Source organism: Brevibacillus sp. NPDC003359, assembly GCF_042878995.1.
Lineage (GTDB): Bacteria > Bacillota > Bacilli > Brevibacillales > Brevibacillaceae > Brevibacillus.
The window spans coordinates 1-55,103 of the sequence record NZ_JBIAOR010000022.1; the positions used below are offsets into that span (position 1 = coordinate 1).

Sequence of the window (55,103 nt, forward strand, 5' to 3'; positions counted from 1 at the left end):
CAAACTCTCCAATAAAGTTTGTTACTGGTTCAAAGCTGGCAAATCATTTAATGATAGACTCATTAACGCTTTCGCTGTTCAGTTTTCAAAGAGCAATTTCCTGTCCTCAATGTTCATCGTTTTTTGTGATGGCGTCTTAAGGACAAGAATTAATCTATCACGTTACCTATATTTGAGTCAATAGGTTTTTAAAAAAAGTTTTTAAGTATAGTGTTCCTCTCCGAGTTTTCTGCGTCTGACATACTTGGATAACTCATTGGGAGAGGCGATTCTTGCATACATACGAAACATGATGGAGTATCTCTCCTCCATGGCCCGCTTCACTAGATGATCAATTCGTTTATCACTAAAATCAAGGAGCATCTCTTCCAGCTCGCGTTTTAACAAGTATTCTAGTTCCTGTACTTCTTTCGTATTGAATAAAAACCCTAGCAACGATATCGCCCTCCGCCTTACGAGTCTCTCCTCTATCCTTTCCATCAAAATTCAGCCCTATTCAAAATAAAAAGCCCCCCGTTTAGGAAGGCTTCAATTTGTTCGCAAATCTGAATTATTTCAGTAAGTTCAATTGCTGCAGTTGTTGGCCCACTGCTTCCTTGAGAATGGTTGGAGTAATCGCGCTCTCCACAATGGCAGCGACGAATAACAATACGACCACAGTAAGAACCGCTATTGGAAATTGCTTGAGTGTATCGTACCAGTCATTTTTCAATCGTTCCAGCTTGTGCGGTTGGATCAGAACTCCCACAGATCGTAAACTCAGTACTCCTAAACGAATACCGACTCCCGCTGCAAACAGGATAGCTGGAAGCTCAAAAATTCCATGTGGCAAAATACCTGCACTAAAAATAAGCCATGGACTTACTCCCGCCGCACTGTACTTGAAAAGGATAAATCCAAGCAGCACTCCATTTGCGAGCAATCCAATTATAGGAAAGAATGCAAACAATATTCCCAGCGCCATCATCATCAATGCACTGAAAACATTATTGGAAAAAATCATCCAGAATACCGCTAAAGGTCCACCGCCGTTATCTTTTATCCGTTCAGCAATCTCCTTTAATTGGCCCATCATTTTATCGACCATATCTTCGACAAGCGGTGCTTGAAAATACCCAATCAAGGCGCCACCCAAAAATAATAAGCATGCGGCGAAGAAAAATTTTCGGTTATCAAGCCATAAATGCTGCAATCGGTTGCCCATGCACCACACCCCTTTACTGCCTCTTATTTCACTATATGCATTGTACCTCAACAATAGCCAACAGGCCAAAGAATATCCTTGTCTTCCCTGCATAAACTGTTATCGGACAAAGGAGGTGCTTATCCATGAAATTCATTTACGTGATCAGCGCGAAACGATTAAAGCAAATCTTAATTATCGTCGCAGCCATTGTACTCACAGCTGGAATTGGTTATGCGGAACGAGATTCAATTGCTGCCTTTGCTGAAGGTGCCAGCGCCCAAGCCCCCCAAGCCATTTATAAGGTCGACACCAAAGAAAAGAAAATCGCCCTGACCTTTGATATTAGCTGGGGTGAAACACGAGCATTACCCATATTGGATGTGTTGAAAGAAAAAAAGATTAACAAAGCTACCTTTTTCCTCTCCTCCCCTTGGAGCCAACGACATCCGGACGTCTTGAAACGAATCAAAGAAGATGGCTTAGAAATTGGTTCGCACGGTCACAAGCACGATAACTACACCAAATACTCCGATGAAGAGATTCGCTCCCAAATGGGCAAAGCCGACTCCATTCTTACCGAAATGACTGGAAAAAAACCAACGCTCATTCGGATGCCAAATGGTGATTTTGACAAAAGAGTGCTGGAAATCGCGAATCGCATGGGTTATACAGTCATCCAATGGGATACGGACTCAAAAGATTGGACCAATCCGGGAACAGATGTGATCATCAATAATGTATTGTCGAAAGCTCATCCAGGAGACATCATCCTGATGCATGCGAGCGATTCTGCAAAAGATACACATCTTGCCCTTCCTGTGATCATTGACCAGCTTCGCAAGGATGGATATGAATTCGTTACGGTATCTGAACTCATTTCAGGTACAAGTGTAGACAGCAAAGAAATTCACTAAAACAAAAAAAGCTGACCTTCATTGGGTCAGCTTTCTCTTTTTACCAGACGGTGCAATTGCATGACTTGCCAGACGTTACAAAACAATAGTGGAACGAGCATGGACAGCGTTGCACGCACATTATCTTCCTTCAAAGCTGGAATCCATTCCAGTGCCGTGACAACAAACATAAAGAACGTCGTCGGTATCCATGCAGATTTATTGGTCAGACTCACTTTTCCATATGCGGTAACAATGGCAACAATCAATAATAGCGTTGGCTCAATAAAGTACGGGCCAAATCCATTTCCTTCACCCAAGGATGTATAGCGAAGATAAATCATATCGAAAAAGACAAACAAAATAAGAAATACTTGAACGCTTTTCCACAAGGAAGCCGTTTTAAATATCGTTTTGGCGAAATAATTAATCGTCATATACGCAAAAAAGCCCATCTGCGCCACAATACTAATGGTCATTCCGTACAATAAATACATGAATAAGCCTACAAATAAATTACCTGTACTGCCTTCTAACAGCTTGTCCAAATCAAAAACAAGGGCAACCAGGATTCCGCCTAATCCCCCAAGCAAGAGCGTGGTAATAAAAAGCCAGCCATACTTACGCAAACTCACCAAATATTCCCTCCCATCCACATCGAATATGATTGTACCAATGGATACAAGAAAATACTAGCGTAAGAACAAAACAAAATGCACACGTTACTTGTAGGCAGAGTAAAGAAGGAGGTGTCCACCCCGTGAGAAAGAAGACAATGTCTTTTTGGTTAACCGCTCTTGTCTGTCTGGTGCTCACCAGTTGCGGGGGTGGCGGACAAGCGCAAAGTTCGTCTCAGCCTGATTATAAAAGCGTCAAAGACATGGTGCTGGACATATTGCAGACGGACGAAGCGAAGCAATCTGTAGGTAAAATGATGAAGGATGACAAGTTCAAACAAAGCCTGATGTTGGACGAGTCGACAGTACGGACAACTTTGATTCAAAGCATGACGAATCCCAATAGCACGCACATTAAAGAAGCGTTTAAAGACCCTAAGTTTGCAAGCGCCATGGCGAAATCCATGAAAAACGAGCAAAAAACACTAATGAAGGACCTGATGAAGGACCCTGAATACCAAAAAGAGCTCATAAGCGTAATGAAAGACCCTGAGTTTGAGAAAAATTTGATGGACCTGATGAAAAGCTCTGCTTATCGACAACAAACCATGCAAGTGATGAAGGAGTCCTTGCAAAGTCCTTTGTTCCAGGCTGAACTCATGAAGATCATGACCAAAGTATCCGAGGACTTGACAAAACCAAAGGAACTGAAGCCGAAGAAAAAAGGAAAGGGAAAAGAAGGTGACGGAGGAGGTTCCGGCGGTGGACGTTCCGCCGGCGGTGGCAACCCTTCTTCCTAAAACAAAAAGGTGAGCTCTATTGCAGAGCCCACCTTTTTCAACTTCTCAGATATTATTGTTTGACAGCTTCCCCGCATTTTTCTATGACACGTTTGGCCATATCGATGTACAGCTGACCAATTTCCGTCTTTTCTCCATAGATGGATGGGGAATAATCAGGTTCAGATGGATGATTTTCTGGTTGGCCCAGCGGAATTTGAGCGAGCAGCTCACATGTCAATGTCTCAGCAAGCTTAGCTCCTCCACCGCGCCCGAACACGTACTCTTTCGAGCCATCCTTTGCTTCGTACCATGCCATGTTTTCCACAATACCGAGGATTTCATGACCGGTCCGCTTTGCCATAGCGCCTGCACGGGCTGCTACAAACGCTGCAGTAGCATGAGGAGTCGTTACCACAATCTCCATGCTTTGCGGGATCATGGTGTGCACGTCGAGGGCCATATCTCCCGTTCCTGGAGGCAAGTCCAACAAGAGATAATCCAATTCATCGCCCCAGTGCACTTCAGTGAAAAAGTTACGCAGCATTTTACCCAACATAGGGCCACGCCAAATGATCGGAGAATTATCCTCCACAAAAAAGCCCATGGACATAACCTTTACGTTTTGCTTTTCAACTGGCAGAATGGTTTCACCAATCACGGTTGGACGTTGTTCAATATTCATCATATCGGGCACACTAAAGCCGTAGATGTCCGCGTCGATAATGCCCACTTTTTTTCCTAAACGCGCGAGTGCAACAGCCAGGTTCACTGTTACCGTCGATTTTCCGACGCCACCTTTTCCAGAAGTGACCGCGATAAAGGTCGTATTAGAATCCTTCGCCAAGATCGGGTTCAAGAGGGGAGCTTGTCCCGGTGTCATGTTATGTGTTTGCCCACCTTGATTCTTGCGAAGCTGGGCAGACAGAGCCGCGCGTTCCTCATCTGTCATCGAACCGAATTGCAGGCGTACCTCTTCGGCTCCCAGCTTTTTCACAGCTGAGATGACATCGTCCTCGATCTTGGCTTTGAGCGGACAGCCTGAAATCGTCAGAACGACCGTGAGACTAACTGTCTTGTCTTCAATATGGATATCCCGAATCATGTTGAGCTCGACCAAGCTACGATTAATTTCAGGGTCTTTTACATCGCGTAGTGCTTCGAGAACCTGTTCTCTGGTCAACATTCTGGTTCACCTCATCTATGATCTTTTCAAACATTTTCATGCTGGTATAACGACAGCGTATGCGCGTTCATTATAGCATATTCGGGCGGTCGGGACACGACCACCGCCCTCTTAAGGTGTAATTGGCGCTTTTTCTCCCGAGTACTGACGCAAGATCCCCTGATAAATGGCATTCGCCATTGCCTTTTGGTATTCGACGCTCTGGAGACGCTTTGCCTCCTCCGTATTGCTGACAAAGCCTACTTCAACCAAAACGGACGGGCAGTTGACTTCTCGAATCAAGAACACATTATTCGTCTTACTCGGAACCCGATCCGTATGGCCTATCACCCGTTTGATCTCATCTTGTATCAAGTAAGAAACTTCTGCGCTCTTTTTGAACGCAGGGGAATAAAAAGTCTGTGCTCCCGACCATTTCGGAGAAGGGATGGAATTGACGTGTATGCTGACCAAAAAATCCGGTGTACTATCATTGACCAGCCTTACTCGGTTTCGAATATCCTCAGATTTTCGTTTGCGTGCCTGCGCCGCATCTGGACTCGCCAAATCCTTGTCTTCCTCCCTCGTCATAACTACAAACGCTCCTGACTGCTGAAGGAAATCCCGCAAGTACATGCTAATAGCCAAAGTCACTTCTTTCTCAACCACATCCCCGGCTTTGGAAACGGCACCGCCGTCTATTCCCCCATGCCCAGGGTCAATGGCCATGACCGTTCCCGTCAATGGTAACGACCATGCCTGCCAGGAAGAGCGATCAGGCGCTTCGTAGGTGAACAACAGCATAAGCACCGCGAAAGCCAATATCCAGCCTACTCCTTTTCGTGTCACAGTGTATCGTCCCCTTTGTCCCATTCTCGTTCCATCATATGGACAAACATGGACAAATATACCCGTTTGTGAAAAGGAAAAACCCCCTGCCTGCGAACAGACAAGGGGTTTGTATCGAACAGCAATTAGCGCTTGGAGAATTGAGGTGCGCGACGAGCTGCTTTCAAGCCGTATTTCTTACGCTCTTTCATACGAGGATCGCGAGTCAGGAAGCCAGCGCGTTTCAGAGCGCCGCGCAGTTCCGGATCTGCTTTCAGCAGAGCGCGAGCAACGCCGTGACGGATTGCACCAGCTTGGCCAGTGGTTCCGCCGCCGTTTACGTTAACCAATACATCGTAACGACCAAGAGTTTCAGTCAAAACGAGTGGTTGTTTTACGATCAATTTCAGTGTTTCCAAACCAAAGTAAGTGTCCATTTCACGCTTGTTGATCACGATGCGACCTTCACCTGGAACCAGGCGAACGCGTGCTACGGAGTGCTTACGACGACCTGTACCGTAGTATTGTACTTGTGCCACGTATATTTCCTCCCTTTACCTTAACCGCGAATTTGCCAAACATCTGGTTTTTGTGCTGCGTGAGGATGCTCAGTTCCAGCGTATACTTTCAGCTTGGTGAACATTTGACGTCCCAGGCTGTTTTTAGGCAGCATGCCTTTTACCGCCAGTTCGAACATACGATCTGGTCTCTTGTTCAGCATTGCGCCAGCAGTGGTTTTTTTCAAACCACCTGGATACAGGGAGTGAGTGTAGTAAATTTTGTCATTCAGTTTGTTACCAGTCAATTTCACTTTGTCAGCGTTGATTACGATTACGAAATCGCCAGCGTCAACGTGAGGAGTGAATTCTGGTTTCAATTTTCCGCGCAGGATAGAAGCTACTTCGCTCGCCAGACGACCAAGCGTTTGGCCTTCAGCGTCAACGATGTACCATTTGCGCTCAACTTCGAGCGGTTTCGCCATATATGTGGTACGCATTTTTGTCCCTCCTAAATATCTTACCTAACACATATCCATCTACTTATAACCAAAACAACCGAAACTTGCAATGGAAGATAATTGCTGTTACGGGTGAGCAACTCTTCCAGGTGTTCCATGTAATCACGATCTTGTCATTCAATCCCGGGGCTAGAGTGGGGCTAGGCGGGGTTAAAATACCAAGGAATATCGTACTACATAGACGTCACATAGTCAAGTGCTGCTCGTACGTCTAATAGTTGGAAATCAGAGAACTAGTAGACAACTTCCCACATGGTCAGACCCTTGGCTGGTGCTGTCTTACCTGCCTTTTCCCGATCACATGCGGCGAGGATTTCCCTCAGTTCAGCAGGGTTTCTTTTTCCTTGCCCTACTTCAACCAAAGTCCCCACAATAATTCGAACCATGTTGTACAAAAAACCGTTGCCTCGGCATGTCACCCATACCTCGTCTCCGCTTTTTTCCACGATGAGCCCGTACACGGTCCGAACCTTGTCCTCCACGAATGTCTTTGCCGAGCAAAAGGAAGTAAAATCATGTTCACCCACCAAATAATGAGCAGCCTGCTGCATCGCGTCCACATCTAACGGAAACCGGACATGATCGGCGTAACGATGTCGAAATACATCTGCCACCGGATTGTTGTCGATGCAATATCGATATTCTTTTACTTGCACGTCAAAACGCGCATGAAAAGAGGCATCGACTTCTTCGACTGTCCGAATGACAATAGAATTCGGCAACTGATTGTTCAACACAAACCGCCATTTATCCATCGGAATGTTGCTCGACGTGTCAAAATGAATCACTTGACCCCGTGCATGAACACCCGCATCTGTCCGGCCTGAACCGAAGACTTGGATATCCTCTCCGGTAACCCTCTTCAATGCAGCCTCAATTTCACCCTGGACCGTTATTTGATCTGGCTGTACCTGAAAACCGCTGAAGTCAGTCCCGTCATATGCCAAAACACATCGCAGTCGCTTCATGTACGCCACCATCCAATCACGATTACCAAGATCACACTCACAACAGCTACAATTACATCACGCCAGGTAAACGTCAGCTTATTCAGCCGCGTTCTTCCTACTCCTCCACGATAGCCACGTGCTTCCATTGCCAAAGCCAGCTCTTCTGCACGCCGAAACGCACTGACGAACAATGGGATAGCAATCGGAATCAGATTCTTGGCTCTGCGCACGAGACTTCCACTGGTGAAATTGGCTCCTCTTGCGGTCTGAGCCTTGATGATTTTATCCGTTTCTTCCATCAGGGTCGGAATGAACCGGAGTGCAATTGACATCATCAGGGCAATATCATGAACCGGTATGCCAATCTTCCCTAGTGGTCCTAGTAAACGCTCCAAACCTTCCGTCAAATCGATTGGAGAGGTTGTCAGTGTTAGCAAGGAACTAATGAGAATCAAAAGACCCAAGCGCAAAGATATGAAGATCGCCTGGCGAACTCCCTCTTCTTCTACTGTAAACCATCCCCACTGAAAGTAGACCGTTCCGCCTTTCGTGATGAAAACATGCAAGACGACGGTAAATAAAATCAGGATCCAGACTGGCTTTAAGCTGTTTAATATATAGGACAATGAAAGCCTAGAAAGAAGTGCAGCATACAAGGTAAAACCAATGAGTATGGCGTAGGTAACCGTATTGTTAGCCAGAAAAATCAGGGTAGCAAAAAGAATGATGAAGAGAAGCTTGCTTCGTGGATCTGCACGATGTAAAAAAGATTGCCCTGGTACGTATTGACCAATTGCGATATTCTGCAGCATGCCTAGCCCTCCTTTGGTACGGACAGTCGTTCCAGCAGATGGGCAATCAGCTCTTCCTCCCGATAAAGGGAGCTCGGCAGACTAGCCTTGTCCGGCAGCATTTGATTCATTTGCGATACGAGAGCCACCGTTTCCGGTACATCCAAAGACAGCTCTCGGAGACGATCCACTTGCATGAATACTTCCTCCGGCTTCCCCTGCAAAGCTACTTGACCTTGCGCCATCACAAGCAAATAGTCTGCATAGCGGGCTGCCTCTTCCATGCTGTGCGTTACCAATAGTGTCGTGAGGTTTTGTTCCCGATGAATCCGGTAGATCCCTTCCAGAATCGTTACTCGTCCTGCTGGATCAAGACCCGCAGTTGGTTCATCCAATACCAGAACCTTCGGCTGCATGGCAAGAACACCAGCCAAAGCAACACGTCGCATTTGCCCACCACTCAAATGAAACGGCGAGCGATCCTTGATCGTGGCATAATCCAGGCCGACAATTTCAAGGGACTCCCTTACGCGTGCTTCCACCATTTCCGTTGGCAAGTCAAAGTTGAGCGGTCCAAATGCAACATCCTTGGCAACCGTTTCTTCAAACAACTGATGTTCAGGATATTGAAAGACGAGCCCAATATCGCGCCTTCGAGCATGGGGTAATCGCCGCTTTGGAGTAATGACCGCATCACCCAGGGTAATCTGCCCTGTACTAGGCATCAGCAACCCGTTCAAGTGCTGGATAAGCGTTGACTTACCCGAGCCCGTGTGGCCAATTATTCCGACAAACGAACCGGATGGAATCGTCAGCGAAATATTGTGTAAGGCAACTCGTTCGAACGGTGTTCCCTTTGAGTAGATATGGCTTACTTGGTCAAAAGTAATTTGCATACGTGCTCCACCAGCTCCTCTTGATGCAGGACAAACGGTAAATCAATCCCTTTGGAATGAAGTGCATGTCGCAGTCGAACGGCAAATGGTACATCCAATCCCACCTGTTTCAATCGATCTACCTCATTAAACACTTCATCCGGCTGACCTTCCATCAGGACTTCACCCGCATTCATGACGATGACCTTATCTGAATAGATGGCTTCTTCCGGAAAATGGGTAATGTTAATGATCGTGAGTCCCTCGTCACGGTTCAGTTGACGAGCCAGATTCAGCACTTCCATTCTTCCTTGTGGATCAAGCATCGCTGTCGCTTCATCCAAGATGATGACAGAAGGACGCATCGCCATAATCCCTGCGATCGCCACTCGCTGCTTTTGTCCACCAGACAAACGATGTGGTTGTGCCTGTAAATAAGACTCCATCCCTACAGAAACGAGCGCCCCATCAATACGATCACGCATCTCTTTGGGGTCCACACCCATGTTTTCTAGGCCAAAGGCGACATCATCTTCCACTGTAGCCCCAACAATCTGATTGTCCGGGTTCTGAAAGACCATGCCAACATGTCGTCGAATTTCCCAAAGAAGCTCCCCATTTTTCGTATCCATTCCACTGATCAGTACCGTGCCGCCTTCTGGAAGCAACAGAGCATTCATCAGCTTCGCCATCGTTGACTTGCCGGAACCGTTGTGACCCAGTACGGATACAAAGGAACCTTTTTGAATGGTAAGGTCAACACCTTGTAGTACCGGAACCCGTTGGCCATCCTCACCATCGTAGGTATAAGAAACATCTCGCAATGCCAGCAGGTTTTCTTCGTTCATGAGGCACTCACAACCTCCCCAGCCTTCACAGGGAACTGACTAGCAGGATTCCTATGAGAAAGGAAAAAAGGGTTGAATCAGAGTCCAGCCTATGACCAGATCTGCCCCCACCCTTTTCGCGGTAATTTACCAGACCAAAGTCTAAGTAAACGACCTGTTTACATGTATTAAACGAATTCGATGTACGCCATTGGAGCAGCGTCGCCACGGCGAGGGCCGGTTTTCAGGATACGTGTGTATCCACCGTTGCGCTCTTTGAAGCGAGGAGCGATTTCATCGAACAGTTTTTGAACTGCATCGCGGCCTTCTGCATTCGCAACTTCTTTGCGAACAAAAGCAGCAACTTGACGGCGAGCATGCAGATCGCCACGTTTCGCGAGCGTGATCATTTTTTCAGCGATTGGGCGCAATTCTTTCGCCTTCATCTCTGTAGTTTCGATACGCTCGTTGATGATCAGGTCTGTTACCAAGTCGCGGAACAGCGCTTTACGAGCTGAGCTACGACGACCCAATTTACGTTGTGCCATGTGGTTTACCTCCCTCTTACTCGAGAGAACAAAAGCTTGCTTCTTGGTTTGCTACTCTAGTCGTCGCTACGCAGGGACAGGCCCAGTTCAGCTAACTTTTCTTGAACTTCTTCAAGAGATTTGCGCCCCAGATTGCGTACTTTCATCATGTCCTCTTCGGTCTTCTGCGTCAGCTCTTGCACGGTATTAATACCGGCACGCTTCAAGCAGTTGTAGGAACGAACAGAAAGATCCAGCTCTTCGATAGTCATCTCCAAAACTTTCTCTTTCTTGTCCTCTTCCTTTTCTACCATGATTTCTGCATCCTTCGCCTCGTCAGTCAGACCGACAAATAGGTTCAGGTGCTCCGTCATGATTTTTGCGCCGAGACTCACGGCTTCTTCCGGACTGATACTACCGTTAGTCCAAACCTCAAGTGTTAACTTGTCATAGTTGGTCATTTGCCCTACACGGGTATTTTCCACTTGATAGTTAACGCGCTTGATCGGCGTGTAGATGGAATCAATCGGAATCACACCAATAGGCAGATCCTCAGATTTGTTTCCGTCAGATTGAACATAACCACGACCACGTCCAGCTGTCATGCGGATATGCAGACGACCGCCATTGGCCAACGTTGCAATATGAAGATCAGGGTTTAAGACCTCCACATCACTGTCAGCACGGATATCTCCCGCTTTGACAACGCCTTCGCCTTCTGCATCGATCTCGATTACTTTTTCTTCATCGGAATGGATCTTCAGCGCCAAGCCTTTGATGTTCAGGATGATCTCGGTTACATCTTCAACGACGCCTTCAATTGTGGAGAATTCGTGAAGAACCCCATCGATTTGAACAGTACGAACTGCCGCGCCTGGCAAGGACGAAAGAAGAATTCGTCTCAGCGAGTTGCCAAGGGTAGTTCCGTATCCGCGCTCTAGAGGTTCTACAACAAACTTTCCATACGAGTTGTCGTCGCTAACTTCCACAACCTCGATTTTTGGTTTTTCTATTTCTATCATTAAACAAACCCTCCTTCAAAACGTCGAAATCCTGGGGTGGGCCGCATACGTGCCCACTCAGGAATTTCCCCGGCGGTTTACCGTTTGCGTGCATGACAAGCTATAAATCAGAATTTACCATTCTAGTATGGACATGTTCTGAACGATATAAACCAGTTACACGCGGCGACGTTTTGGTGGACGGCAACCGTTATGCGGAATTGGCGTCACGTCTTTAATCATGTTCACTTCAAGACCAGTAGCTTGCAGGGAACGAATCGCAGCTTCACGACCAGCACCTGGGCCTTTTACTGATACTTCAAGGGAACGCATACCGTGTTCCATAGCAACGCGTGCAGCCGATTCAGCAGCCATTTGCGCAGCAAATGGCGTGCTTTTACGGGAGCCTTTGAAGCCGAGGGAACCAGCACTGGACCAAGAGATCGCGTTACCGTGTGGATCCGTGATAGTGATGATCGTATTGTTGAAAGTAGAACGGATGTGTGCTACGCCGACTTCAACATTCTTACGGTCACGACGACGGGTACGAGTTGCTGTAGCTTGTTTTCTTTTCGCCATGTCAGATTACCCTCCTTTACTTCTTCTTGTTTGCTACTGTACGGCGTGGACCTTTACGCGTACGAGCATTTGTTTTAGAACGTTGACCGCGAACTGGAAGTCCACGACGATGACGGATGCCACGGAAGCAACCGATTTCCATCAGACGCTTGATGTTGAGGGAGATCTCACGACGGAGGTCACCTTCCACCTTCACAGTTTTATCGATGTACTCACGAAGTTTGTTCACTTCATCTTCTGTCAGATCGCGAACACGAGTGTTCATATCTACGCCAGTGGCGGACAGAATTTTTTGAGACGTGGGGCGGCCAATACCAAAAATGTAGGTAAGAGCAACTTCAACGCGTTTTTCGCGCGGCAAGTCTACGCCTGCAATACGTGCCATGTGTCTAAAGCACCTCCTTGTTTACCCTTGTTTTTGCTTATGCTTCGGATTTTCACAAATAACCATTACGTTACCTTTGCGACGGATAACCTTGCATTTCTCGCAGATCGGTTTAACCGAAGGTCTCACTTTCATGGTTCTTGCCTCCCTTTTCTAGGGGTTTTGCTTACTATTTATAGCGGTACGTAATACGTCCGCGGGTTAAGTCGTACGGCGACAGTTCAACAGTTACTTTATCCCCCGGCAGGATACGGATAAAGTGCATGCGGATTTTTCCAGAGACGTGAGCGAGGACTTTATGTCCATTCTCTAATTCTACTCGAAACATAGCATTTGGCAAAGGTTCGATTACCGTACCTTCCACCTCAATTACATCATCTTTTGCCATGGTAAACTCTCCTTTCTTCTGCTCTTCAGTCGGACCATGAGTTTTGCGAAATGATCACACAACGAACTTATCGTCGACACGTTGAACGACAATCCCGAAGCATTCGGAACTACCGTTTTTATGTCCGTGTAAAAATCTCATAGCCATCTTCCGTAATCGCGATGGTGTGTTCAAAATGAGCACAAGTTTTCCGATCCACTGTTACTACCGTCCAATTGTCCTCCAATGTGCGGACATAACGTTCGCCGGCATTTACCATTGGCTCAATTGCCAACACCATGCCTGGTTTTAACCGCGGTCCTCGATCAGGAGGGCCGTAATTAGGAACCTGTGGATCTTCGTGCAAGTTTTGCCCGATCCCATGCCCCACATACTCGCGAACGAGTGTGAAGCCGGCAGCTTCTGCATGAACCTGAATCGCATGAGAGATATCGGATAAGCGTCCACCCGGAACAGCTTTTTCAAGCCCCTTGTACAACGACTCTTCCGTTACTCTGAGCAGCTTCTGGTTTTCTGTTGAAATCTTACCGACCGGATACGTCCAAGCGGAGTCGCCATGGTAACCCTGAAACTGGGCACCAATGTCGATACTGATAATGTCTCCTTCTTGCAACGCCCGTTTACCTGGGATCCCGTGTACGAGTTCTTCATTGACTGAAGCACAGATACTTCCTGAAAAGCCACCATAGCCTTTAAACGATGGAATTGCTCCCATGCTTCGAATAAAGGTCTCGGCAATTTCGTCTAGTTGCTTCGTCGTGACACCAGGCTTGATCGCCTTGGCCAGTTCTTGATGGGTGAGTGCGACGATACGACCAGCTTCGCGCATAACCTCAAGTTCTGCTTTCGACTTTAGGATAATCATTCGCAATTACCCTCGCAACAAAGACTTAATTTCCGCAAACACTACCTGGATATCTTGTTCTCCATCGATATCTCGCAGAAGTTCCTGTGCGGAGTAGTAGTCGATAAGTGGCTGTGTTTGCTCGATATTCACGTCAAGACGTTGTGTTACCACTTCGATCTTGTCATCTTCGCGCTGATACAGCTTACCACCATCTTTATCACATACGCCAGCCTCTTTTGGAGGATTGAACATCGTGTGATAGCTAGCACCACAAACAGGGCAAATCCAGCGACCGGTCAGACGTTCAATCAATTGCTCGCGTTGAACGTTGATGTTAATTACATGGTCAATTTCGCGTCCCAGCTCTTTTACTGTAGCTGTCAACGCTTCCGCCTGAGGAACTGTGCGCGGAAAACCATCTAGGAGGAATCCCTTTGCGCAGTCTTCCATCGAAAGGCGCTCCCGCACAATACCAATGACGACCTCGTCTGGGACGAGATGACCTTTATCCATGTAGGATTTAGCCTCTAGTCCGAGCGGCGTTTCGTTTTTGACCGCAGCTCGGAACATGTCGCCAGTCGAAATGTGCGGGATGTCAAACTCTTTTACGATACGTTCTGCCTGTGTCCCTTTACCGGCTCCAGGCAGTCCCATCAGAATTATATTCAAGTCCATTCCCTCCGTCCCATCAAAAAGCTACAGAAGCTTTTCTGTAAACATCTAAGTCATTACTTGATAAACCCTTGGTAGTGGCGTTTGATCATCTGACTTTCAATCTGCTTCATTGTATCCAAGCATACCCCGACCACGATCAAGAGCGATGTACCGCCGATGAAAATGGATTGCGGCAAGTTTGCAATACTACCGAAGAAGAATGGCAAAATGGCAATTGTCATGAGGAACAAAGCGCCCGCCAATGTTAACCGGTTTAATGTACGAGTAATGAATACCTCAGTGTTTTTACCAGGTCGGATACCAGGAATGTAACCGCCATTTTTTCTCATGTTTTCTGCCATTTGTACAGGGTTGATCTGTACGAATGTGTAGAAGTAGGTGAATCCGAGAATCAAGATAGCGTAGAGCGTCATTCCTAATGGTTTATTGACTTGGAAGTTCTGATAAATCCAGTTAGCAAATCCTTGTCCAGATGCATCCACCCAGAACTGAGCAATTGTTGACGGGAACATTACCAGCGATACCGCAAAGATAACAGGAATAACACCAGCAGAGTTGATTTTCAGTGGAATGTGGGTAGATTGACCACCGTACATTTTGCGTCCAACCACTCGTTTCGCATATTGCACTGGAATCTTACGAATACCTTGCTGCATGAAGATAACCCCGACAATAATGGCGAGGACCACCAATAGGATAAGCAGAACTTTGACGATGCTGAAAAAGACGTTTACAGATGGATCACCAAACATCGTGGTGTAAATCGTCCCAGCTGCATTAGGCAATCCAGCAACGATCCCGGCAACGATCAGGATCGAAATCCCGTTACCGATACCCTTCTCCGTAATCTGTTCCCCCATCCACATCATGAATGCGGTCCCAGCTGTCAAAGTCAACGCAATGAGTGCATAGCTACTAACCGACGTGTCGTTTAGCAATCCAGGCGCCATATTGTTGAATCCAATCGTCATCCCTACAGACTGAATCAAACCAAGGATGATGGTAGCGTAACGGGTAACGGTGGCAATCTTGCGACGGCCAACTTCCCCTTCACGAGCCCATTGCGTAAGCTTAGGCACAACATCCATGGACATCAGCTGCATGATAATCGATGCCGTAATGTACGGCATGATACCCATGGCAAAAATCGAGAAGTTATGCAGTGCTCCACCCGAGAAGGTGTTCAACAAGCCCAGTAATTGGTTTGTGTTCTCCTGAAACAACTCGACGTTTACGTTAGGAACTGGCACGAAGCTTCCGATCCGGAAAACAACCAGCATCATGAGCGTAAAAAGGATCTTACTACGCAAGTCGCTAATCTTAAAAATGTTAGTTAAGGACGCTAACATTAGATCACCTCGGTTGTTCCACCGACTTGAGCGATCTTCTCAGCAGCAGCTCCGGAGAACTTGTGAGCTTTTACAGTCAGCTTCACAGTCAGTTCACCGTTAGCAAGAACCTTAACACCATCGCGCAGCGCACTGATAACACCAGTTTCTTTCAACAGTTCAGGTGTTACTACAGTGCCCTCTTCGAAACGGTTCAGCGCGTCCAAGCTAACAATCGCAAATTCTTTGCGGCTGATGTTAGTGAAACCACGCTTAGGCAGACGACGGTACAATGGGTTTTGACCACCCTCGAAACCAGGGCGAACACCGCCACCGGAACGAGCGTTTTGACCTTTGTGACCTTTACCGGCAGTTTTGCCAGTACCGCTACCAATACCGCGACCGATGCGCTTACGAGTGTGACGGGATCCTTCTGCAGGTTGCAGTTCATGCAATTTCATACGTTGCACCTCCTAACTAATTGAGATGATCAATTAAGCTTCTACTTCTTTCACTTCAACCAAGTGCTTCACTTTGAAAACCATTCCACGGATTGCAGCGTTATCTTCCTTCACTACAGTGGAGTTGATTTTGCGAAGACCCAGAGCTTTTACAGTGTCTTGTTGGTCAACAGTGCGACCAATCAAACTGCGTTTGAGGGTGATTTGCAATTTTGCCATTTTCATTCCCTCCTTATTAACCCAACAACTCGTCAACAGTCTTACCGCGCAATTTCGCGACATCTTCCGCTGTTTTCAGACGGCCGAGGCCTTCCAGCGTAGCGTTGACCATGTTGATAGGATTGTTGGAACCAAGAGACTTACTTAAAATATCGCCTACACCAGCCAGTTCGAGTACGGCACGAACAGGTCCACCAGCGATAACTCCTGTACCAGGGGCAGCAGGCTTGATGAGAACTTTACCTGCGCCAAATTGGCACAGTACTTGGTGTGGGACAGTTGTCCCTCTCATCGGTACACGAATCAATTTTTTCTTAGCATCGTCAATCGCTTTGCGAATAGCGTCTGGAACTTCTTGAGCTTTACCCATACCAGCACCTACGTGGCCGTTACGGTCTCCCACAACAACCAAGGCGCTGAAGCTCATGCGACGTCCACCTTTAACCGTTTTTGCTACACGGTTAACTGAGACTACTTTTTCTTCGAGCTCTAATTTGCTAGGGTCGATACGCATTCCTTACCCTCCTTGTTGTTAGAATTGCAGACCAGCTTCACGAGCTGCTTCTGCCAGTGCTTTAATACGTCCATGATAGATGTAACCACCGCGGTCAAAAATCACTTCAGTCGCACCTTTTTCTTGTGCACGCTTAGCGATCAGTGTGCCAACAGCTGTAGCAGCTTCCACGTTAGCGCCATTATTCAGGCCCAGCTCTTTATCCAAAGAAGATGCAGATACCAATGTTGCACCTGTTGCATCGTCGATCAATTGAGCGTAGATGTGCTTAGAAGAACGGAATACGTTCAGACGCGGGCGAATGGTTGAACCAATCACGCGTTTGCGGATTCGCAGATGACGTTTTTTCCGAGCTTTGTTTTTATCAGCTTTCGTAAACATTAAGCGGCCTCCTTTCTCATGAAGCTAGAAGCTTATTTACCTTTTTTACCTTCTTTACGACGAACCACTTCGTTGTTGTAACGAATACCTTTACCTTTGTATGGCTCAGGTTTGCGCAGGGAACGAATCTCAGCAGCAACTTGGCCTACACGCTCTTTGTTGATACCTTTAACAATCAGAGTCGTTTGGTTAGGTACGTCGATTTCGATACCCTCTTCTGGAGTAACTTCCACTGGGTGGGAGAAACCAAGAGAGAGAGTAACGCCGTTGCCAGTTTTGGCAGCACGGTAACCTACACCGACCAATTCCAGGGTACGAGTGAAGCCTTCAGATACGCCATTTACCATGTTGGCAACCAGCGCACGAGTCGTACCATGCAGGGAACGGTGAAGTTTGTTATCGCTTGGACGCTCTACTACTACTTCGTTTTCAGCGATGTTGATTTTGATATCTTCATGGAAGCTACGAACGAGTTGACCCTTAGGGCCTTTTACCGTCAGCTCAGTTCCGTTCAGAGCGAGGGTAACGCCTGCAGGTACCACGATCGGTTTTCTACCGACACGAGACATGTGGTGCACCTCCTGTGCTATTTACAATCTATTAATTACCAAATGTATGCGAGAACCTCTCCACCAACGTGTGCTTGACGAGCTTGCTTGTCAGTCATTACACCAGTGGATGTAGAGATGATCGCGCAACCGAGACCACCCAAAACCTTAGGTACTTCATTGTTCTTTGCATAAACACGAAGTCCTGGCTTGGAGATACGTTTCAGACCTGTGATGACGCGCTCGTTGCTCGCACCATATTTCAGGAATACGCGGATGATTCCTTGTTTGTTGTCTTCAACAAACTCCGCATCGCGGATGAAGCCTTCTTCTTTCAGAATGCGCGCGATTTCCTTCTTGATGGTGGACGCCGGGATTTCCACTTTCTCGTGGCGAACCATGTTGGCGTTACGAATTCGTGTCAACATATCTGCGATTGGATCAGTCATAACCATGAGAGAAAACCTCCTTCCCGTTTCAAATTACCAGCTTGCTTTTTTCACGCCTGGAATTTGACCTTTATAAGCAAGTTCACGGAAGCAAATACGGCAGAGTTTGAATTTGCGCAATACGGAGTGAGGACGTCCGCAACGCTCGCAACGAGTGTACGCGCGTACTGCAAACTTCGGCTGCCGCTGTTGCTTGATGATCATTGATTTCTTTGCCACATTCTTCCCTCCTTACGAGTGGGTTTATTTACGGAATGGCATACCCATTTGAGTCAGCAACTCACGAGCTTCCTCATCCGTTTTCGCGGAAGTAACAATAACGATGTCCATACCGCGAACTTTATCAATTTTATCGTACTCGATCTCAGGGAAGATCAATTGTTCCTTCAGACCAAGTGTGTAGTTACCGCGACCGTCAAAAGCCTTGGAAGAAATTCCACGGAAGTCACGAACACGCGGGAGAGATACGTTCATCAATTTGTCGAGGAAGTGGTACATACGCTCGCCACGCAGGGTAATCTTTGCGCCGATCGGCATACCTTCACGCAATTTGAAACCCGCGATGGATTTCTTAGCCTTTGTTACTACAGGCTTTTGACCAGCGATGATTTGCAGGTCTTCGATTGCAGTATCCAAGGACTTAGCGTTAGCTACCGCTTCGCCAACACCCATATTGATGATGATCTTTTCTACTTTCGGCACTTGCATGATGGAAGTGTAGTTGAACTTGCTCATCAAACCAGGCACGATTTCGCTCGTATACTTTTCTTTCAATCTTGTTGCCATTTAGGATATCCTCCTTTCCAACCTGACTACTTGTCGAGTACTTCGCCAGACTTTTTCGCGTACCGAACTTTCTTGCCGCTATCCAATACTTTGTAACCGATGCGAGTAGCTTTTCCGGACTTCGGATCGATCAAAGATACGTTGGATACGTGAATAGCTGCTTCTTGAGTCACAATGCCACCTTGCGGGTTAGCTTGGGACGGACGGCTGTGTTTCTTCACGAGGTTGATACCTTCAACCAGAACGCGTTCTTTCTTCGGATAAGCAGCGAGAACGCGACCTTTTTTGCCTTTATCTTTGCCCGCATTTACGATAACAGTGTCGCCTTTTTTAACGTGCATCGCTTGGTGCACCTCCTATCGAACAAACTGCCTGAGTTTTGCCGTTCAATTAGATAACCTCTGGAGCCAGAGAGATGATCTTCATGAAATCCTTATCGCGGAGCTCACGAGCCACAGGTCCAAAGATACGAGTACCACGAGGGGATTGATCGTCTTTGATAACTACAGCTGCATTCTCATCGAAACGGATGTAAGAACCATCGTTACGACGAACGCCACTTGCTGTGCGTACTACAACCGCTTTAACTACTTGACCTTTCTTGACAACGCCGCCGGGTGTAGCGGATTTTACGGAGCACACGATAACATCCCCGATGTTCGCCGTTTTGCGACCGGAACCACCCAGAACCTTGATGCACATGAGTTCCTTAGCACCGGAGTTGTCAGCAACAGCCAATCTCGTTTGAGTTTGGATCATTTACTGTTCCTCCTTTCGGATTTATCTATCCGAAAATCTGACTTATACGATTACTGCCTCTTCAACGATACGTACCATACGGAAACGCTTGTCTTTAGACAATGGACGAGTTTCCATGATTTCTACGATGTCGCCAACTTTTGCTGCGTTGTTCTCATCATGAGCCTTGAACTTTTTGGAGAATTTCATGCGTTTACCGTACAATGGGTGTGTCTTGTAAGTTTCAACAAGAACAACAATGGTTTTATCCATCTTGTCGGAAACGACGCGACCTACAACGGTTCGACGCATATTGCGATCTGCGGTCATCGTTCAAACCTCCTTCCTATAATTAGCCGATTCCCAATTCTCTCTGGCGCAGGACGGTTTTCGCACGAGCAATATCCTTACGCACTTGTTTGATACGAGATGTGGTTTCGAGTTGACCCGTAGCCAACTGGAAACGAAGGTTGAACAACTCTTCTTTCAAAGAAGTAACGTTTTGTTCGAGCTCGGCAGTGGTCAAATTACGGTACTCATTAGCCTTCATGTGCGTCACCACCCACTTCTTCACGCTTCACGAACTTGCACTTGATAGGCAGTTTGTGCATAGCCAGACGCATAGCTTCGCGAGCGACTTCTTCAGGAACACCAGCAAGTTCAAACATGATCTTGCCTGGCTTCACTACCGCTACCCATTTCTCAGGAGAACCTTTACCGGAACCCATCCGTACTTCGAGCGGTTTTTGTGTAACTGGTTTGTCAGGGAAAATTTTAATCCAGACTTTACCACCACGTTTGATGTAACGGGTCATTGCAATACGGGCAGCCTCGATTTGACGGTTGGTTACCCAAGATGGTTCCATTGCTTGCAATCCGTATTCACCGAACGCAACAGTGGTACCGCCTTTTGCGTTACCTGCCATTTTCCCGCGGTGTTGTTTACGGTGTTTCACGCGTTTTGGCGTCAACATGATTACTTGCCTCCTTCCTCAGTAGCGACGTTCTTTCTCGCTGGAAGGACTTCTCCACGATAGATCCACACTTTAACACCGATGCGACCATAAGTGGTATGTGCTTCAGCAGTACCGTAGTCGATGTCAGCGCGCAATGTATGAAGCGGAACAGTACCTTCGCTGTAACCTTCAGAACGTGCGATGTCCGCGCCGCCAAGACGACCGCTTACCAAGGTTTTGATACCTTTAGCACCTGAGCGCAGCGAACGAGTGATCGATTGCTTTTGCGCACGGCGGAAAGAAATGCGGTTTTCTAATTGGCGTGCAATATTTTCAGCTACAAGAGTAGCATCCAGATCCGGACGTTTTACTTCGTTGATGTTGATATGAACGCGTTTGCCAGTCAGTTCGGTCAAAGTTTTGCGCAGAGTTTCAACCTCTGAACCACCTTTACCAATTACCATACCAGGCTTAGCGGTGTGAATCGTAACGTTCACGCGATTAGCTGCGCGTTCGATTTCGATCGTGGATACAGCAGCATCCTTCAGACGCCCTTTTACATACTTACGGATTTTCAAGTCTTCGTGCAACAGAGTTGCGAAGTCCTTGTCAGCGTACCATTTGGACTCCCAGTCACGAATGACACCGATCCGAAGACCTACCGGGCTTACCTTTTGACCCACACGTAATCCCTCCTTATTTCTCGTTTAGTACCACTGTGATGTGGCTCGTGCGTTTATGGATGCGGCTAGCGCGACCCATAGCGCGCGGACGGAAACGCTTCAACGTAGGACCTTGGTCTACGAAGATTTTGCCCACTACCAAGCCATTTGGATCCAGCTCATAGTTGTGCTCAGCGTTTGCAATAGCCGATTTCAGGAGCTTTTCAACAACCGGAGAAGCTGCTTTAGGCGTATGTTTCAAGATCGCCAAAGCTTCACCTACTTGCTTGCCTCTGATCAAGTCAACCACCAGGCGGACTTTACGAGACGCGATGCGAATATTGCGTGCAACTGCTTTTGCTTCCATCTTTGTACCTCCTCTCTGTCAAGAGAAAATTAGCGCTTCTTGGACTTCTTGTCGTTGTCGACGTGACCCTTGAAGGTACGAGTTGGTGCGAATTCACCCAATTTATGACCAACCATGTCTTCTGATACGTAAACTGGTACATGTTTGCGGCCATCGTAGACTCCAAACGTATGTCCTACGAAATCAGGAAAAATGGTGGAACGACGGGACCAAGTTTTGATCACGCGTTTCTCGTTCTTTTCATTTTGCTCGTCAACTTTTTTCATCAAGTGGTCATCCACGAAAGGACCCTTTTTTAAGCTACGTCCCATTAGTGAACCTCCCTTCGCCAAAGGCGTTCGGTTATAGTATCAGCCTACCTTACTTTTTACGGCGGCGGATGATGTACTGGTCGGACTTGTTCTTTTTCTTACGAGTCTTGAGACCCAGGGTTGGTTTACCCCAAGGAGTAACAGGAGACTTACGACCGATTGGAGCGCGACCTTCACCACCACCGTGTGGGTGATCGTTAGGGTTCATTACGCTACCGCGAACTGTCGGGCGAATACCCAACCAGCGGGAACGTCCTGCTTTACCGATGTTCAGCAATTCGTGATCTTGGTTACCTACTTGACCGATGGTAGCGCGACATACGTTATGAATGCGGCGTGTTTCACCGGAAGACAGGCGTACGATTACGAATTCACCATCACGACCAAGCAATTGAGCAGAAGTACCAGCAGCGCGAACCAATTGGCCACCTTTACCAGGTTTCAGCTCGATGTTGTGGATGGTAGTACCTACCGGGATTTTCTCCATTGGCAGTGCGTTACCGATTTTGATGTCGGCATCTGCTCCGGATACAATCTGGTCGCCCACTTTCAGGTTTTGTGGAGCGATAATGTAACGCTTTTCACCGTCTGCATAGTTGATCAGCGCGATGTTAGCGGAACGGTTTGGATCGTATTCAATGGTTGCTACGCGACCAATGATACCATCTTTGTTACGTTTGAAGTCGATAATACGGTACTTACGTTTGTGACCGCCACCTTGATGACGAACGGTAATTCTACCTTGGTTGTTGCGACCAGCTTTTTTGCTGAGAGGCGCCAACAAGGATTTTTCGGGAGTCGACGTGGTGATCTCCTCGAAAGTAGAAACCGTCATTTGGCGACGACCAGGAGAAGTCGGTTTAAACTTTTTGATACCCATGTTAATACCCTCCTTTTCGGTAGTCGTCGAGGTTATACTCCCTCGTAGAAGGCCAATTCTTTGCTGTCATCAGTCAGCTTAACGATTGCTTTCTTCCACTCGGATGTGTAACCGGAGTATTTTCCGTAGCGTTTTGGTTTAGCAGGTACACGAACTGTGTTAACTGCTTCTACTTTTACGCCAAATACTTTTTCAACTGCTTGTTTGATTTCTGTCTTGTTGGCTTTGAGAGGTACTTCGAATACGTACTTTTTCTCAGCCATCATATCAGTGGTGCGCTCGGTAATGACAGGGCGTTTAAGGACATCATGAAGGCTCTTCATTAGGCGAGCACCTCCTCTACTTTCGCAATCGCTTCTTTCGTCACGATTACTTTGTCATACGCTACCAGATCAAGAACGTTAATGCCAGCAGCATCTACGATTTTTGTACCTGGAATATTGCGGGAAGCAAGAGCTACGTTTTGGTCGTACTCGGAAGTAACGATCAGAACTTTGCGATCTGCTTTCAAGTTGTTCAGAACAACTGTCATTTCTTTAGTTTTAGGAGCTGCAATGTTCAGAGCTTCCAAAACCAAAATTTCATTGCTTTGTACTTTTGCGGAGAGTGCGGATTTCAGTGCCAAACGGCGAACTTTACGGTTCAGTTTGTAACCGTATTTGCGCGGAGTTGGACCGAATACAACACCGCCACCTTTCCATTGCGGAGAGCGAATGGAACCTTGGCGTGCACGTCCTGTACCTTTTTGGCGCCATGGCTTGCGGCCACCACCACGTACTTCAGAACGGTTCTTTACATCATGTGTACCTTGGCGTTGGGATGCTTGTTGCATCACGATCGCATCGTACAGAACTGCGCTGTTAGGCTCAATCCCAAATACGCTGTCTGCCAGATCGATTTCGCCAACTTGAGAACCGTTTTGGTTATAAAGAGCTACTTTCGGCATGTCAGTTCCTCCTTTCCTTACTAGTTCTTCTTGACTGCCGTGGAAACCAGTACGCATCCGTTTTTCGGACCAGGCACGGAGCCTTTCACGAGAATCAAGTTGCGTTCTGCGATAACTTTAACCACTTCCAGGTTTTGAATGGTAACGTTGTCTCCACCCATTTGACCTGGCAGGGTTTGGCCTTTAAATACACGACCTGGATCGACAGCACCCAAAGAACCTGGGCGGCGATGGTAGCGCGAACCGTGAGCCATAGGACCGCGGGATTGATTGTGACGTTTGATCGCACCTTGGAAACCTTTACCCTTGGTTACGCCGGCAACGTCAACGAATTCTCCCTCAGCAAAAATGTCAGCCTTCAACTCTTGACCAACCTCATAGTCAGCGAGGTTAACTCCGCGAATTTCGCGAACGAAGCGCTTAGGAGCAGTGTTAGCTTTTGCTGCATGGCCTTTTTCCGGCTTGTTAGCGCGCTGTTCTTTTTTGTCTTCGAAGCCGATTTGAATTGCTTCATAACCGTCGTTCGCAACGTCTTTCTTCTGAAGAACTACGTTAGAACCTGCCTCGATAACCGTTACAGCAATCGCTGTTCCGTTTGGACCAAAAACTTGACTCATTCCAAGTTTTTTCCCTAAGATTCCTTTGGTCATTTGTGCCACCTCCTGTGCTTATTTCAGTAAAACGTTTTATGTTGTATCAAGTCCCCATCGATGCGCAGGGGTGCCATTTAAGGGTTTGTTGCTTGGTATAACACGCTTATCAAGACAACGTCTGCGCGTGTATCGCTTTTTGGGACCTTACAGTTTAATCTCGATGTCCACACCAGATGGCAGATCCAGACGCATCAGAGCATCTACTGTTTGTGGTGTAGGATTCAAGATATCGATCAAACGTTTATGTGTACGCATCTCGAATTGCTCACGAGAATCTTTGTACTTATGAACCGCACGCAGGATCGTGTAAATTGCTTTCTCCGTAGGAAGTGGAATTGGACCGGATACGTTAGCACCGGAACGCTTCGCAGTGTCCACGATTTTCTCTGCGGACTGATCCAGGATTTTATGATCATACGCCTTCAAACGAATACGAATCTTTTGCTTTGCCATTGAAGTCCCTCCTTTTTCGCCCATTTTTTAAACAGACATTTCTCCGTGGAAATATCCTGCACCCCAGTCATGGCAAAGGGCCCGGGTGTGTCAGCAACCTCCCACATCATCGCAAGTCCATGACCAACATTCAATATTGTACTAAAAAGATCTGGGCAACGCAAGTTTTTTCTTGGGTTTCCGAATATTTTTTTGTACATGGTGTGCCTACTGAATGACTCACCTTGATCATCTTACAGATTTCCGGGAAGAAAGGCAAGCGGGATTACCTGCCAACTCGCCGAGCTATCTATCTATAATAGAAGGAAGACGCTATACTTATGGTTGTAATCGTTAAGAAATGGAGGTTTTCCTCAGTGTCTGATGTGAATCAAACCCCTTATGAAATCATCGGCGGTGCAGATACCTTGGCCCGTCTTATCGATACCTTTTACGATCTAGTAAAGCAGCATCCCGACATTACCGACCTCTTCCCTGACGATTTAACCGAAGTGAAGGAGCGTCAATATCAGTTTTTGACACAGTTTCTCGGTGGTCCAAGCCTTTATTCGGACGCCCACGGTCATCCGATGCTGCGAGCACGACACATGCCGTTCCCTATTGGACCTATACAGGCAGAGGCTTGGCTCTCATGTATGGATAAAGCCATGGATTTGACTGGACTCGAAGGCGAAATTCGGAAACAAATTTTCGATCGTTTGCGTTTAACCGCCCATCATATGGTCAATAAGTGGGAACAATAAGAAAAAGCGTAGGACAATTTCTGTCCTACGCTTTTGTTGTTAATCAGAGGTTGCTGCCGTACTCGTAACTTTCGGTCTCACCAAGCTACGCGATCCCAAATAAACACCGCCGACTATCATACACAACGCCAGCAAGTGTACGAGTTGAAGGCTTTCTCCCAGGAATATCGCCGCAAATACCAAGCTGGCCATTGGCATTCCATTTAGGAAAACAGCCGTTCGACTTGCCCCCAGCTGACGTATCCCATAGTTCCAGCCGATCGAGCCGACCGCAGTTGATAGCGCACCTGAAGCAAATATCACAAGCCACTGGAAAGAAGAAACGTCCAAAGAGAGATAATAGGATGCAGGTTGGACAGTCAATGCTACTCCCCACAAGAAGATGACCCCAAACATTTGTGATAAAGCCGTAATTAAAAGAACCGGTACACCTCTTACGACCAATTTCCGTATGAGTAAACCACCCGTTACATACATAAGCATGGAGAAAAACATAATGGCATCTCCCCAGCCATTCATATGAAGGCCCCCGTGCTGAGAGATGACTACAATCAACACTCCTGCAAAACCCATTCCAATGCCAAGCCCTTTTTTCAACGACATGCCTTCCCCTAAGAAAAGCATCGCCAAGAGTGCCGTTGCCAACGGATTTAATCCAAGAATAAGCGAAGCATTTCCCGCTGTCGTATATTGAACACCAGCGGCAAGCGTAATTTGATGAAGCGCGATAGAACTAGCACCGACTCCAGCCAGCAAGAACCAATCCGTTTTGCTAAATCGCAAACTCTTTCTGTATAAGAAAATGAGAGGCGATAAACATATTCCACCGACAGTCATGCGTATGGCAGCGACATATAACGGAGGAAACATCGTTAAGTATTTGACCATGACGACGTTCAAGCCCCACAGCGTGACAACACCTGCAAGCATAAGATACAATAATCGCTCATTATTTTTCATCTCTAATATCCCCCATCCAATCCTGATGGTATTGTAGCATATTGCTCCGAGCAGCTTATTGAATGATTTTGATGGGAGTTATTTAAAAATTCGATAAAAGGACATAAAAAACCCGACAACCAAAGTTGTCGGGTTTTTGCGTATCAGTAAATCCTAAGCGTCGATAGAAGCTACAACACCAGCGCCTACTGTACGGCCACCTTCGCGGATCGCGAAGCGAGTACCTTGTTCCATCGCTACTGGAGCGATCAGTTCAACAGTGAACTCAGTGTTGTCGCCAGGCATGATCATTTCAACGCCTTCTGGCAGTTGGATGATACCTGTTACGTCAGTTGTACGGAAGTAGAACTGTGGACGGTAGTTAGCAAAGAAAGGAGTGTGACGTCCGCCTTCTTCTTTGGACAGAACGTAAACTTCTGCTTTGAACTTAGTGTAAGGCTTAACGGAAGCTGGTTTCGCCAAGCATTGTCCACGCTCGATGTCATTACGGTCTACACCGCGCAGAAGAGCACCGATGTTGTCACCAGCTTGAGCGGAGTCCAGCAATTTGCGGAACATCTCAACGCCAGTTACAGTAGTTGTTTTTGTTTCTTCAGCCAAACCGATGATCTCAACTTGGTCACCAACTTTTACTACACCGCGCTCTACGCGACCAGTAGCAACAGTACCACGACCAGTGATCGTGAACACGTCCTCTACAGGCATCAGGAACGGCTTGTCAGTTGCGCGCTCAGGAGTTGGGATGTAGGAATCTACAGCTTCCATCAGCTCAGCAATTTTCTTAGCCCAGTCACCAGTTGGGTTATCCAAAGCCTCTTTAGCAGAACCTTTGATTACTGGAGTGTCGTCACCTGGGAACTCATATTGAGACAACAGGTCACGGATTTCCATTTCAACCAGTTCCAACAACTCTTCATCGTCTACCATGTCGCATTTGTTCATGAATACTACGATGTAAGGTACGCCTACTTGCTTGGAGAGCAGGATGTGCTCGCGAGTTTGTGGCATAGGGCCATCAGCTGCGGATACAACCAGGATTGCGCCGTCCATTTGAGCAGCACCAGTAATCATGTTTTTCACGTAGTCAGCGTGACCAGGGCAGTCAACGTGAGCATAGTGACGGTTGTCAGTTTCGTACTCAACGTGTGCTGTGTTGATTGTGATACCGCGCTCTTTTTCTTCTGGAGCAGCGTCAATCGCAGCATAGTTCATTGCTTGTGCTTTACCGCTCTGTGCCAATACAGTTGTAATAGCAGCAGTCAGGGTAGTTTTACCATGGTCAACGTGACCGATAGTACCAATATTAACGTGTGGTTTATTACGTTCAAATTTCGCTTTTGCCATGAGAGAAAAGCCTCCTTATAGATAAGGGTTTTATGGTTTGAAGAAAGGTTTACCTTACGAATGGTTGTCCCTTCAATATTGTAAACCTTTCTGATTGCAAGATAAAGCTGTAACCTGTAATTATTCGCCTTTAGATTTCTTGATGATCTCTTCAGCGATAAATTTAGGTACTTCTTCGTAGTGGTCGATCACCATGGAGTAAACGCCACGGCCTTGGGTACGGGAACGAAGAATTGTGGAGTAACCAAACATCTCGGACAGTGGTACCATTGCACGGATTACTTGTGCATTTGCACGAGCTTCCATACCTTCGATACGACCGCGGCGGGAGTTCAGGTCGCCCATAACGTCGCCCATGTACTCTTCTGGCATTGTAACTTCTACTTTCATGATTGGCTCGAGCAGTACAGCGCCACATTTTTTCGCAGCTTCTTTCAGAGCGAGAGAACCTGCTACTTTAAATGCCATCTCGTTGGAGTCAACATCATGGTAGCTACCGTCTACGACAGTTGCTTTGATATCAACCAGCGGGAAGCCGGCGATAACACCATTTTTCATGGACTCTTCGATACCCGCTTGAACAGCAGGGATGTATTCGCGTGGTACTACACCACCAACGATTTTGTTTTCGAATTGGAAGCCTTGACCAGCTTCGAGTGGAGCGAATTCCACCCAAACGTGACCGTATTGACCACGACCACCGGACTGACGAACGAATTTACCTTCCACTTTTGCTGCGTTACGGAATGTTTCACGGTAAGCAACTTGTGGAGCACCTACGTTCGACTCGACTTTAAATTCGCGTCTCAGACGGTCTACGATGATCTCCAGGTGAAGCTCACCCATACCGGAGATGATTGTTTGACCAGTCTCTTCATCTGTGCGAGTTCTGAACGTTGGATCCTCTTCAGCCAGCTTGGACAGGCCGATACCCATCTTGTCTTGGTCTGCTTTGGATTTTGGTTCGATCGCAACAGAGATAACTGGCTCTGGGAAGTCCATAGACTCGAGGATTACAGGAGCCTTTTCATCACACAGAGTATCACCAGTTGTTGTATCTTTCAAACCTACAGCTGCAGCAATGTCACCGGAGTAAACCGTTTGGATCTCTTCACGGTGGTTTGCGTGCATTTGCAGGATACGGCCTACGCGCTCACGTTTACCTTTGGTAGAGTTGAGAACATAAGAACCGGAACTCAGTACACCGGAGTATACGCGGAAGAAAGTCAGACGGCCTACATACGGGTCAGTCATGATCTTGAACGCAAGAGCAGAGAACGGACCGTTGTCGTCAGCAGCACGATCAACTTCTTCTTCAGTATCTGGCAATGTACCTTTGATTGCAGGGATATCTACCGGAGACGGCAGGTAAGTAACTACGTTGTCCAGCATAGGCTGAACACCTTTGTTCTTGTAAGAAGAACCGCACATTACCGGCGTCAGTTTGCACTCGATAGTACCCTTACGCAGAGCAACACGGATTTCGTCGTTGGTCAGCTCTTCGCCTTCCAAATACTTCATCATGAGCTCTTCGTCTTGTTCTGCAGCTGCCTCAACCATCGCCATGCGAAGTTCTTCGCAACGAGCGAGCAGTTCAGCAGGAATTTCAGCAGAGTCAGAAGTTTTACCCAAATCATCGGTATATACGATTGCCTTCATTTCGATCAGGTCAACCATACCTTTGAATTGATCTTCTGCACCGATTGGATATTGGATAGCTACTGGATTTGCACCCAGGCGAGATTTGATCTGACCCAAGCACATATCAAAGTTAGCACCCATGATATCCATTTTGTTGATGTAGCACATGCGTGGTACGCCATAGCGGTCAGCTTGGCGCCATACGGTTTCGGTTTGCGGCTCAACGCCACCTTTTGCGTCAAAAACGGTTACAGCACCGTCAAGAACGCGCAGGGAGCGCTCAACTTCTACAGTGAAGTCTACGTGGCCTGGCGTATCGATAATGTTGATTCGATGGCCATCCCATTGAGCAGTAGTAGCAGCCGAAGTGATCGTGATACCACGCTCTTGCTCTTGTTCCATCCAGTCCATGGTAGCTGCACCTTCGTGCACCTCACCAATTTTATGAACGCGACCAGTGTAGAACAGAATACGCTCAGTAGTCGTCGTCTTACCAGCATCGATGTGAGCCATGATACCGATATTACGCGTATTCGGCAAAGAGAACTCGCGAGCCATTAGGTATGCTCCTTCCATACTCGAGTTTGAGAATAAACGGGTATCCAATACGGACACCCGATTCAATTCCTACCAGCGATAGTGAGCAAACGCTTTGTTCGCTTCAGCCATCTTGTGCGTGTCTTCACGCTTTTTAACTGCTGCACCGGTGTTGTTAGCAGCGTCCATGATCTCGTTAGCAAGACGTTGTTCCATGGTTTTCTCTCCACGGTTACGGGAGTAGTTAACCATCCAACGCAGGCCAAGAGTGGTACGGCGCTCCGGTTTTACTTCGATTGGTACTTGGTAGTTAGCACCACCTACACGGCGAGCTTTAACTTCCAGTACTGGCATTACGTTTTTCAGTGCTTCTTCAAACACTTCCATCGGGTTGCGACCTGTGCGCTCCTGGATGATGTCAAATGCGTTGTAGAGAATGTTCTGAGCTACACCACGCTTACCATCCAACATCAGGCGGTTAATCAAGCGAGTAACCAACTTGCTGTTGTGAATAGGATCAGGCAGCACGTCACGACGGGTTACAGGACCTTTACGAGGCATCGTATTCCCTCCTTCTTTTCGTTATAAAATCACGCCACTTCACAGGCGTTTTCTTATTTCTTTTTCGCTGCAGCTGCTGCTTGACCTGGCTTCGGACGCTTAGTACCGTATTTGGAACGACCTTGTTTACGGTTGTTCACACCAGCAGTGTCAAGTGCACCACGAACGATATGGTAGCGTACCCCTGGCAAGTCTTTTACACGACCGCCGCGCACCAGCACGACGCTATGCTCTTGCAGGTTGTGGCCAATACCACCGATGTAAGCTGTTACCTCGATTCCGTTAGTCAAACGCACACGAGCGTATTTACGCAACGCGGAGTTCGGTTTTTTCGGAGTCATGGTACCTACACGAGTGCAAACACCACGTTTTTGAGGAGAGCTTTGGTTAGTTTGGCTTTTCTTGAAGCTGTTGTACCCCTTTTGAAGAGCTGGGGACTTCGACTTCACAACCTTATCCTCGCGACCTTTACGCACCAATTGGTTAATTGTAGGCATGATGTTACCTCCCTTCTTAATACCCAATCTTCAAGACCACAGATCCAGGTGAGTCATTTTTAGGTCAAATAGAAAGTCCTTGTCCAGCATTACGCAACGTGTAAGCCACGGACAAAAACATCGTTAACCACTTTTTTTAATCGCAGCAGTAGCCGCTCCCACTTCAATTCCGCACGCTTTGCCTAAGCGATGCATGGAATCTACATGAATGACTGGAACACCCTTCTCTTTGCAAAGGAGCTCGACTTTTTGGGTCAAACGCTTATCTGCATCTACAGCGATATACACTGCTTCTACCTGTTGGTTTTCAACAGCCTTGATCGTCTGCTTAATGCCGATAGTCAAGTCCTTGGCCCGCTCTACTTTTTCATAAGACATGATCCTCATATCCTCCAAAGTACAGATGTCAGGCACACTTGAATATAATATCAGGTGGGCTAGTTGTTGTCAACGCCCATCTCCTATTTTTATTTAGGAAAGCGCCCACCAACCGGTGATGGGCGCTTTTCCCGGTAATTACTCTACAGAAACTGCTTCTTGCTCAGCCTTCGCTGCTTCCAGCTCTGCTTCGTAATCGACTTGACTAGCAACTTTTACATTGCGGTAACGTGACATACCGGTACCTGCTGGAACCAGCTTCCCGATAATAACGTTCTCTTTCAAACCTAGCAAGCGGTCCACTTTTCCTTTGATCGCTGCATCGGTAAGAACACGAGTCGTCTCCTGGAAGGATGCTGCCGACAGGAAGGAGTCGGTTTCGAGGGATGCTTTGGTGATCCCGAGAAGAACCGGACGACCTACTGCTGGACTTCTGCCTTCCATGAGGGCTTTTGTGTTCGCTACTTCAAATTCTGGTACCTCAACATAGGAGCCTGGCAAGAGGTCAGTATCTCCGCTGTCGATGACACGCAGTTTGCGCAGCATCTGGCGAATCATAACCTCAACGTGCTTGTCGTTAATTTCTACCCCTTGCATACGGTAAACTTTTTGTACCTCTTGCAAGATGTAGTTGGAAACGCCGCGCATGCCGCGAACTTTGAGCATTTCTTTCGGGTCTACGGAACCTTCCGTGAGCTCATCACCAGCATTCAGCTTGACACCAACAGAAACCTTGATGCGAGAGCCATACGGTGCTGCATACACTTTGTTTTCCGCTTCTCCACGCACTTCGATTTCGCGACGATCTTTCCCTTCGCGAATGTCGATGACTTCACCATCGATCTCGGAGATGACTGCTTGCCCTTTTGGATTACGCGCTTCGAACAACTCCTGAATACGCGGCAAACCTTGGGTAATATCGTCTCCCGCAACCCCACCGGTATGGAAGGTACGCATGGTCAGCTGGGTACCCGGCTCACCAATGGACTGAGCAGCGATAATACCAACCGCTTCTCCCACTTCCACCTCGGCACCTGTCGCCAGGTTGCGTCCGTAGCACAGTTTGCAGACACCATGGCTGGTGCGGCAAGCAAGTACGTTACGGATATATACGGAAGTAATACCTTCTTTTTCGATATACTCGGCAACCTCTTCAGAGATCTCCTCATTACGGTGCACGATAATTTCTTTCGTCTCAGGGTGGCGCAAAGTCTCGAAGCAAGTACGTCCTGTCAGACGGTCAGACAGCTTCTCAATTTCTTCCTTACCATCCTTGATCGCTGCTACACGAATACCTTTATCTGTTCCGCAATCCGTTTCACGAACGATAACGTCTTGCGCAACGTCTACCAGACGACGAGTCAAGTAACCTGAGTCGGCTGTACGCAACGCCGTATCGGCAAGACCTTTACGCGCACCATGAGTGGAGATAAAGTACTCCAATACAGTCAGACCTTCACGGAAGTTCGATTTAATCGGCAACTCAATGATTCGACCAGATGGGTTGGCCATCAGACCGCGCATACCTGCCAGCTGAGTGATCTGGGATACGTTACCGCGGGCACCGGAGTTCGCCATCATGTAGATCGCATTGAACTTATCCATCGCCTTCATCAATACTTCTGTTACTTCATCCTTCGCTTTGGACCAGATGGAGATTACACGGTCATAACGCTCGTCTTCGGTAATTAAACCGCGACGGAATTGCGTCATGACAGTTGCAACTTTCTCATCTGCAGCATCAAGGATGTCTTTTTTCTTTCCTGGTACTGCGATGTCCGCTACGGCAATCGTGATACCTGCTTTTGTCGAGTACGTGAAGCCCAGTTCCTTGATCTTGTCGAGGATCATGGACGTTTTCATCGTACCAAAGCGACGGAAGCACTCGGAAATAATGGTTCCTAGGAAGCCTTTTTTTACAGCACCTGGGTCCGGGAGGTTCTTAATGAACTCAGAAACATTCGTACCTTTATCAAAAACAAAGCACTCATCTGGAACCATCGTTTGCAGGTTAGCTCTAGTCGGTGCATTGATAAACGGCATATCTGCAGGGAAGATTTCGTTGAAGATCACTTTCCCAACTGTTGTTACGATCAATGCGTTCTCTTGACGCTCAGTAAAGCTGGTTTTGTTCAGGCGTTTCGCTGGCAAAACGATGCGCGTATGCAGGCTGATAAAGCCTTGCTGATAAGCGGCAATCGCATCGTGAGGATCGCGATAAATCGTACCCTCGCCTTTGTCGCCTTCGCGTTCCAGTGTCAGGTAGTAGGAACCAAGCACCATGTCCTGGGATGGAGTTACTACCGGCTTACCGTCTTTCGGGTTCAAGATGTTTTGCGCTGCCAGCATGAGGATACGGGCTTCTGCCTGTGCCTCAGCAGACAACGGAACGTGAACCGCCATTTGGTCACCGTCAAAGTCCGCGTTGTACGCTGTACAAACAAGCGGATGCAGACGGATCGCACGGCCTTCAACCAGAACTGGTTCGAATGCCTGGATACCCAGACGGTGCAAGGTGGGGGCACGGTTCAACAGTACCGGATGCTCGCGAATCACATCTTCGAGAACGTCCCATACCTCTGGCTGAACGCGCTCAACCTTGCGCTTTGCGCTCTTGATGTTGTGAGCGAGGCCTTTGGAAACCAGCTCTTTCATCACGAACGGTTTGAAGAGTTCCAGTGCCATTTCTTTTGGCAAACCGCACTGATACATCTTCAAGTTAGGTCCTACAACGATAACGGAACGACCGGAGTAGTCAACACGCTTACCGAGCAGGTTTTGACGGAAACGACCTTGTTTACCTTTCAGCATGTGGCTGAGAGATTTCAAAGGACGGTTACCTGGTCCTGTTACCGGACGTCCACGACGACCGTTGTCGATGAGCGCGTCTACTGCTTCCTGCAGCATGCGTTTTTCGTTTTGTACGATAATGTCAGGAGCACCCAGTTCGAGCAGGCGCTTCAGACGGTTATTACGGTTGATTACACGACGGTACAGGTCATTCAGGTCGGAAGTGGCAAAGCGTCCACCATCCAACTGAACCATTGGACGAAGCTCTGGCGGGATAACCGGCAGTACGTCGAGAACCATCCAATCCGGGTTGTTACCGGAGTTGCGGAATGCCTCAAGTACTTCCAAACGCTTGATCGCACGGTTGCGACGTTGTCCTTGCGCCGTTTTCAAGTCTTCTTTTAACGTTTCCACATCTTTATCCAGATCGATTTCAGCAAGCAGGCGTTTGATCGCTTCTGCACCCATCATCGCCTGGAAGGAGTGGCCGTATTTCTCACGATAGTTGCGGTACTCTTTTTCGGAGAGCAATTGCTTTTTATCGAGAGGAGTATCACCTGGATCGGTAACTACATAAGAAGCAAAATAGATTACTTCTTCCAGGGAACGAGGGGACATGTCGAGCACCAAGCCCATACGGCTTGGAATCCCTTTGAAATACCAGATGTGAGAAACTGGGGCAGCCAGTTCAATGTGCCCCATACGCTCACGCCGTACTTTGGCGCGGGTCACTTCCACGCCACAACGGTCGCACACTACACCTTTATAACGAACGCGCTTGTACTTACCGCAATGACACTCCCAGTCCTTGGTTGGTCCAAAGATGCGTTCGCAGAACAAGCCGTCTTTTTCCGGTTTCAATGTGCGGTAGTTGATCGTCTCTGGCTTCTTCACTTCCCCGAAAGACCACGAACGGATCTTATCGGGGGAAGCCAAGCCGATCTTCATATATTCGAAGTTGTTCACGTCAATCACAGGGCGTTACCTCCCTTGGTACCGGAATCTTACTCTTCGTTCAAGCTTCCGCCTTCGAGTACGAGGTTCAGTTTTTCACCGTTACCTTCATCCTCGTCTTCCGTTTCACGCATTTCAATCTCCTTCTCATCACCGGACAGAATCTTCACGTCCATACCCAAGCTCTGGAGTTCCTTGATCAATACTTTGAAGGACTCTGGTACACCTGGTTCTGGAACGTTTTCGCCTTTAACGATCGCTTCGTACGTTTTCACGCGGCCCACGACGTCATCCGACTTGACAGTGAGAATTTCTTGCAAGGTGTAGGCAGCACCGTATGCTTCCAATGCCCAAACCTCCATCTCCCCGAAACGCTGTCCACCAAACTGAGCTTTACCGCCCAATGGCTGTTGCGTAACAAGAGAGTAAGGACCAGTGGAACGAGCATGGATTTTGTCATCGACCAAGTGAGCCAGTTTCAGCATGTATACACAACCAACTGTTACACGACGATCAAACGGTTCACCTGTACGACCATCAAACAAGATCGTTTTTCCGTCACGATCCAGGCCTGCTTCATCCAACGTTTCGAATACTTCTGCCTGACGTGCACCGTCAAATACTGGCGTTGCTACGTGGATACCCAGAAGCTTCGCTGCCATACCCAAGTGAGTCTCCAATACCTGACCGATGTTCATACGCGAAGGTACGCCCAACGGGTTGAGTACGATCTCTACTGGAGAGCCATCTGGCAGGAACGGCATGTCTTCTTCCGCCATGATGCGGGCGATAACCCCTTTGTTACCATGTCGACCGGCCATTTTGTCACCCACGGAAATTTTCCGTTTTTGGGCGATGTAAACGCGAACCAGTTGATTGACGCCTGGTGGCAATTCGTCGCCATTCTCACGCGTAAATACTTTTACGTCTACAATGATACCGGAACCACCATGCGGTACGCGCAGGGATGTATCACGAACTTCACGAGCTTTTTCACCGAAGATTGCATGCAGGAGGCGCTCTTCTGCTGTCAGCTCAGTAACACCTTTTGGTGTAACCTTACCAACAAGAATGTCGCCGTCCTGAATCTCTGCACCAACACGGATGATACCGCGTTCGTCCAGGTTTTTCAGAGCATCTTCCCCGACGTTTGGAATATCGCGAGTGATTTCCTCTGGACCCAGCTTGGTGTCGCGAGCTTCGGACTCGTATTCTTCAATATGGATAGACGTATACACGTCATCTTTTACAAGTTTTTCACTCAGAAGAATCGCGTCTTCGTAGTTGTATCCTTCCCACGTCATAAACGCAACGATTACGTTACGACCGAGAGCCAATTCACCTTTTTCAGTGGATGGGCCGTCCCCAATAATATCGCCTTTTTCAATCCAGTCTCCACGGCTTACGATTGGACGCTGGTTGATGCAGGTACCTTGGTTGGAACGGATAAACTTGTGCATCTTGTATTTATCGAGATCGCCGGCAACTTTTCTGCCGTCGATTTCTTGGTAACGACGAATCCAGATTTCGCGAGCCGTTACGCGCTCTACTTGACCCGGATGCTTGGCAACGATCGCCACGCCAGAGTCTTGCGCTGCTTTATGCTCCATACCCGTACCGACAAACGGTGCTTGTGGAATCAAAAGCGGAACGGCCTGCCGCTGCATGTTTGAACCCATCAGTGCGCGGTTGGCGTCATCGTTCTCGAGGAACGGAATCAGCGCTGTCGCAACAGATACAACCTGCTTCGGCGATACGTCCATGAAGTCAACCTTGTCGCGCGGTACGCTCAAGATCTCACCTTTACGACGGCAGATTACCATGTCGTTAACAAATCGGCCATCTTCATCGAGAGGCTGATTCGCCTGCGCCACGTTAAACACATCTTCCTCATCAGCCGTCAAATAGCTGATGTCAGTCAACACGAAGCCGGTTTCCGGATCTACTTGACGACGAGGCGTTTCGATAAATCCGTAGTCATTGATGCGTGCAAAGGAAGACAGAGAGTTAATCAAACCAATGTTTGGTCCCTCTGGCGTCTCAATTGGACACATACGACCGTAGTGAGAATGGTGAACGTCGCGCACTTCAAAGCCTGCGCGCTCACGCGTCAAACCACCAGGTCCGAGTGCGGACAGACGGCGTTTGTGCGTCAGCTCAGCCAATGGGTTTGTTTGGTCCATAAACTGAGACAGCTGCGAGCTACCAAAGAACTCCTTCAGTGATGCAATCACTGGACGGATGTTAATGAGAGCCTGCGGTGTGATTTGATTTTGATCTTGGATGGACATACGCTCACGAACCACACGCTCCATACGGGACAAACCGATACGGAACTGGTTCTGCAAGAGCTCACCCACGGAACGGAGACGACGGTTACCCAAGTGGTCAATGTCGTCAGTGGAACCAACACTGTGCAGGAGGTTCATGAAATAGTTGATCGCCGATACGATATCCGCCGGCGTAATATGCTTGAAGGACTTATCTACATTTCCATTTCCGATTACTTTGATGATCTTGCCATCTTCAATCGGAGAGAAAATATTGATAGATTGTAGATGAAGTGCTTCATCTTCCAGAACGCCGCCATGCGTGCGAACGTCAATAAATCCGATGCTGCCTTCCAGAGCTGGCACAATGCGTTCCAATACACGACGGTCAATCATTTGACCGGCTTCGGCGAAAATTTCACCTGTAGTGGTATCGATCAATGTTTCAGCCAAACGTTGGTTGTACAGACGGTTTTTCAGATGAAGCTTCTTGTTCATTTTGTAACGACCAACAGAAGCCAGGTCATAGCGCTTAGGGTCGAAGAAACGAGAGATCAAGAGACTCTTCGCATTTTCAACTGTTGGCGGCTCGCCCGGACGAAGACGCTCGTAGATTTCGATGAGCGCTTTTTCCGTAGAATCGGTATTGTCTTTTTCCAGCGTGTTCTTGATGTATTCATCTTCACCCAGCAAGTTGAGAATCTCGATGTCAGAACCAAAGCCCAACGCACGCAAAAGAACCGTTACCGGGATTTTTCGCGTACGGTCGATGCGGACATAAATTACGTCTTTCGCATCGGTCTCCAGCTCCAGCCAAGCACCCCGGTTCGGGATTACTGTAGCTGTAAACGTCTGCTTGCCGTTTTTGTCCACTTTGGTGTTGTAATATACACTGGGGGAACGAACAAGCTGGCTGACAATAACGCGCTCAGCACCATTAATAATGAAGGTTCCCGTTTCGGTCATGAGCGGGAAATCCCCCATGAAGACTTCTTGTTCCTTCACTTCTCCCGTCTCTTTGTTCAACAAACGTACCTTCACACGCAGAGGCGCCGCATAGGTGACGTCACGTTCTTTCGACTCGTCAACATCGTACTTCGGCTCTCCCAAGCTGTAGTCGATAAACTCCAGCACGAGATTACCTGTGAAGTCCTGGATTGGCGAAATGTCTTGGAACATCTCACGGAGCCCCTCATCAAGGAACCATTGGTAGGACTTTTGTTGAATCTCGATGAGATTTGGAAGGCCCAGCACTTCGTTAATACGTGAATACGTACGACGCTGGCGGTGTCGGCCACTTTGAATCACTTTACCTGCCAACTTATTCACCCCTCAGGTTGTGTTTTCACACATAGAAACTCGGCATTCGGCAACTTTAAAATCGCAGACGAATGCCTAAAAATAAAAATGGGTTAAAGCAGTTTCAACCATTTTTAACCCAGAGAAACTCTATTTTAAAAGAATTCCCATGTTTTCACACAAACATTCCTATCTAAGGAAAAAAGTAGAAACGCTTGACAGACAGGGAATTGCTGAAAAATAGACATTTATCCCATATTGACATTTTATAATGCTATCACATTCAAGTGTTCGCGTCAAGAAAAGATTTCTAATGATTTCTTCTTGCTTATTTGATTGCACGGAATATGTGGTAGCCCTTTTGCCGATCTACTTCTATCACTTCGCGGTACATTTCCTGTAGTTTCTTCAATGCAGATGGGGCGCCTTGTTTCTTTTGAATGACAACCCACATTTCTCCACCATCAACCAACAGATCGTAACCTTCCACGAAAATGCGATGAACGATTTCCTTGCCCGCGCGAATCGGCGGGTTGGTCAGAATGACGTCAAACTGCTCGCCTTGCACGCCGCTATAAACATCGCTCACTCGAACCTCGACATTTTTTATTCCATTTGCTTCTGCATTACGACGAGCCAGGTTCACCGCACGCTCGTTCACATCGATCATCGTTACCCGACCATGTTCAGCAAGTCTGGCAGCCGTCAAGCCCATCGGACCATACCCACAGCCCACATCGAGCACACGCGCATGACTGTCGATTTCCATGTTCTCGATGAGCAATACACTTCCAAAGTCAATCCGGTCTCGGGAAAAAACGCCTGCATCCGTAATGAAACGAAGCTCATTGCCACGGAGCATAAACGTAAATTGCTGTTCGTCATGTGCAGCACCCGGTCGATTGGTGTAGTAGTGGTCTGCCACGTGTGATTCACCCTTCCTCATCGTTTCAACATGCATTCATCAAAACCTTACAGAAAAACCCCCTGCCGCAGGCAAGGGGATTTCCTTAAGGAAGCTAACTTACTTTACTTCTACTTGTGCGCCAGCTTCTTCGAGTTTTGCTTTGAGAGCTTCTGCTTCGTCTTTGGAAACGCCCTCTTTGAGTGTTTTTGGAGCGTTGTCTACCAGGTCTTTTGCTTCTTTCAGACCCAAGCCAGTCAGCTCGCGAACAACTTTGATTACGTTGATTTTGGAAGCGCCGCCGCTTACCAGGTTAACATTGAACTCAGTTTGCTCAGCAGCAGCTTCTGCTCCGCCACCAGCAACTACAGCTACAGGAGCAGCAGCAGTTACACCGAATTCTTCTTCGATTGCTTTTACCAGGTCGTTCAGTTCGAGAACGGACATGCCTTTAATGGCTTCCAAGATTTGCTCTTTACCCATTTTAAAATCCTCCATTCAAGGAATCGTATTTGAAAAACATTAACCGATCAGGCGATTACGCGCCTTGACCTTCTTTTTGTTCTGCCACTGCTTTGACTGCCAGTGCAACGTTGCGCATTGGAGCTTGCAGGACGGAGAGAAGCATGGACAAGAGACCTTCGCGGTTTGGTAGGGACGCCAATTCTTTAATTTGATCAGCACCAACTACTTTACCTTCGATAACGCCACCCTTGATTTCCAGCTTGTCGTTTTTCTTCGCGAATTCAGCAATAACTTTCGCTGGAGCGATGATATCTTCATTGCAGAACGCCAAAGCGTTCGGTCCAGTCAGATATTGATCCAGTTCAGTCAGGCCTTCCTTCTCAGTAGCCAAACGAGTCAAGGAGTTTTTCAACACTTGGAACTCAACACCTGCTTCACGCAATTGTTTGCGGAGCTCGGTTACTTGCGCTACTGTCAGACCGCGATAGTCAGCCACCACTGTAGTTTGGCTTTCGCGAAGTTTGGTAGCGATTTCGTTGATCGCTTGTACCTTTTCTTCACGAATAACGGTTGGACGAATTTCTGCCATTGTTTACACCTCCCGTGCTCTAATCCTAGAAAATGAAGAATGCCCTCGCAGACTCACGAGGGCATAATGCTATATCGTCAAAGGAAAACAGCGTTTCCTCATTCGTACATTACACGCCTCGGAGGGATATTAAGCGTTACTTTCACAAGCACCGCGCCTTCTGTCTACGGCATATTCTTTTCATCAACAGGGACTATCTTAACAACTCCCACAAAGGAAGTCAAGTGTCATTATTTTACAGCTACACGTACACCAGGGCCCATAGTAGAGCTCAGGGTTACATTTCTCATGTAAACACCTTTTGCTGCAGCCGGTTTCGCACGGTTCAGTGCATCCGTCAGAGCAGCCAAGTTGTCAGCCAGCTTGTCAGCATCAAAGGATGCTTTACCGATAGGAGCGTGGATGTTACCAGCTTTGTCTACGCGGTATTCAATTTTACCTGCTTTGATTTCGTTAACCGCTTTTGTTACATCGAAAGTAACAGTGCCGGTCTTAGGGTTTGGCATCAGGCCTTTTGGACCGAGAACACGACCCAATTTACCTACTTCACCCATCATGTCAGGAGTAGCTACTATAACGTCAAAGTCGAACCAGCCACCTTGAATTTTCGCGATCATGTCTGCATCGCCTACGAAGTCTGCGCCAGCTGCTTCAGCATCTTTTGCTTTTTCGCCTTTAGCGAATACGAGAACACGTTGTACTTTACCAGTACCATGTGGCAATACAACAGCGCCACGGATTTGTTGGTCAGCACGCTTAGGGTCTACACCCAAACGGAAAGCTGCTTCAACAGTTTCATCGAACTTAGCAGTAGCTGCTTTTTTAACCAGCTCAATACCTTCTGCTACTTCGTATACTTTGTTTTTATCAACGAGCTTTACAGCCTCTTGATATTTCTTACCTTTTTTCGCCATGATTAAATCTCCCTTCAATGTGGTCGTAGCGGTTGATCCTCCCACAGACAGGGGGGCACAACGTCTGTGCCCCCTTGCACTCAAGACAATTAGTCTTCGATTACGATACCCATAGAACGAGCTGTACCTTCTACCATGCGCATAGCCGCTTCTACGGATGCAGCATTCAGGTCAGGACGCTTCAGTTCTGCGATTTCACGAACTTTATCACGCTTCAGCGTAGCAACCTTTGTTTTGTTTGGTACGCCGGAACCGGACTCGATACCAGCAGCTTTCTTCAACAGAATTGCAGCTGGAGGAGTTTTTGTGATAAAAGTGAAAGAACGGTCTTCAAACACGGTGATTTCCACCGGAATGATCATACCTACTTCGCTTTCAGTGCGAGCATTGAATTCTTTACAGAATCCCATGATGTTTACACCAGCTTGACCGAGAGCCGGACCTACTGGAGGTGCAGGATTCGCTTTACCTGCTGGAATTTGTAATTTAATTACGCGGATAACCTTCTTAGCCACGTAAGACACCTCCTTACTTCACATGTGGTTATTACGGGGGAATGCCCCCTCCCACCGTTTTTTGAAAGTCTAGTAAAAGACTTTCGATCTATAGTGAGAGTGCAAGAAACCCCAATTAGTGTTGTGGGATTGTTAAAACAAAATGAAATGTACCACATAGCGCGATACTTTTCAAGTTGAATCCTAATCCAAATTTTGAACTTGTGTAAAGTCTAGCTCTACCGGCGTTTCGCGACCGAAGATGTCCACCAACACGCGAACCTTCTGCCTGTCCGGGTAAATCTCGATAATCTCCCCGGTGCGATTGGAAAACGGACCATCTGTGACGCGCACCATATCGCGGAGAGCAAAATCGACTCTGATCTTGGGAATTTCGATTCCCATTTGCTTGAGAATCGTATCGGCCTCTTCAGGACGCAGCGCTGTCGGTTTAGAGCCAGCACCCGTGGATCCGACAAAGCCGGTAACCCCAGGGGTGTTGCGCACGACATACCAAGAGTCGTCCGTCATCACCATTTCAACAAGGACGTATCCAGGAAACACTTTTTTCGTGACGGTGCGCTTCTTACCATCCTTGGTTTCCACCTCTTCTTCAGTGGGAACAAGAACGCGAAAGATCTTGTCTTCCATGCCCATCGACTCGAGTCGCTTCTCCAGATTGGTTTTCACCTTGTTTTCGTAACCTGAGTACGTATGAAGTACATACCATGCTTTTTCCATATCCAACAGGACGATAACCGTCCGTCCCTCCTAAGACTTGCATAATTACGTTCCTAGAATCAAATCGATCAAGCGCGAGATACCCAAATCAACGACGAAGAAGAATACTGCCAGGAGCACAACCGTAACAAGAACAACGAGCGTATAGGTCGTCAATTCTTTACGGTTGGGCCAACGGACTTTCTTTAGCTCGGACATTACGTCACTAAAAAAACCACCGGTACGGCGAAAACTGGCTCCAATTCGTGATAAAAAACCCACTTTGCCACCCCCTGACTTCGTCGCATCAACCATTACTTCGTCTCGCGATGAAGGGTTTGCTTCTTGTCACGGGAGCAATACTTTTTCAGTTCAACACGTTCAGTAGTGGTGCGCTTGTTCTTCGTGGAGATATAGTTACGCTCGCCACACTCGGTGCACGCCAACGTGATGTTTACTCGCATTTATTGCCACCTCCATCTCATTTCAAACCTGCTATTAATTAAAAGTACCCCGATGATAAATAGTACGGGAAAACCGCTACTTTTTCCAGACCATTTCATTCACCTAAGTAACCATAGAACAGAGAGATAAGAGTCTATGGCTACCTAAATAAATTTATCACACCGAAATACCCATGTCAAACAAAATGACTTGACAACCAGAAGTCCTTTTGCTTCCAAAATAAAAAGAGAGATTCTCTCTTACAGATGAATCTCTCTTCCTTCTAAATAGCGCTCTAGCTTGCGCTTGACTCTCTGTAATGCATTATCGATAGACTTGACATGACGCTTCAGTTCAACAGCAATCTGCTGATAGGATCGTCCGTCCAAGTAAAGCATGAGAACCTGGCGCTCCAAGTCACTCAAGATTTCACTCATCTTCCCCTCGATGTCATCGAATTCTTCCCGATTGATAAACAATTCCTCTGGATCGGTCACCTTGGTTCCCGAAATCACATCGAGTAGTGTGCGGTCAGAATCTTCATCGTATATAGGCTTGTCCAGTGAGACGTAAGAATTGAGCGGGATGTGCTTTTGGCGTGTCGCCGTCTTGATCGCGGTAATGATCTGACGGGTAATACACAGCTCGGCAAATGCCTTGAACGACGTGAGCTTGTCTCCTCGGAAGTCGCGAATAGACTTGTACAGTCCGATCATCCCTTCCTGCACGATGTCTTCGCGGTCAGCCCCAATAAGAAAATAGGATCTCGCTTTGGCACGGACGAAGTTCTTGTATTTGTTGATCAAATACTCCAAAGCTTCGGTGTCATTATCGCGAACCAGGTCGACTACTTCTTCGTCGGTCATTAGTTCATATTGGGCATGTTTTAACTCCTTGAGGTCAACACTCACAAATGATCCCTCCGCCAACCGGTTTCTCCAATAGATAGCGCTATTATACATGATTCCGTAAAAAAGCGTCAACCGAATCCAAGTTATTCCCTTCTCCATTTTTCGAATATTTTCGCTATTTCATCATTCAGCGTAATCCGCTTGGAGAAGCCGTCTTCTTGCGTTTTTTCGACTTGTTTCTTGATTTCTTTCCCCGCATTTTCCATATCGAGCAACAACTCCCGGGCAGATTTGCGCAAAGCTCCCTGCCCAAATATGACACGTTGCGACGTATAGTCAGAAGTTGCCACATAAATTTGTCGATTTTTATTGTGAAATTCGGAGACTAACTGCTCGATTTTTTCGTCAGCCGTCTCCTTTTTCTTCGTGAAATAGACTTCAACCTGGAAGTCTTCCATTTGACGGCCAATGCCAGGAACGTTGTACGCATCAAAAACAATGATGACCTTTACACCAGTGTAGCTCTGGTACTCTGCCATTTTTGCGATTAATTGATCACGCGCCTCGTCCATCCGCTCTTGATCCTTCAGCAGGCGCAGATCGGGCCAGGCACCGATGATATTGTATCCATCTACGATCAACAGCTGCTTGGCTTTTCGTTGCGCCATGTCATTTCACCCGCGTCGGAATGGGACTCCTGGAGCGATAGACTTCATACATCAACAAGGCAGCTGCTACAGAAGCGTTGAGTGAGGTAACATTGCCCGCCATCGGAAGGCTGTATAGAAAATCACAGTTCTCCCGAACGAGGCGACTCATGCCTTTTCCTTCGCTGCCAATGACAATCGCGAGCGGCATCGTAAAATCACCCTGACGGAAATCCTGTTTGGCACTCGCGTCTGTACCTGCGATCCAAACGCCGCGTTCTTTGAGCTCTTCCATGATACGAACCAAGTTCGTCACTCGCGCTACCGGCACGTAGTTGATCGCCCCTGCCGAAGCTTTTGCCACTGTTGCCGTCAGACTGACAGAACGTCGTTTTGGAATGATGACACCATGAGCACCGACTGCATCGGCTGTCCGCATGATCGAACCGAGGTTATGCGGGTCTTCCAGCTCGTCCAACAGCAAAATGAACGGCGCCTCGTTTTTTTCCTCTGCCCGCTTCAAAATATCGTCTACTTCTACGTAATCATAAGCAGCAACAGAAGCCACTACACCCTGATGGTTGTCCGTCGACACGAGCTGATCCAGCTTTTTGCGGTTCGCTGTCGTCACAATGACACCCTGTTCTTTCGCCAAGGCATAGACAGGTCCCATCAGATTTTTATTCGTTCCCTCTGCAATCCAAATCTTATTAATCGTACGGCCTGATCGCAAAGCCTCGATGACGGGGTTTTTCCCCAGAATCCATTCTTCACTCATTTCATGATTCTCCTTCCACTATGGCAAAAGACTGCTGCACAATTTCAGCGATCCGCTCTTCTTTTCCACTCAAATACAGGTACCCGATCAATGCTTCAAAAGCCGTTGCATGACGGTAGTCGATAATATCGGCGTTTTTGGCACTGGAGCCGGATTTGGCATTCCGCCCCCGCTTCACTACATTCAATTCTTCCTCTGGCAATGTGGGCATTAACGTCAACAACACATTGGCCTGTGCTTTCGCTGAAACATAGCGGTTGGCCGCCTTGTGGAGCTGGTTTGGTTTAACCAGCCCCTTGGCGATCAAATGATACCTGACACAATGCGAATAGGTAGCATCCCCGAGGAAGGCAAGCACGAGTGGATTTGTCAGATTAGGATCTCGGGTCAGTTCTTCTTTTTGCATCTATTTTCTTCGGCCCCTTATTTTCGACGCCAGCGAACACCTTGTGGCGTGTCCTCAAGCACGATTCCTTTTGCTGCGAGCAGATCGCGGATTTCGTCAGAACGGGCAAAGTTTCTTGCTTTGCGAGCTTCTGTGCGCTCTTCGATCAGCGCATCGATCTCACTATCCACCAGTTCCTGCTCTTCTGCAATTTCAAGACCAAGAACCTCCGTCAACTCCACCAACAAATCCATGTACGCACGAACTTCGGTTTCGCCTACATTTTGATGACGCAAATACAGGTTGGCTTCCTTCACGACGTCAAAAATAACGGTAATAGCATTCGCTGTATTGATATCATCATCCATCTCGGAAATGAATCGCTCACGAAGCTCCCCAATGATTCGTGCCTGCTCCTGCGCCTGATCATTCGGTTCTTCTGCGCGCGCGGTATCCAGACGATGGGACAGATTCGTATACGCAGTCGTAATTCGCTCTAGACCATTGGCCGCCTGTTCAATCAACTCTTCGCTAAAATTGATCGGGTTGCGATAGTGCCCCTGAAGCATAAAGAAGCGAATTAATTGACCGCCGAATTTCTCCGAAAGCTCGCGCGCGAGCAAGAAATTGCCAAGGGATTTGGACATTTTTTCGTTATCGATATTGAGCATGCCGTTGTGTAGCCAGTAGCGAGCAAAGACTTTGCCCGTAAAGCACTCCGACTGGGCAATTTCGTTTTCGTGGTGCGGGAATACCAGGTCTGTTCCGCCTGCATGGATATCGATTTCCTCACCTAAAAACTTCAGGGCCATTGCCGAGCACTCAATATGCCATCCCGGTCTTCCTTCGCCCCACGGACTGTCCCAGGTAACTTCTCCGGTCTTGGCCGCTTTCCAAAGTACAAAGTCCAGGGGATGTTCCTTTTTCTCGTTGATTTCTACACGAGCACCTGCCTGCAAATCATCCAACGGTTGATGTGAAAGCTTTCCGTATTCCTGAAAACGTCCCGTGCGGAAATAGACGTCACCCTCACTCTCGTAGGCAAAGCCTTTTTCAATCAGTCCTTGCACGAATTCAATAATCTCCGGAATCGTCTGCATCACTCGTGGTTGAATATCAGGTGGCAGTACGTTCAGTGATTTCAGATCCGCATTGTACGCATCCGTGTATCGATCAGCCACTTCTTTGACAGTGACACCTTCCTGATTCGCCACACGAATCAGTTTGTCATCTACATCCGTAATATTTTGCACGAATGTCACTTCATAGCCACGATATTTCAAGTAACGGCGAAGTGTATCAAATACAATGGCAGGGCGCGCATTTCCAATGTGGATGTAGTTATACACGGTCGGGCCGCACACGTACATTTTTACCTTTCCTGGCTCCAATGTGTGAAACGGTTCCTTTCGCCGCGTCATCGTGTTAGTCAGCTGAATGCCCATCGTTCTTTTTATCCTCCCTCAAAAGCTCCAATTCTTTGCGTAATTGTTCAATTTCCTTTTGCATCATACGAATCGTATCCGCTACCGGGTCTGGCATGTTTACATGGTCCAAATCATTTTTGACGCGCTTGCCATCCTGGATGACGATGCGTCCCTTGATTCCTACTACGGTCGAGTTAGGCGGTACCTCCTGCAAGACAACGGCACTAGCCCCTATCTTTGAATTATCGCCAATTTTGAAGGAGCCCAACACCTTTGCTCCCGTAGCAATAATGACATCATTGCCGATCGTAGGGTGACGCTTTCCTTTTTCCTTACCTGTTCCCCCGAGTGTAACCCCTTGATAAATCGTTACATTGTCTCCGATTTCGCACGTCTCTCCGATCACAACACCCATGCCATGGTCAATGAACAAGCCGCGGCCAATTGTTGCGCCCGGGTGAATCTCAATTCCCGTGAAAAAGCGGGATAGTTGAGAGACAATTCGGGCGAGTGTACACAGTTCGGCCTTCCAGAGCCTGTGGGCAATCCGGTGCCCCCATATCGCGTGCAAACCGGAATAGGTCATGACGACTTCCAGCGTACTACGCGCAGCCGGGTCTCGTTCAAAAACAGCATGAATGTCATCTCTCATCTGTGCTAACATTTTTGGGTGGCACCTCCTGCCTGATTTTACCTGCTCACGTTCAACCTCAATATCAGGGTTCAAAAAGTTGTCTTTTCAGCATCGAGAAAGTAGCGAGAACCTGAAGAAGGAGGAGCGGAGTGTAGGAGACCTACATGAGCACCGGACTTCAAAGGTGAACGCTACTTTCGAAGTCGAATACGCTTCCAGGACTACATCGTGATCAAAAGACGACTTTTTGAACTACCTTTTCAAAAAAATAAAAAACGTCCCTATCCCCTCAAATACGAAGGGACAGAGACGGTTTTACCGTGGTTCCACTCTGCTTAGATCGTCATCACTGTCACTCGAACTCACAACAGTCATGAACAAATCTCGCTCATATCCCGATAACGGCGGGAAGCCGATGTCGCCTACTGATATCTTTTCAAAAAGATAGGTTCGGCTCATTGCTCACAGGGGCATTTCCATACAGGGCACATCAGATGGCTCTCACCTATCCATCCTCTCTGTAGATGTGCTAACTGTTGTACTTCTCCTGATCGTCGCATTCCTTTGTATAAAATCATGCAGCAGACAATCGCCTACTGACCGTTTGCAATTACTTGCTCTGCACGTGCAATCACCTTGTCGCGTCCGAGCAGATACAACGTCTCAGCCAAATCACGCCCATGCGCCTGGCCAGTTGCTCCTACACGAACCGGCATGAACAACGCCTTGCCTTTGTGACCCGTATCCTTTTGCACGTCTTTGAGTACCGCTTTAATAACATCCACATTATATGCATCCTGGGCAGAAAGGTGTTTCACAAAGGAAGCAAGTACTTCCGGCAAATGCGGTTCTTTTAGCACCAGAGTTGCTTCTTCATCGTACACCACTTCGTCGAGGAAGAAAAGAGCTGCCAACGGAACGATTTGCGCACAGTAAGACATCTGCTCTTGGTACAGGCCAACGATACTGCGAACCCATTCGCGCTTTTCAGCAGACAAATTCTCTTCGATGAAGCCAGCTTTTTGCAGATGTGGGATACACATGTCTGAAATCATATCCAGCGGTTGGCGCTTCAAATAGAAGTTGTTCATCCAGTTCATCTTCGTTGCATCAAACACCGCTGGCGACTTGTTCACGCGGTCCATCGAGAACAGCTTGATCAAATCTTCGATTAAGAAAATCTCTTCTTCGCCACCTGGAGACCATCCCAAAAGAACAAGGAAGTTCACGATTGCTTCTGGCAAGAAGCCGAGGTCACGGTACTGCTCAATGAACTGAAGAATGCTCTCGTCGCGCTTGGACATCTTTTTGCCGTCTTGGTTGAGGATCAAAGCCAAGTGAGCAAAGTCAGGCACTTCCCACCCAAACGCTTCATAAATCATCAATTGACGAGGCGTGTTGGACAGATGCTCTTCACCACGAATGACGTGGCTAATTTTCATCAAATAGTCGTCCACTACAACGGCGAAGTTGTATGTAGGAATTCCATCCGGACGGCAAATAACGAAATCGCCCATCTCATTGGAGTTGAAGGTTACCTGGCCACGAATCAGGTCGTTCACAACATACTCGCGATCATCCTGAACGAGGAAGTGAATGGACGGCACTCGCCCTTCTGCTTCGTACTGAGCACGCTGCTCGTCCGTTACATGGCGATGCTTTTCCAAAATGCGTGGTGTTTCTCCACGCGCGAGCTGTTCTTCACGCTCTGCATCCAGCTCTTCTTTTGTCGCGTAGCAGTAGTATGCTTTGCCTTCTGCCAGCAGTTGATCGATATATTTCCGATAAATGTCCAGACGCTCTGTTTGACGGTACGGTCCATACGGTCCACCAATGTCCGTACCTTCCTCCCATGTTACGCCAAGCCATTTCAGGTTTTTCATCTGCTCTTCGTCCGCATTTTCCTTATTGCGCGTTTGGTCCGTATCTTCAATCCGAACAATGAATGAACCACCGTGATGTTTTGCAAAAAGATAATTGAAGAGCGCTGTTCGCGCACCGCCGATGTGTAAATGCCCCGTAGGACTCGGCGCATAACGAGTGCGAATTTCTTTCGCCATTGGTAGCACCATCCTTATGAATGTAAAAGGCTATAACCTTGACCTAAGTAAAAACGTATCTAAGGCTTTATGTTACACCTTGCCCTTCTACTTGACAAGCAAGCATACTGCCTGTGCAGCGATTCCTTCTCCTCTGCCTGTAAAACCGAGTTTCTCCGAAGTCGTCGCCTTCACATTCACTTGCGACAGGTCGTCTACTTCCAGTACGCGCGCAATGACTTCACACATTTGCGGGATGTACGGCGCCATCTTCGGTGCTTGGGCAATGATCGTTGCATCCACGTTTCCTAAACGGTAGCCGCGCTCCCGAACCAACTTCCATACATGCTCCAGCAGCTTTACACTGTCTGCATCTTTAAAAGCGGGATCTGTATCTGGGAAATGACGGCCAATATCCCCTTCGCCAATCGCTCCAAGAATCGCGTCACTAACCGCATGGAGGAGAACATCCGCGTCGGAATGCCCCAGCAAGCCTTTTTCATACGGGATGGTGACGCCTCCGATAATGCATGGACGCCCCTCCACTAATTGATGCACGTCAAAACCTTGACCAATACGCATGAGCTACTCTCCCTTTCGTTTCCGCAATATCTCTTCACCAAACCACAGATCGTCTGGCGTAGTAATCTTAATGTTCTCATAGCTTCCGTCCATAATCGCTACTGGATGACCCAGCCACTCAACCAGCATCGCATCATCCGTGCCTAACTTCCCCGCTGCCTCTGCTGCCTGATGTGCCTCTCGCAATAAAGACATACGAAAAGCTTGTGGGGTTTGAACCGCCCACAAGCTTTCCCGTGCCGGGGTTGACTCTACAAGTCCAGTTGCCCCCACCACTTTTATCGTATCTTTGACAGGTACTGCCATGATTGTTGCCTGATCTTGTTGCACCTGTTTGATCATGTCACTGATCTGTTTGCGAGTGACGAAAGGACGAGCAGCATCGTGAACCAGTACGTAATCGCAATCTGCGGGTAGTGAAGCCAGGCCGTTTCTCACACTGTCTTGTCGCTCCGCTCCACCCAGCGTCACCACAGCCTCCAGCTTTTCATCCGAGAGCCAGGCCATTACTTCTGCGTGGTCTGCTTCACTCACCACCAGCACGACTCCATCAATGTCGGGATGAGTAGTAAAAAGACGTACCGTATGAGCCAAGATCGGCTCGCCCGCAAGCGGTAACCACAACTTGTTTCGTTGTCCACCCATTCGTTTACCCGAACCGGCTGCAACGATCACGACACCCGTACCCACTGATTCATCCCTCTCCTGTCTTTTCTACAACGCTCGTTCCAGCAACTTTGGTTTGGCGAAGATCATTCGTCCTGCTGAAGTTTGCAGCACGCTCGTTACGAGAACATCGACGTCGTTTCCGATGTATTCTCGTCCGCCCTCTACGACAATCATCGTGCCATCGTCCAGATAAGCGACACCCTGACCGTGCTCTTTCCCATCCTTGATTACTTGAACGTTCATTTCTTCCCCAGGTAAAACAACAGGCTTGACTGCATTCGCCAAATCATTGATGTTCAAGACCCCAACACCTTGCAGCTCACATACCTTGTTCAGGTTGAAGTCGTTGGTTACGACCTTTCCGCTAATGAGTTTGGCAAGCTTGATCAGCTTGCTGTCCACCTCGGATACTTCTTCAAAATCGCCTTCCCAAATCTGAACCTTTACCTTCATTTCTTTTTGAATCTTGTTCAAGATATCCAGACCGCGACGACCGCGGTTTCTTTTCAGTACATCGGAGGAATCAGCGATATGCTGTAGCTCCTCTAACACAAATCCCGGAATGACCAGTACACCTTCTAGAAAGCCGGTACGGCAAATATCTGCGATGCGTCCGTCAATGATGACGCTGGTATCGAGAATTTTATTTTCCAAGGTAGCTGCAGTTGTTGCGCTTTCCTTTTTCTTATCCTTACGTCCAATCGAAAATACCGACATAATCTCGTCCCGCTTGCGAAACCCTACCTGGAAGCCCAAATAACCAAGCAACCCGGAAACAATTAACGGCAAAAGATCTCCTACAAATTCAATCGGAATTTTACTGATGGGCAGGAATAATAAGAATGCAATAATAAGACCACTAATCAACCCCATCGCTCCGAACATCACATCGACAACCGGCATTTTGACGAGCGTCTCTTCACCCCATCGAACGATGCGCAGAACATAATCCACAACCCAATTCGCTAAAAAGAAAAACAAGATGGCACCCAGTACAGCTCCAATATATTGCGATCCGGCTACTACACCAAAGTTTAACAGTGGATCAAGCAACGAGAACAGTTCGTCACCAAATCGAAACCCCAATCCGCCACCAATCAAAACAAAAATGAATTTTCCTACTCGGCGTAACATGCCTTCACCTCCTTTTACTAATTATAGACAGAACCTTAAGAGTAAAACCCTATTTTTTTCCAAATCATTACAATGCTTCATTTTACTTTCCCTCACTATAGCAAAAAAGATTTTGCCATGTCAAATAGCCAAAAATTTTAACATAGTTGTCATTTTCTCGTCAACCCGGGAACACTCGTTTCCTTCGATGATAAATTGACAGGGAGCTGACTCCCTTCTTATAATGTCAGTATCGCAATGAGAGAAAATTATGACGATACCAACAGCCTAAAGCAGAGGTGAACCAGGATGGACAATCGAAACATAGACGACTTTCAAACGCAAGTATCCGAGCTTTTGATCAGACATCGTAGCGTACTGGACGTCATGTCCAAAGTTCAGGAAACGGCATCCCGCATTAACCGTTCACTGACAAAAGCCATCACCGAATGCGGCTGTGTCGAAGTGGTTGCCAAAAAACAGACATACGATTCCAACAAGAATCTGGAGGACAACAAGTCCCAATTGGACACCCACTTTAACGGCCCACTGTGCGAGCATTGTCGCGACGTAGTTACTGCTGAGCTTGGCAAAAACCTTTTTTACCTCACTGCCTTGTGCAATATTACTGACATTAAGCTAGAAGATGTGCTTCAGAAAGAATCCAACCGACTGAATACTTTGGGTGTCTTCAATCTGTCTTAAAAATCCGTTACTCGTATTACGAATGAACCCTATAAAAAGTTGCATACAAAAAAGAAAAACCCACACATTGAAGTGTGGGTTTTTTTATGCCGTAACTATTCAAACGGGACTGATTCTTCCTCTTTGTTTTTACGCTTACGTAATTTTTTGACGAGAAAGTCAACGTTTTTTTTTATTCCGTACAGTGCGTAAAAAGCGAGTGGTAAAAATACAATTTTTGGAAATTGTTGCGGATACTTAATCGCTACAACAACCACAATCGCGATGATAATCGGTGTGATCCAGTAAGCGGATTTGGGAATCCCCACTTTTTTAAAGTTAGGATACTTGACCTTTGATACCATCAAAAAGGCAAGCAGCAACATACTTACGGCAAGCAATACCGGAGTGAACACTTGGTGATAGAGTGCGAGTGTAGCCAATACGCCTCCCGCTGCCGTAATCGGCAAACCGATAAAATACCCCGGAACCCCGGCCTGTACGTTAAAACGCGCCAAACGCAGCGCACCACAGATCGGAAAAATGGCTGTAATGAGAATCCCAAGCAAATCAAAGTGTTGCAAGACGACAACATACATGATGAACGCTGGCGCAATCCCAAAGGTAATAACGTCAGAAAGGGAATCCAATTCCTTCCCGAATTCGCTTTGGGCATTCAGCATACGAGCTACACGTCCATCCAGCCCGTCTGCCAGCATACCAATGATCACTGTGATCGCTGCATATTCGACGTATTGATCGCCTCGAAACGCAAGAATAATTGCTAAAACTCCCAGAAACAAGTTGCTTACGGTTAGTATGTTCGGTAACGATTTCACGAACATAGACTACCTCCTGATTTCTTTTGCGTAAGGAGCAGGTTATCCTGTCGACCTTGTTTTTATGCAAGTCCTTAGGCAAATGTTGAATACAAATAATGCCTTTATCCTATTCTACTTTAAATGTGTCTGTCAATGAACACTTGTTCTTGAATCCGTTTCAGCCCCTCTTTAATTGCTCTCGCGCGAACCTCACCAATGCCTTCAACTTCGTCTAATTCCTGAATCGTTGCCATCATGATTCGCGGCAAATGATGAAAATGCTCTACCAGATTCGAGATGATCGTGACGGGCAGACGCCGGATCTTATACAGGATCCGATAACCTCTAGGGGAAACAGATTCATCCAGCATACTAGCATGGGAGGAATACCCCAGCGTTCGCAAAAAAGAAGGGAGCTCGAGCATTTCCTCCGAGTTCAATTTTTTCATGTCCCGGAGCACAAGATTAGGTGAATAGGATGGATCTCGGGAGTAGTCCCGAATAAGCATATGGGCCTCTTCCTCAATGTTTGAAACCAGTTCCTCCAATTGCATACTGACGAGCCTTCCTTCTACCCCTAGCTCACATATGTACTTGGAGACCTCTGTCTTAATACGTAACACCATCTCAATCCGTTGCAAAACCGAGGCAACCTCGTGTAAAGTAACGAGCTCCTCGAATTCTAACGCACCGAGATTCGTCAAAGTTTGCTCCATCACGGCCTTGTATTTCTCAAGGGTAGATACAGCCTGATTCGCTTTGGCCAAAATGACGCTGATTTCGCTTAAGACATACCGGAAATTCCCCTGGTACAGCGTGATCACATTGCGACGCTGAGAGATCGCAATGACCAAATGATTCGTTTGCATGGCCGTCCGTTGCGCTGTACGATGCCGTGTCCCCGTCTCGCTCGTGGGGATTGAGGAGGGTGGGAAGATTTGCGTATTCGCGTACAGGATACGTTTTGCGTCTTCACTTACTATAAT

73 protein-coding genes and 2 other annotated features (1 of these 75 running past the window's edge) are annotated in these 55,103 nt (G+C 47.5%); of the genes, 4 read left to right on the forward strand and 69 right to left on the reverse strand.

The genetic code is table 11. The annotated features are described in order from the left end of the window. Positions 1-201: 201 nt before the first annotated feature. Entirely contained in the window at positions 202-435 is a 234-nt protein-coding gene (locus ACFYU8_RS28715) for a hypothetical protein (protein ID WP_012684012.1), read from the reverse strand. Between the two features lie 115 nt (positions 436-550). Then, positions 551-1,204: a stage II sporulation protein M gene (locus tag ACFYU8_RS28720; RefSeq protein ID WP_390306353.1), complete on the reverse strand. Its 654-nt coding sequence runs from the start codon at positions 1,202-1,204 to the stop codon at positions 551-553. A 125-nt stretch (positions 1,205-1,329) separates the two neighbouring features. On the opposite strand from ACFYU8_RS28720, the gene pdaB reads away from it, so the two are divergent. Next, the gene (gene pdaB, locus ACFYU8_RS28725; RefSeq protein WP_390306351.1) at positions 1,330-2,100 is read left to right on the forward strand and encodes a polysaccharide deacetylase family sporulation protein PdaB; all 771 of its coding nucleotides are present in this window, start codon (positions 1,330-1,332) and stop codon (positions 2,098-2,100) included. A 26-nt stretch (positions 2,101-2,126) separates the two neighbouring features. Here the strand turns inward: pdaB and ACFYU8_RS28730 are convergent, their stop codons facing one another. After that, on the reverse strand, positions 2,127-2,714 hold the full coding sequence (locus ACFYU8_RS28730) for a KinB-signaling pathway activation protein (protein ID WP_390306349.1): 588 nt from the start codon (positions 2,712-2,714) through the stop codon (positions 2,127-2,129). Positions 2,715-2,839: 125 nt separating this feature from the next. Between ACFYU8_RS28730 and gerD the strand changes: the two genes are divergently transcribed. Next, positions 2,840-3,496, forward strand: a complete 657-nt coding sequence (gene gerD, locus ACFYU8_RS28735) for a spore germination lipoprotein GerD (RefSeq protein ID WP_390306347.1) — start codon at positions 2,840-2,842, stop codon at positions 3,494-3,496. Positions 3,497-3,548: 52 nt separating this feature from the next. Here gerD and ACFYU8_RS28740 read toward each other — a convergent pair whose 3' ends face one another. The 38 genes from ACFYU8_RS28740 to rpsJ all read right to left on the reverse strand — a co-directional run bounded on the left by ACFYU8_RS28740 (position 3,549) and on the right by rpsJ (position 24,983). After that, positions 3,549-4,661 carry a P-loop NTPase gene (locus tag ACFYU8_RS28740; protein WP_390306345.1) on the reverse strand — a complete coding sequence of 371 codons (1,113 nt, stop codon included), beginning with the start codon at positions 4,659-4,661 and terminating at the stop codon, positions 3,549-3,551. A 111-nt stretch (positions 4,662-4,772) separates the two neighbouring features. Next, on the reverse strand, positions 4,773-5,489 hold the full coding sequence (gene cwlD / locus ACFYU8_RS28745; protein WP_390306342.1) for an N-acetylmuramoyl-L-alanine amidase CwlD: 717 nt from the start codon (positions 5,487-5,489) through the stop codon (positions 4,773-4,775). Positions 5,490-5,614: 125 nt separating this feature from the next. After that, positions 5,615-6,007: a 30S ribosomal protein S9 gene (gene rpsI, locus ACFYU8_RS28750; protein ID WP_005828788.1), complete on the reverse strand. Its 393-nt coding sequence runs from the start codon at positions 6,005-6,007 to the stop codon at positions 5,615-5,617. A 20-nt stretch (positions 6,008-6,027) separates the two neighbouring features. Further along, the gene (gene rplM / locus ACFYU8_RS28755; RefSeq protein WP_390306340.1) at positions 6,028-6,465 is read right to left on the reverse strand and encodes a 50S ribosomal protein L13; all 438 of its coding nucleotides are present in this window, start codon (positions 6,463-6,465) and stop codon (positions 6,028-6,030) included. A 254-nt stretch (positions 6,466-6,719) separates the two neighbouring features. Beyond that, the gene (truA, locus tag ACFYU8_RS28760) at positions 6,720-7,454 is read right to left on the reverse strand and encodes a tRNA pseudouridine(38-40) synthase TruA (RefSeq protein ID WP_390306338.1); all 735 of its coding nucleotides are present in this window, start codon (positions 7,452-7,454) and stop codon (positions 6,720-6,722) included. After that, on the reverse strand, positions 7,451-8,248 hold the full coding sequence (locus tag ACFYU8_RS28765; RefSeq protein ID WP_390306335.1) for an energy-coupling factor transporter transmembrane component T family protein: 798 nt from the start codon (positions 8,246-8,248) through the stop codon (positions 7,451-7,453). The genes truA and ACFYU8_RS28765 overlap by 4 nt, the downstream gene beginning before the upstream one ends. A 2-nt stretch (positions 8,249-8,250) precedes the next feature. Next, positions 8,251-9,123, reverse strand: a complete 873-nt coding sequence (locus ACFYU8_RS28770) for an energy-coupling factor transporter ATPase (protein WP_390306333.1) — start codon at positions 9,121-9,123, stop codon at positions 8,251-8,253. Continuing rightward, on the reverse strand, positions 9,099-9,950 hold the full coding sequence (locus ACFYU8_RS28775) for an energy-coupling factor transporter ATPase (protein ID WP_390306330.1): 852 nt from the start codon (positions 9,948-9,950) through the stop codon (positions 9,099-9,101). Before ACFYU8_RS28775 ends, ACFYU8_RS28770 begins: the two co-directional genes overlap by 25 nt. Before the next feature lie 167 nt (positions 9,951-10,117). Continuing rightward, positions 10,118-10,477, reverse strand: coding sequence for a 50S ribosomal protein L17 (rplQ, locus tag ACFYU8_RS28780; RefSeq protein WP_017247058.1), 360 nt, complete (start codon positions 10,475-10,477; stop codon positions 10,118-10,120). A 56-nt stretch (positions 10,478-10,533) separates the two neighbouring features. Next, the gene (locus ACFYU8_RS28785; RefSeq protein WP_017247057.1) at positions 10,534-11,478 is read right to left on the reverse strand and encodes a DNA-directed RNA polymerase subunit alpha; all 945 of its coding nucleotides are present in this window, start codon (positions 11,476-11,478) and stop codon (positions 10,534-10,536) included. Between the two features lie 156 nt (positions 11,479-11,634). Next, positions 11,635-12,036: a 30S ribosomal protein S11 gene (rpsK, locus tag ACFYU8_RS28790; RefSeq protein WP_390306328.1), complete on the reverse strand. Its 402-nt coding sequence runs from the start codon at positions 12,034-12,036 to the stop codon at positions 11,635-11,637. Positions 12,037-12,052: 16 nt separating this feature from the next. Then, a complete protein-coding gene (gene rpsM, locus ACFYU8_RS28795) occupies positions 12,053-12,421 on the reverse strand; it encodes a 30S ribosomal protein S13 (RefSeq protein ID WP_012683999.1) in 369 nt (122 codons plus the stop codon). A 21-nt stretch (positions 12,422-12,442) separates the two neighbouring features. Next, on the reverse strand, positions 12,443-12,556 hold the full coding sequence (gene rpmJ, locus ACFYU8_RS28800) for a 50S ribosomal protein L36 (RefSeq protein ID WP_003333770.1): 114 nt from the start codon (positions 12,554-12,556) through the stop codon (positions 12,443-12,445). 34 nt (positions 12,557-12,590) lie between these two features. Beyond that, the gene (infA, locus tag ACFYU8_RS28805; protein WP_003333772.1) at positions 12,591-12,809 is read right to left on the reverse strand and encodes a translation initiation factor IF-1; all 219 of its coding nucleotides are present in this window, start codon (positions 12,807-12,809) and stop codon (positions 12,591-12,593) included. A gap of 118 nt (positions 12,810-12,927) precedes the next feature. Beyond that, positions 12,928-13,674, reverse strand: a complete 747-nt coding sequence (gene map / locus ACFYU8_RS28810) for a type I methionyl aminopeptidase (RefSeq protein ID WP_390306326.1) — start codon at positions 13,672-13,674, stop codon at positions 12,928-12,930. A gap of 6 nt (positions 13,675-13,680) precedes the next feature. Continuing rightward, positions 13,681-14,325, reverse strand: coding sequence for an adenylate kinase (locus tag ACFYU8_RS28815; RefSeq protein WP_390306323.1), 645 nt, complete (start codon positions 14,323-14,325; stop codon positions 13,681-13,683). 59 nt (positions 14,326-14,384) lie between these two features. Continuing rightward, the gene (gene secY, locus ACFYU8_RS28820; RefSeq protein ID WP_390306321.1) at positions 14,385-15,680 is read right to left on the reverse strand and encodes a preprotein translocase subunit SecY; all 1,296 of its coding nucleotides are present in this window, start codon (positions 15,678-15,680) and stop codon (positions 14,385-14,387) included. Beyond that, positions 15,680-16,120 carry a 50S ribosomal protein L15 gene (gene rplO, locus ACFYU8_RS28825; RefSeq protein ID WP_007716272.1) on the reverse strand — a complete coding sequence of 147 codons (441 nt, stop codon included), beginning with the start codon at positions 16,118-16,120 and terminating at the stop codon, positions 15,680-15,682. The genes secY and rplO overlap by 1 nt, the downstream gene beginning before the upstream one ends. 33 nt (positions 16,121-16,153) lie before the next feature. Then, a complete protein-coding gene (gene rpmD / locus ACFYU8_RS28830; RefSeq protein ID WP_007716270.1) occupies positions 16,154-16,339 on the reverse strand; it encodes a 50S ribosomal protein L30 in 186 nt (61 codons plus the stop codon). Positions 16,340-16,355: 16 nt separating this feature from the next. Next, entirely contained in the window at positions 16,356-16,853 is a 498-nt protein-coding gene (gene rpsE / locus ACFYU8_RS28835) for a 30S ribosomal protein S5 (RefSeq protein WP_064202922.1), read from the reverse strand. Positions 16,854-16,871: 18 nt separating this feature from the next. Then, the gene (gene rplR / locus ACFYU8_RS28840) at positions 16,872-17,234 is read right to left on the reverse strand and encodes a 50S ribosomal protein L18 (RefSeq protein ID WP_007716266.1); all 363 of its coding nucleotides are present in this window, start codon (positions 17,232-17,234) and stop codon (positions 16,872-16,874) included. A gap of 32 nt (positions 17,235-17,266) precedes the next feature. Continuing rightward, positions 17,267-17,803 carry a 50S ribosomal protein L6 gene (gene rplF, locus ACFYU8_RS28845; RefSeq protein WP_390306319.1) on the reverse strand — a complete coding sequence of 179 codons (537 nt, stop codon included), beginning with the start codon at positions 17,801-17,803 and terminating at the stop codon, positions 17,267-17,269. Positions 17,804-17,838: 35 nt separating this feature from the next. Next, positions 17,839-18,237 carry a 30S ribosomal protein S8 gene (rpsH, locus tag ACFYU8_RS28850; protein WP_007716262.1) on the reverse strand — a complete coding sequence of 133 codons (399 nt, stop codon included), beginning with the start codon at positions 18,235-18,237 and terminating at the stop codon, positions 17,839-17,841. A 27-nt stretch (positions 18,238-18,264) separates the two neighbouring features. After that, a complete protein-coding gene (locus ACFYU8_RS28855) occupies positions 18,265-18,450 on the reverse strand; it encodes a type Z 30S ribosomal protein S14 (protein ID WP_005828830.1) in 186 nt (61 codons plus the stop codon). 24 nt (positions 18,451-18,474) lie between these two features. Next, the gene (gene rplE / locus ACFYU8_RS28860; RefSeq protein ID WP_390306316.1) at positions 18,475-19,017 is read right to left on the reverse strand and encodes a 50S ribosomal protein L5; all 543 of its coding nucleotides are present in this window, start codon (positions 19,015-19,017) and stop codon (positions 18,475-18,477) included. A 26-nt stretch (positions 19,018-19,043) separates the two neighbouring features. Next, positions 19,044-19,358, reverse strand: coding sequence for a 50S ribosomal protein L24 (gene rplX, locus ACFYU8_RS28865; protein ID WP_017247051.1), 315 nt, complete (start codon positions 19,356-19,358; stop codon positions 19,044-19,046). A 49-nt stretch (positions 19,359-19,407) separates the two neighbouring features. Further along, positions 19,408-19,776 (reverse strand): 50S ribosomal protein L14, encoded by a 369-nt coding sequence (gene rplN, locus ACFYU8_RS28870; RefSeq protein ID WP_087341509.1) that lies wholly within the window; start codon positions 19,774-19,776, stop codon positions 19,408-19,410. A 42-nt stretch (positions 19,777-19,818) separates the two neighbouring features. Continuing rightward, the gene (gene rpsQ / locus ACFYU8_RS28875) at positions 19,819-20,085 is read right to left on the reverse strand and encodes a 30S ribosomal protein S17 (RefSeq protein WP_007716251.1); all 267 of its coding nucleotides are present in this window, start codon (positions 20,083-20,085) and stop codon (positions 19,819-19,821) included. A gap of 22 nt (positions 20,086-20,107) precedes the next feature. Further along, positions 20,108-20,305, reverse strand: coding sequence for a 50S ribosomal protein L29 (rpmC, locus tag ACFYU8_RS28880; RefSeq protein WP_007716250.1), 198 nt, complete (start codon positions 20,303-20,305; stop codon positions 20,108-20,110). Beyond that, on the reverse strand, positions 20,295-20,729 hold the full coding sequence (gene rplP / locus ACFYU8_RS28885) for a 50S ribosomal protein L16 (RefSeq protein WP_007716249.1): 435 nt from the start codon (positions 20,727-20,729) through the stop codon (positions 20,295-20,297). The genes rpmC and rplP overlap by 11 nt, the downstream gene beginning before the upstream one ends. A gap of 2 nt (positions 20,730-20,731) precedes the next feature. Continuing rightward, on the reverse strand, positions 20,732-21,394 hold the full coding sequence (rpsC, locus tag ACFYU8_RS28890; protein ID WP_007716248.1) for a 30S ribosomal protein S3: 663 nt from the start codon (positions 21,392-21,394) through the stop codon (positions 20,732-20,734). 13 nt (positions 21,395-21,407) lie between these two features. Next, positions 21,408-21,740: a 50S ribosomal protein L22 gene (gene rplV / locus ACFYU8_RS28895; RefSeq protein WP_144618199.1), complete on the reverse strand. Its 333-nt coding sequence runs from the start codon at positions 21,738-21,740 to the stop codon at positions 21,408-21,410. 29 nt (positions 21,741-21,769) lie between these two features. After that, a complete protein-coding gene (rpsS, locus tag ACFYU8_RS28900) occupies positions 21,770-22,051 on the reverse strand; it encodes a 30S ribosomal protein S19 (RefSeq protein WP_064202925.1) in 282 nt (93 codons plus the stop codon). Positions 22,052-22,100: 49 nt separating this feature from the next. Further along, positions 22,101-22,931: a 50S ribosomal protein L2 gene (gene rplB, locus ACFYU8_RS28905; RefSeq protein ID WP_390306315.1), complete on the reverse strand. Its 831-nt coding sequence runs from the start codon at positions 22,929-22,931 to the stop codon at positions 22,101-22,103. 32 nt (positions 22,932-22,963) lie between these two features. Beyond that, the gene (gene rplW, locus ACFYU8_RS28910; protein WP_007716243.1) at positions 22,964-23,254 is read right to left on the reverse strand and encodes a 50S ribosomal protein L23; all 291 of its coding nucleotides are present in this window, start codon (positions 23,252-23,254) and stop codon (positions 22,964-22,966) included. Then, positions 23,254-23,877 (reverse strand): 50S ribosomal protein L4, encoded by a 624-nt coding sequence (rplD, locus tag ACFYU8_RS28915; protein WP_390306313.1) that lies wholly within the window; start codon positions 23,875-23,877, stop codon positions 23,254-23,256. The genes rplW and rplD overlap by 1 nt, the downstream gene beginning before the upstream one ends. A gap of 20 nt (positions 23,878-23,897) precedes the next feature. Continuing rightward, entirely contained in the window at positions 23,898-24,527 is a 630-nt protein-coding gene (rplC, locus tag ACFYU8_RS28920) for a 50S ribosomal protein L3 (RefSeq protein WP_144618200.1), read from the reverse strand. A gap of 147 nt (positions 24,528-24,674) precedes the next feature. Then, the gene (gene rpsJ / locus ACFYU8_RS28925; RefSeq protein ID WP_007716236.1) at positions 24,675-24,983 is read right to left on the reverse strand and encodes a 30S ribosomal protein S10; all 309 of its coding nucleotides are present in this window, start codon (positions 24,981-24,983) and stop codon (positions 24,675-24,677) included. A gap of 356 nt (positions 24,984-25,339) precedes the next feature. Here rpsJ and ACFYU8_RS28930 point away from each other — a divergent pair, with 356 nt between their 5' ends. Next, positions 25,340-25,726, forward strand: a complete 387-nt coding sequence (locus ACFYU8_RS28930; RefSeq protein WP_390306311.1) for a globin domain-containing protein — start codon at positions 25,340-25,342, stop codon at positions 25,724-25,726. A gap of 39 nt (positions 25,727-25,765) precedes the next feature. Here ACFYU8_RS28930 and ACFYU8_RS28935 read toward each other — a convergent pair whose 3' ends face one another. From ACFYU8_RS28935 to ACFYU8_RS29060, 26 genes are all read right to left on the reverse strand, one after another. Beyond that, positions 25,766-26,686: a DMT family transporter gene (locus ACFYU8_RS28935; RefSeq protein ID WP_390306309.1), complete on the reverse strand. Its 921-nt coding sequence runs from the start codon at positions 26,684-26,686 to the stop codon at positions 25,766-25,768. 153 nt (positions 26,687-26,839) lie between these two features. Further along, on the reverse strand, positions 26,840-28,030 hold the full coding sequence (gene tuf, locus ACFYU8_RS28940; RefSeq protein ID WP_390306307.1) for an elongation factor Tu: 1,191 nt from the start codon (positions 28,028-28,030) through the stop codon (positions 26,840-26,842). Between the two features lie 120 nt (positions 28,031-28,150). Further along, the gene (gene fusA / locus ACFYU8_RS28945) at positions 28,151-30,229 is read right to left on the reverse strand and encodes an elongation factor G (RefSeq protein WP_390306305.1); all 2,079 of its coding nucleotides are present in this window, start codon (positions 30,227-30,229) and stop codon (positions 28,151-28,153) included. Between the two features lie 69 nt (positions 30,230-30,298). Beyond that, complete coding sequence (rpsG, locus tag ACFYU8_RS28950; RefSeq protein ID WP_007716226.1) at positions 30,299-30,769, reverse strand: 30S ribosomal protein S7; 471 nt, start codon at positions 30,767-30,769, stop codon at positions 30,299-30,301. A gap of 53 nt (positions 30,770-30,822) precedes the next feature. Beyond that, on the reverse strand, positions 30,823-31,266 hold the full coding sequence (rpsL, locus tag ACFYU8_RS28955; RefSeq protein ID WP_005828873.1) for a 30S ribosomal protein S12: 444 nt from the start codon (positions 31,264-31,266) through the stop codon (positions 30,823-30,825). 123 nt (positions 31,267-31,389) lie between these two features. Beyond that, positions 31,390-31,644 (reverse strand): 50S ribosomal protein L7ae-like protein, encoded by a 255-nt coding sequence (locus tag ACFYU8_RS28960; RefSeq protein ID WP_087341519.1) that lies wholly within the window; start codon positions 31,642-31,644, stop codon positions 31,390-31,392. Positions 31,645-31,782: 138 nt separating this feature from the next. After that, positions 31,783-35,409 carry a DNA-directed RNA polymerase subunit beta' gene (gene rpoC / locus ACFYU8_RS28965; RefSeq protein ID WP_390306303.1) on the reverse strand — a complete coding sequence of 1,209 codons (3,627 nt, stop codon included), beginning with the start codon at positions 35,407-35,409 and terminating at the stop codon, positions 31,783-31,785. A 29-nt stretch (positions 35,410-35,438) separates the two neighbouring features. After that, on the reverse strand, positions 35,439-38,978 hold the full coding sequence (rpoB, locus tag ACFYU8_RS28970) for a DNA-directed RNA polymerase subunit beta (RefSeq protein WP_390306301.1): 3,540 nt from the start codon (positions 38,976-38,978) through the stop codon (positions 35,439-35,441). A 307-nt stretch (positions 38,979-39,285) separates the two neighbouring features. Continuing rightward, a complete protein-coding gene (locus tag ACFYU8_RS28975; RefSeq protein WP_390306299.1) occupies positions 39,286-39,882 on the reverse strand; it encodes a class I SAM-dependent methyltransferase in 597 nt (198 codons plus the stop codon). Positions 39,883-39,981: 99 nt separating this feature from the next. Further along, on the reverse strand, positions 39,982-40,344 hold the full coding sequence (gene rplL / locus ACFYU8_RS28980; protein ID WP_390306297.1) for a 50S ribosomal protein L7/L12: 363 nt from the start codon (positions 40,342-40,344) through the stop codon (positions 39,982-39,984). 55 nt (positions 40,345-40,399) lie between these two features. Continuing rightward, positions 40,400-40,915: a 50S ribosomal protein L10 gene (gene rplJ, locus ACFYU8_RS28985; protein ID WP_144618209.1), complete on the reverse strand. Its 516-nt coding sequence runs from the start codon at positions 40,913-40,915 to the stop codon at positions 40,400-40,402. 24 nt (positions 40,916-40,939) lie between these two features. Then, positions 40,940-41,103, reverse strand: a sequence feature (ribosomal protein L10 leader region). Positions 41,104-41,145: 42 nt separating this feature from the next. Then, the gene (gene rplA / locus ACFYU8_RS28990) at positions 41,146-41,829 is read right to left on the reverse strand and encodes a 50S ribosomal protein L1 (RefSeq protein WP_390306295.1); all 684 of its coding nucleotides are present in this window, start codon (positions 41,827-41,829) and stop codon (positions 41,146-41,148) included. An 89-nt stretch (positions 41,830-41,918) separates the two neighbouring features. After that, positions 41,919-42,344: a 50S ribosomal protein L11 gene (gene rplK, locus ACFYU8_RS28995; protein ID WP_007716214.1), complete on the reverse strand. Its 426-nt coding sequence runs from the start codon at positions 42,342-42,344 to the stop codon at positions 41,919-41,921. Positions 42,345-42,527: 183 nt separating this feature from the next. Beyond that, positions 42,528-43,064: a transcription termination/antitermination protein NusG gene (nusG, locus tag ACFYU8_RS29000; RefSeq protein WP_390306293.1), complete on the reverse strand. Its 537-nt coding sequence runs from the start codon at positions 43,062-43,064 to the stop codon at positions 42,528-42,530. Between the two features lie 45 nt (positions 43,065-43,109). Next, the gene (secE, locus tag ACFYU8_RS29005; protein WP_106841294.1) at positions 43,110-43,358 is read right to left on the reverse strand and encodes a preprotein translocase subunit SecE; all 249 of its coding nucleotides are present in this window, start codon (positions 43,356-43,358) and stop codon (positions 43,110-43,112) included. Further along, positions 43,358-43,507 carry a 50S ribosomal protein L33 gene (rpmG, locus tag ACFYU8_RS29010; RefSeq protein WP_003392018.1) on the reverse strand — a complete coding sequence of 50 codons (150 nt, stop codon included), beginning with the start codon at positions 43,505-43,507 and terminating at the stop codon, positions 43,358-43,360. The genes secE and rpmG overlap by 1 nt, the downstream gene beginning before the upstream one ends. 240 nt (positions 43,508-43,747) lie before the next feature. After that, positions 43,748-44,470 (reverse strand): RNA polymerase sporulation sigma factor SigH, encoded by a 723-nt coding sequence (gene sigH / locus ACFYU8_RS29015; RefSeq protein WP_390306357.1) that lies wholly within the window; start codon positions 44,468-44,470, stop codon positions 43,748-43,750. Between the two features lie 11 nt (positions 44,471-44,481). After that, on the reverse strand, positions 44,482-45,006 hold the full coding sequence (locus ACFYU8_RS29020) for an NYN domain-containing protein (protein WP_390306291.1): 525 nt from the start codon (positions 45,004-45,006) through the stop codon (positions 44,482-44,484). A gap of 1 nt (position 45,007) precedes the next feature. Continuing rightward, the gene (rlmB, locus tag ACFYU8_RS29025) at positions 45,008-45,763 is read right to left on the reverse strand and encodes a 23S rRNA (guanosine(2251)-2'-O)-methyltransferase RlmB (RefSeq protein WP_390306288.1); all 756 of its coding nucleotides are present in this window, start codon (positions 45,761-45,763) and stop codon (positions 45,008-45,010) included. A 1-nt stretch (position 45,764) separates the two neighbouring features. Beyond that, entirely contained in the window at positions 45,765-46,169 is a 405-nt protein-coding gene (locus ACFYU8_RS29030) for a Mini-ribonuclease 3 (RefSeq protein ID WP_327949160.1), read from the reverse strand. Positions 46,170-46,186: 17 nt separating this feature from the next. Then, the gene (gene cysS / locus ACFYU8_RS29035; RefSeq protein ID WP_390306286.1) at positions 46,187-47,593 is read right to left on the reverse strand and encodes a cysteine--tRNA ligase; all 1,407 of its coding nucleotides are present in this window, start codon (positions 47,591-47,593) and stop codon (positions 46,187-46,189) included. Beyond that, entirely contained in the window at positions 47,574-48,290 is a 717-nt protein-coding gene (gene cysE / locus ACFYU8_RS29040; RefSeq protein WP_390306355.1) for a serine O-acetyltransferase, read from the reverse strand. Before cysE ends, cysS begins: the two co-directional genes overlap by 20 nt. A 221-nt stretch (positions 48,291-48,511) precedes the next feature. Then, positions 48,512-48,773 (reverse strand) — a binding site (T-box leader). A gap of 29 nt (positions 48,774-48,802) precedes the next feature. Beyond that, on the reverse strand, positions 48,803-50,269 hold the full coding sequence (gltX, locus tag ACFYU8_RS29045; protein ID WP_390306284.1) for a glutamate--tRNA ligase: 1,467 nt from the start codon (positions 50,267-50,269) through the stop codon (positions 48,803-48,805). Positions 50,270-50,356: 87 nt separating this feature from the next. Further along, complete coding sequence (gene ispF, locus ACFYU8_RS29050; protein ID WP_390306282.1) at positions 50,357-50,830, reverse strand: 2-C-methyl-D-erythritol 2,4-cyclodiphosphate synthase; 474 nt, start codon at positions 50,828-50,830, stop codon at positions 50,357-50,359. 3 nt (positions 50,831-50,833) lie between these two features. After that, a complete protein-coding gene (gene ispD, locus ACFYU8_RS29055; RefSeq protein ID WP_390306280.1) occupies positions 50,834-51,520 on the reverse strand; it encodes a 2-C-methyl-D-erythritol 4-phosphate cytidylyltransferase in 687 nt (228 codons plus the stop codon). Positions 51,521-51,544: 24 nt separating this feature from the next. Then, positions 51,545-52,633 (reverse strand): PIN/TRAM domain-containing protein, encoded by a 1,089-nt coding sequence (locus ACFYU8_RS29060; RefSeq protein WP_390306278.1) that lies wholly within the window; start codon positions 52,631-52,633, stop codon positions 51,545-51,547. Positions 52,634-52,921: 288 nt separating this feature from the next. Between ACFYU8_RS29060 and ACFYU8_RS29065 the strand changes: the two genes are divergently transcribed. Further along, positions 52,922-53,317, forward strand: a complete 396-nt coding sequence (locus ACFYU8_RS29065) for a nucleoside triphosphate pyrophosphohydrolase family protein (protein ID WP_047074748.1) — start codon at positions 52,922-52,924, stop codon at positions 53,315-53,317. A 95-nt stretch (positions 53,318-53,412) separates the two neighbouring features. On the opposite strand, the gene pssA is transcribed toward ACFYU8_RS29065, so the two are convergent. Both pssA and disA read right to left on the reverse strand, forming a co-directional pair. Further along, a complete protein-coding gene (pssA, locus tag ACFYU8_RS29070; RefSeq protein ID WP_017247027.1) occupies positions 53,413-54,141 on the reverse strand; it encodes a CDP-diacylglycerol--serine O-phosphatidyltransferase in 729 nt (242 codons plus the stop codon). A 113-nt stretch (positions 54,142-54,254) separates the two neighbouring features. Beyond that, positions 54,255-55,103, reverse strand: partial view of a DNA integrity scanning diadenylate cyclase DisA gene (disA, locus tag ACFYU8_RS29075; protein ID WP_390306276.1) — the 3' portion only. Its footprint extends 228 nt past the window's final position; the window shows 849 of its 1,077 coding nt (coding positions 229-1,077); the start codon falls outside the window, past its right edge — the gene reads right to left on this strand; its stop codon occupies positions 54,255-54,257.

Bases quoted from the DNA above. Each gene is read 5' to 3' on its own strand.
- ACFYU8_RS28720 (WP_390306353.1), bottom strand. From the start codon at position 1,204: ATGGGCAACCGATTGCAGCATTTATGGCTTGATAACCGAAAATTTTTC.
- pdaB (WP_390306351.1), top strand. From the start codon at position 1,330: ATGAAATTCATTTACGTGATCAGCGCGAAACGATTAAAGCAAATCTTA.
- ACFYU8_RS28740 (WP_390306345.1), bottom strand. From the start codon at position 4,661: ATGTTGACCAGAGAACAGGTTCTCGAAGCACTACGCGATGTAAAAGAC.
- rplM (WP_390306340.1), bottom strand. From the start codon at position 6,465: ATGCGTACCACATATATGGCGAAACCGCTCGAAGTTGAGCGCAAATGG.
- truA (WP_390306338.1), bottom strand. From the start codon at position 7,454: ATGAAGCGACTGCGATGTGTTTTGGCATATGACGGGACTGACTTCAGC.
- ACFYU8_RS28765 (WP_390306335.1), bottom strand. From the start codon at position 8,248: ATGCTGCAGAATATCGCAATTGGTCAATACGTACCAGGGCAATCTTTT.
- ACFYU8_RS28770 (WP_390306333.1), bottom strand. From the start codon at position 9,123: ATGCAAATTACTTTTGACCAAGTAAGCCATATCTACTCAAAGGGAACA.
- ACFYU8_RS28775 (WP_390306330.1), bottom strand. From the start codon at position 9,950: ATGAACGAAGAAAACCTGCTGGCATTGCGAGATGTTTCTTATACCTAC.
- rplQ (WP_017247058.1), bottom strand. From the start codon at position 10,477: ATGGCACAACGTAAATTGGGTCGTCGTAGCTCAGCTCGTAAAGCGCTG.
- ACFYU8_RS28785 (WP_017247057.1), bottom strand. From the start codon at position 11,478: ATGATAGAAATAGAAAAACCAAAAATCGAGGTTGTGGAAGTTAGCGAC.
- rpsK (WP_390306328.1), bottom strand. From the start codon at position 12,036: ATGGCGAAAAGAAAACAAGCTACAGCAACTCGTACCCGTCGTCGTGAC.
- rpsM (WP_012683999.1), bottom strand. From the start codon at position 12,421: ATGGCACGTATTGCAGGCGTAGACTTGCCGCGCGAAAAACGCGTTGAA.
- rpmJ (WP_003333770.1), bottom strand. From the start codon at position 12,556: ATGAAAGTGAGACCTTCGGTTAAACCGATCTGCGAGAAATGCAAGGTT.
- infA (WP_003333772.1), bottom strand. From the start codon at position 12,809: ATGGCAAAAGATGATGTAATTGAGGTGGAAGGTACGGTAATCGAACCT.
- map (WP_390306326.1), bottom strand. From the start codon at position 13,674: ATGATTATCCTAAAGTCGAAAGCAGAACTTGAGGTTATGCGCGAAGCT.
- secY (WP_390306321.1), bottom strand. From the start codon at position 15,680: ATGTTAGCGTCCTTAACTAACATTTTTAAGATTAGCGACTTGCGTAGT.
- rplO (WP_007716272.1), bottom strand. From the start codon at position 16,120: ATGAAATTGCATGAACTGCAACCTGCAGAAGGATCCCGTCACACTCGT.
- rpmD (WP_007716270.1), bottom strand. From the start codon at position 16,339: ATGGCAAAATTGCAAATCACCCTCAAACGCAGTTTGATTGGTCGCACT.
- rpsE (WP_064202922.1), bottom strand. From the start codon at position 16,853: ATGCGTATCGACCCTAGCAAATTAGAGCTCGAAGAAAAAGTAGTCTCA.
- rplR (WP_007716266.1), bottom strand. From the start codon at position 17,234: ATGTTTACGAAAGCTGATAAAAACAAAGCTCGGAAAAAACGTCATCTG.
- rplF (WP_390306319.1), bottom strand. From the start codon at position 17,803: ATGTCTCGTGTCGGTAGAAAACCGATCGTGGTACCTGCAGGCGTTACC.
- rpsH (WP_007716262.1), bottom strand. From the start codon at position 18,237: ATGGTTATGACTGATCCAATCGCAGATATGTTGACACGAATTCGTAAC.
- rplE (WP_390306316.1), bottom strand. From the start codon at position 19,017: ATGGCAACAAGATTGAAAGAAAAGTATACGAGCGAAATCGTGCCTGGT.
- rplX (WP_017247051.1), bottom strand. From the start codon at position 19,358: ATGCACGTTAAAAAAGGCGACACTGTTATCGTAAATGCGGGCAAAGAT.
- rplN (WP_087341509.1), bottom strand. From the start codon at position 19,776: ATGATCCAAACTCAAACGAGATTGGCTGTTGCTGACAACTCCGGTGCT.
- rpsQ (WP_007716251.1), bottom strand. From the start codon at position 20,085: ATGACCGCAGATCGCAATATGCGTCGAACCGTTGTAGGTCGCGTCGTT.
- rpmC (WP_007716250.1), bottom strand. From the start codon at position 20,305: ATGAAGGCTAATGAGTACCGTAATTTGACCACTGCCGAGCTCGAACAA.
- rplP (WP_007716249.1), bottom strand. From the start codon at position 20,729: ATGTTGACGCCAAAACGCGTGAAACACCGTAAACAACACCGCGGGAAA.
- rplV (WP_144618199.1), bottom strand. From the start codon at position 21,740: ATGGAAGCAAAAGCAGTTGCACGCAATATTCGCATCGCGTCTCGTAAA.
- rpsS (WP_064202925.1), bottom strand. From the start codon at position 22,051: ATGGGACGTAGCTTAAAAAAGGGTCCTTTCGTGGATGACCACTTGATG.
- rplB (WP_390306315.1), bottom strand. From the start codon at position 22,931: ATGGGTATCAAAAAGTTTAAACCGACTTCTCCTGGTCGTCGCCAAATG.
- rplW (WP_007716243.1), bottom strand. From the start codon at position 23,254: ATGAAGAGCCTTCATGATGTCCTTAAACGCCCTGTCATTACCGAGCGC.
- rplD (WP_390306313.1), bottom strand. From the start codon at position 23,877: ATGCCGAAAGTAGCTCTTTATAACCAAAACGGTTCTCAAGTTGGCGAA.
- rplC (WP_144618200.1), bottom strand. From the start codon at position 24,527: ATGACCAAAGGAATCTTAGGGAAAAAACTTGGAATGAGTCAAGTTTTT.
- rpsJ (WP_007716236.1), bottom strand. From the start codon at position 24,983: ATGGCAAAGCAAAAGATTCGTATTCGTTTGAAGGCGTATGATCATAAA.
- ACFYU8_RS28935 (WP_390306309.1), bottom strand. From the start codon at position 26,686: ATGAAAAATAATGAGCGATTATTGTATCTTATGCTTGCAGGTGTTGTC.
- tuf (WP_390306307.1), bottom strand. From the start codon at position 28,030: ATGGCAAAAGCGAAATTTGAACGTAATAAACCACACGTTAATATTGGT.
- fusA (WP_390306305.1), bottom strand. From the start codon at position 30,229: ATGGCTCGCGAGTTCTCTTTGCCGAATACGCGTAATATCGGTATCATG.
- rpsG (WP_007716226.1), bottom strand. From the start codon at position 30,769: ATGCCTCGTAAAGGTCCTGTAACCCGTCGTGACGTGCTGCCTGATCCT.
- rpsL (WP_005828873.1), bottom strand. From the start codon at position 31,266: ATGCCTACAATTAACCAATTGGTGCGTAAAGGTCGCGAGGATAAGGTT.
- ACFYU8_RS28960 (WP_087341519.1), bottom strand. From the start codon at position 31,644: ATGTCTTATGAAAAAGTAGAGCGGGCCAAGGACTTGACTATCGGCATT.
- rplL (WP_390306297.1), bottom strand. From the start codon at position 40,344: ATGGGTAAAGAGCAAATCTTGGAAGCCATTAAAGGCATGTCCGTTCTC.
- rplJ (WP_144618209.1), bottom strand. From the start codon at position 40,915: ATGGCAGAAATTCGTCCAACCGTTATTCGTGAAGAAAAGGTACAAGCG.
- rplA (WP_390306295.1), bottom strand. From the start codon at position 41,829: ATGGCGAAAAAAGGTAAGAAATATCAAGAGGCTGTAAAGCTCGTTGAT.
- nusG (WP_390306293.1), bottom strand. From the start codon at position 43,064: ATGGAAAAAGCATGGTATGTACTTCATACGTACTCAGGTTACGAAAAC.
- secE (WP_106841294.1), bottom strand. From the start codon at position 43,358: ATGGTTGATGCGACGAAGTCAGGGGGTGGCAAAGTGGGTTTTTTATCA.
- rpmG (WP_003392018.1), bottom strand. From the start codon at position 43,507: ATGCGAGTAAACATCACGTTGGCGTGCACCGAGTGTGGCGAGCGTAAC.
- ACFYU8_RS29020 (WP_390306291.1), bottom strand. From the start codon at position 45,006: ATGGCGCAACGAAAAGCCAAGCAGCTGTTGATCGTAGATGGATACAAT.
- rlmB (WP_390306288.1), bottom strand. From the start codon at position 45,763: ATGAGTGAAGAATGGATTCTGGGGAAAAACCCCGTCATCGAGGCTTTG.
- ACFYU8_RS29030 (WP_327949160.1), bottom strand. From the start codon at position 46,169: ATGCAAAAAGAAGAACTGACCCGAGATCCTAATCTGACAAATCCACTC.
- cysS (WP_390306286.1), bottom strand. From the start codon at position 47,593: ATGGGCATTCAGCTGACTAACACGATGACGCGGCGAAAGGAACCGTTT.
- gltX (WP_390306284.1), bottom strand. From the start codon at position 50,269: ATGGCGAAAGAAATTCGCACTCGTTATGCGCCGAGTCCTACGGGGCAT.
- ispF (WP_390306282.1), bottom strand. From the start codon at position 50,830: ATGCGTATTGGTCAAGGTTTTGACGTGCATCAATTAGTGGAGGGGCGT.
- ACFYU8_RS29060 (WP_390306278.1), bottom strand. From the start codon at position 52,633: ATGTTACGCCGAGTAGGAAAATTCATTTTTGTTTTGATTGGTGGCGGA.
- ACFYU8_RS29065 (WP_047074748.1), top strand. From the start codon at position 52,922: ATGGACAATCGAAACATAGACGACTTTCAAACGCAAGTATCCGAGCTT.
- pssA (WP_017247027.1), bottom strand. From the start codon at position 54,141: ATGTTCGTGAAATCGTTACCGAACATACTAACCGTAAGCAACTTGTTT.